This window comes from Sphaerotilus uruguayifluvii (assembly GCF_013294065.1).
Lineage (GTDB): Bacteria > Pseudomonadota > Gammaproteobacteria > Burkholderiales > Burkholderiaceae_C > Sphaerotilus > Sphaerotilus uruguayifluvii.
The window spans coordinates 1-57671 of record NZ_JABSNM010000023.1 but is presented as its reverse complement, the minus strand read 5'-3'; the positions used below and the strand labels follow the sequence as shown (position 1 = coordinate 57671).

General features: G+C 72.0%; 42 protein-coding genes (1 of these 42 running past the window's edge). 29 read left to right on the top strand and 13 right to left on the bottom strand.

All coding sequences use genetic code 11. The annotated features are described in order from the left end of the window. Positions 1-1152: the 3' portion of a beta-ketoacyl-ACP synthase I gene (gene fabB / locus HNQ01_RS19325; RefSeq protein ID WP_173807134.1), read on the top strand. It extends 63 nt beyond the left edge of the window; the window shows 1152 of its 1215 coding nt (coding positions 64-1215); the start codon falls outside the window, past its left edge; the stop codon is at positions 1150-1152. Between the two features lie 27 nt (positions 1153-1179). Here fabB and ahpF read toward each other — a convergent pair whose 3' ends face one another. Beyond that, complete coding sequence (gene ahpF / locus HNQ01_RS19320) at positions 1180-2760, bottom strand: alkyl hydroperoxide reductase subunit F (protein ID WP_173807133.1); 1581 nt, start codon at positions 2758-2760, stop codon at positions 1180-1182. Positions 2761-2996: 236 nt separating this feature from the next. Continuing rightward, positions 2997-3572, bottom strand: coding sequence for an alkyl hydroperoxide reductase subunit C (gene ahpC / locus HNQ01_RS19315; RefSeq protein WP_173807132.1), 576 nt, complete (start codon positions 3570-3572; stop codon positions 2997-2999). 260 nt (positions 3573-3832) lie between these two features. Between ahpC and hemP the strand changes: the two genes are divergently transcribed. From hemP to HNQ01_RS19270, 9 genes are all read left to right on the top strand, one after another. Next, positions 3833-4009 carry a hemin uptake protein HemP gene (gene hemP, locus HNQ01_RS19310; protein ID WP_353621744.1) on the top strand — a complete coding sequence of 59 codons (177 nt, stop codon included), beginning with the start codon at positions 3833-3835 and terminating at the stop codon, positions 4007-4009. A 162-nt stretch (positions 4010-4171) separates the two neighbouring features. Continuing rightward, positions 4172-6448 carry a TonB-dependent receptor gene (locus HNQ01_RS19305; protein ID WP_173807130.1) on the top strand — a complete coding sequence of 759 codons (2277 nt, stop codon included), beginning with the start codon at positions 4172-4174 and terminating at the stop codon, positions 6446-6448. Positions 6449-6461: 13 nt separating this feature from the next. Beyond that, on the top strand, positions 6462-7148 hold the full coding sequence (locus HNQ01_RS19300; RefSeq protein WP_173807129.1) for a Fe2+-dependent dioxygenase: 687 nt from the start codon (positions 6462-6464) through the stop codon (positions 7146-7148). 3 nt (positions 7149-7151) lie between these two features. Further along, positions 7152-7889: an energy transducer TonB gene (locus HNQ01_RS19295; protein WP_173807128.1), complete on the top strand. Its 738-nt coding sequence runs from the start codon at positions 7152-7154 to the stop codon at positions 7887-7889. After that, a complete protein-coding gene (locus HNQ01_RS19290) occupies positions 7886-8671 on the top strand; it encodes a MotA/TolQ/ExbB proton channel family protein (RefSeq protein WP_286180989.1) in 786 nt (261 codons plus the stop codon). The genes HNQ01_RS19295 and HNQ01_RS19290 overlap by 4 nt, the downstream gene beginning before the upstream one ends. A gap of 37 nt (positions 8672-8708) precedes the next feature. Further along, positions 8709-9128, top strand: a complete 420-nt coding sequence (locus tag HNQ01_RS19285; RefSeq protein WP_173807127.1) for an ExbD/TolR family protein — start codon at positions 8709-8711, stop codon at positions 9126-9128. Positions 9129-9138: 10 nt separating this feature from the next. Further along, a complete protein-coding gene (locus HNQ01_RS19280; RefSeq protein WP_173807126.1) occupies positions 9139-10230 on the top strand; it encodes an alpha-hydroxy acid oxidase in 1092 nt (363 codons plus the stop codon). 79 nt (positions 10231-10309) lie between these two features. After that, positions 10310-10984 carry a LuxR C-terminal-related transcriptional regulator gene (locus HNQ01_RS19275; protein ID WP_173807125.1) on the top strand — a complete coding sequence of 225 codons (675 nt, stop codon included), beginning with the start codon at positions 10310-10312 and terminating at the stop codon, positions 10982-10984. Positions 10985-11087: 103 nt separating this feature from the next. Next, on the top strand, positions 11088-11936 hold the full coding sequence (locus tag HNQ01_RS19270; RefSeq protein ID WP_173807124.1) for a phosphate/phosphite/phosphonate ABC transporter substrate-binding protein: 849 nt from the start codon (positions 11088-11090) through the stop codon (positions 11934-11936). Positions 11937-11957: 21 nt separating this feature from the next. Here the strand turns inward: HNQ01_RS19270 and HNQ01_RS19265 are convergent, their stop codons facing one another. The 5 genes from HNQ01_RS19265 to HNQ01_RS19245 are packed head-to-tail and all read right to left on the bottom strand — an operon-like array spanning position 11958 to position 29929. After that, positions 11958-14072: a site-2 protease family protein gene (locus tag HNQ01_RS19265; protein ID WP_173807123.1), complete on the bottom strand. Its 2115-nt coding sequence runs from the start codon at positions 14070-14072 to the stop codon at positions 11958-11960. 5 nt (positions 14073-14077) lie between these two features. Beyond that, complete coding sequence (locus HNQ01_RS19260) at positions 14078-15409, bottom strand: efflux RND transporter periplasmic adaptor subunit (RefSeq protein ID WP_173807122.1); 1332 nt, start codon at positions 15407-15409, stop codon at positions 14078-14080. After that, entirely contained in the window at positions 15406-16182 is a 777-nt protein-coding gene (locus HNQ01_RS19255) for an efflux RND transporter periplasmic adaptor subunit (RefSeq protein WP_173807121.1), read from the bottom strand. Before HNQ01_RS19255 ends, HNQ01_RS19260 begins: the two co-directional genes overlap by 4 nt. Positions 16183-16215: 33 nt before the next feature. After that, on the bottom strand, positions 16216-17712 hold the full coding sequence (locus HNQ01_RS19250) for a TolC family protein (RefSeq protein ID WP_173807120.1): 1497 nt from the start codon (positions 17710-17712) through the stop codon (positions 16216-16218). A gap of 16 nt (positions 17713-17728) precedes the next feature. Continuing rightward, positions 17729-29929 (bottom strand): Ig-like domain-containing protein, encoded by a 12201-nt coding sequence (locus tag HNQ01_RS19245; protein ID WP_173807119.1) that lies wholly within the window; start codon positions 29927-29929, stop codon positions 17729-17731. A 176-nt stretch (positions 29930-30105) separates the two neighbouring features. Between HNQ01_RS19245 and dcd the strand changes: the two genes are divergently transcribed. Both dcd and HNQ01_RS19235 read left to right on the top strand, forming a co-directional pair. Beyond that, positions 30106-30675 (top strand): dCTP deaminase, encoded by a 570-nt coding sequence (gene dcd, locus HNQ01_RS19240; RefSeq protein WP_173807118.1) that lies wholly within the window; start codon positions 30106-30108, stop codon positions 30673-30675. 181 nt (positions 30676-30856) lie between these two features. Next, on the top strand, positions 30857-31249 hold the full coding sequence (locus HNQ01_RS19235) for a DUF1801 domain-containing protein (RefSeq protein ID WP_173807117.1): 393 nt from the start codon (positions 30857-30859) through the stop codon (positions 31247-31249). On the opposite strand, the gene HNQ01_RS19230 is transcribed toward HNQ01_RS19235, so the two are convergent. From HNQ01_RS19230 to flgA, 4 genes are read right to left on the bottom strand one after another with little or no spacing between them, the layout of a single operon-like run. After that, positions 31237-31611 carry a hypothetical protein gene (locus HNQ01_RS19230; protein ID WP_173807116.1) on the bottom strand — a complete coding sequence of 125 codons (375 nt, stop codon included), beginning with the start codon at positions 31609-31611 and terminating at the stop codon, positions 31237-31239. The genes HNQ01_RS19235 and HNQ01_RS19230 overlap by 13 nt on opposite strands. A 60-nt stretch (positions 31612-31671) precedes the next feature. After that, a complete protein-coding gene (gene flgM, locus HNQ01_RS19225; RefSeq protein WP_353621743.1) occupies positions 31672-31959 on the bottom strand; it encodes a flagellar biosynthesis anti-sigma factor FlgM in 288 nt (95 codons plus the stop codon). Continuing rightward, a complete protein-coding gene (locus tag HNQ01_RS22230; RefSeq protein WP_217427623.1) occupies positions 31922-32269 on the bottom strand; it encodes a hypothetical protein in 348 nt (115 codons plus the stop codon). Before HNQ01_RS22230 ends, flgM begins: the two co-directional genes overlap by 38 nt. After that, positions 32266-33003, bottom strand: coding sequence for a flagellar basal body P-ring formation chaperone FlgA (gene flgA, locus HNQ01_RS19220; RefSeq protein WP_286180986.1), 738 nt, complete (start codon positions 33001-33003; stop codon positions 32266-32268). The genes HNQ01_RS22230 and flgA overlap by 4 nt, the downstream gene beginning before the upstream one ends. A gap of 144 nt (positions 33004-33147) precedes the next feature. Here flgA and flgB point away from each other — a divergent pair, with 144 nt between their 5' ends. The 14 genes from flgB to HNQ01_RS19150 all read left to right on the top strand — a co-directional run bounded on the left by flgB (position 33148) and on the right by HNQ01_RS19150 (position 48220). Continuing rightward, a complete protein-coding gene (gene flgB, locus HNQ01_RS19215) occupies positions 33148-33564 on the top strand; it encodes a flagellar basal body rod protein FlgB (RefSeq protein ID WP_173807114.1) in 417 nt (138 codons plus the stop codon). Then, positions 33564-33971, top strand: coding sequence for a flagellar basal body rod protein FlgC (gene flgC, locus HNQ01_RS19210; RefSeq protein ID WP_173807113.1), 408 nt, complete (start codon positions 33564-33566; stop codon positions 33969-33971). Before flgB ends, flgC begins: the two co-directional genes overlap by 1 nt. Before the next feature lie 27 nt (positions 33972-33998). Then, entirely contained in the window at positions 33999-34685 is a 687-nt protein-coding gene (locus HNQ01_RS19205) for a flagellar hook assembly protein FlgD (protein WP_173807112.1), read from the top strand. 44 nt (positions 34686-34729) lie between these two features. Continuing rightward, complete coding sequence (flgE, locus tag HNQ01_RS19200) at positions 34730-35953, top strand: flagellar hook protein FlgE (protein ID WP_173807111.1); 1224 nt, start codon at positions 34730-34732, stop codon at positions 35951-35953. A 37-nt stretch (positions 35954-35990) separates the two neighbouring features. Then, positions 35991-36719, top strand: a complete 729-nt coding sequence (gene flgF, locus HNQ01_RS19195; RefSeq protein ID WP_173807110.1) for a flagellar basal-body rod protein FlgF — start codon at positions 35991-35993, stop codon at positions 36717-36719. Positions 36720-36744: 25 nt separating this feature from the next. After that, positions 36745-37527, top strand: a complete 783-nt coding sequence (flgG, locus tag HNQ01_RS19190) for a flagellar basal-body rod protein FlgG (protein WP_173807109.1) — start codon at positions 36745-36747, stop codon at positions 37525-37527. Then, on the top strand, positions 37524-38216 hold the full coding sequence (locus HNQ01_RS19185) for a flagellar basal body L-ring protein FlgH (protein ID WP_353621742.1): 693 nt from the start codon (positions 37524-37526) through the stop codon (positions 38214-38216). Before flgG ends, HNQ01_RS19185 begins: the two co-directional genes overlap by 4 nt. Before the next feature lie 84 nt (positions 38217-38300). Further along, entirely contained in the window at positions 38301-39437 is a 1137-nt protein-coding gene (locus HNQ01_RS19180) for a flagellar basal body P-ring protein FlgI (RefSeq protein ID WP_173807156.1), read from the top strand. Between the two features lies 1 nt (position 39438). Beyond that, positions 39439-40416, top strand: coding sequence for a flagellar assembly peptidoglycan hydrolase FlgJ (flgJ, locus tag HNQ01_RS19175; RefSeq protein ID WP_173807108.1), 978 nt, complete (start codon positions 39439-39441; stop codon positions 40414-40416). An 81-nt stretch (positions 40417-40497) separates the two neighbouring features. Further along, entirely contained in the window at positions 40498-42177 is a 1680-nt protein-coding gene (flgK, locus tag HNQ01_RS19170; protein WP_173807107.1) for a flagellar hook-associated protein FlgK, read from the top strand. A 16-nt stretch (positions 42178-42193) separates the two neighbouring features. Continuing rightward, positions 42194-43426: a flagellar hook-associated protein FlgL gene (gene flgL / locus HNQ01_RS19165; RefSeq protein ID WP_173807106.1), complete on the top strand. Its 1233-nt coding sequence runs from the start codon at positions 42194-42196 to the stop codon at positions 43424-43426. Between the two features lie 63 nt (positions 43427-43489). Beyond that, positions 43490-44698, top strand: a complete 1209-nt coding sequence (locus HNQ01_RS19160) for an EAL and HDOD domain-containing protein (protein WP_173807105.1) — start codon at positions 43490-43492, stop codon at positions 44696-44698. Between the two features lie 101 nt (positions 44699-44799). After that, the gene (locus HNQ01_RS19155) at positions 44800-47544 is read left to right on the top strand and encodes a PAS domain-containing protein (RefSeq protein WP_173807104.1); all 2745 of its coding nucleotides are present in this window, start codon (positions 44800-44802) and stop codon (positions 47542-47544) included. Further along, entirely contained in the window at positions 47537-48220 is a 684-nt protein-coding gene (locus tag HNQ01_RS19150; protein ID WP_173807103.1) for an ANTAR domain-containing response regulator, read from the top strand. Before HNQ01_RS19155 ends, HNQ01_RS19150 begins: the two co-directional genes overlap by 8 nt. Before the next feature lie 9 nt (positions 48221-48229). On the opposite strand, the gene HNQ01_RS19145 is transcribed toward HNQ01_RS19150, so the two are convergent. After that, positions 48230-49585 (bottom strand): sensor histidine kinase, encoded by a 1356-nt coding sequence (locus HNQ01_RS19145; protein ID WP_173807102.1) that lies wholly within the window; start codon positions 49583-49585, stop codon positions 48230-48232. A 247-nt stretch (positions 49586-49832) separates the two neighbouring features. On the opposite strand from HNQ01_RS19145, the gene HNQ01_RS19140 reads away from it, so the two are divergent. The 3 genes from HNQ01_RS19140 (at position 49833) to HNQ01_RS19130 (ending at position 57245) form a co-directional block, all read left to right on the top strand. Beyond that, positions 49833-53708: a PAS domain-containing hybrid sensor histidine kinase/response regulator gene (locus HNQ01_RS19140; protein ID WP_173807101.1), complete on the top strand. Its 3876-nt coding sequence runs from the start codon at positions 49833-49835 to the stop codon at positions 53706-53708. After that, positions 53705-55882, top strand: coding sequence for a putative bifunctional diguanylate cyclase/phosphodiesterase (locus HNQ01_RS19135; RefSeq protein ID WP_353621741.1), 2178 nt, complete (start codon positions 53705-53707; stop codon positions 55880-55882). The genes HNQ01_RS19140 and HNQ01_RS19135 overlap by 4 nt, the downstream gene beginning before the upstream one ends. Positions 55883-56036: 154 nt before the next feature. After that, positions 56037-57245 (top strand): hypothetical protein, encoded by a 1209-nt coding sequence (locus tag HNQ01_RS19130; protein ID WP_173807100.1) that lies wholly within the window; start codon positions 56037-56039, stop codon positions 57243-57245. Positions 57246-57341: 96 nt separating this feature from the next. Here the strand turns inward: HNQ01_RS19130 and HNQ01_RS19125 are convergent. Continuing rightward, the coding region (locus tag HNQ01_RS19125) for a UDP binding domain-containing protein (protein ID WP_286180985.1) at positions 57342-57671 on the bottom strand (330 nt) is incomplete at its 5' end.

The following is a 57671-nucleotide window of genomic DNA, read 5'->3' as shown; positions in this document are numbered from 1 at the left end:
GTCACCGCCAGCCTGCGCGAGGCGCGCAGCGGCCTGAAGTTCAACCCGGTCTATGCGGAAAAGGGCATGCGCTCGCAGGTCAGCGGCCGCCCGGATCTCGACCTCGCGGCGGCGATCGACCGCCGCGACCTGCGCTTCCAGGGCGACGCCGCGTCCTACGCCTTCCTGTCGATGCAGCAGGCCATCGCTCAGTCGGGCCTGACCCCGGAGCAGGTCTCCAACCCGCGCACCGGCCTGGTCGCCGGCTCAGGCGGGGCGTCCAGCCTGAACCAGGTCTGGGCCGCCGACACGCTGCGCGCCAAGGGCATCAAGCGCGTCGGCCCCTTCATGGTCACCCGCACGATGGGCAGCACGGTCTCGGCGTGTCTCGCTACCCCGTTCGGCATCAAGGGCGTCAACTACTCGATCACCTCGGCCTGCGCCACCAGCGCGCACTGCATCGGCCACGCCGCGCAGCTGATCGCCTGGGGCAACCAGGACGTGGTCTTCGCCGGCGGCGGCGAGGAGGAGAGCTGGGAGCTGTCGCTGCTGTTCGACGCGATGGGCGCGATGTCCTCGAAGTACAACGAGCCGGGCACCACCGCCTCGCGCGCCTTCGATGCCAGCCGTGACGGCTTCGTCATCGCCGGCGGCGGCGGCATGCTGGTGCTCGAATCGCTGGAGCACGCGCAGGCGCGCGGCGCCACCATCCTGGCCGAGCTGGTGGGCTTCGGCGCCACCTCCGACGGCCACGACATGGTGGCTCCGTCGGGCGAGGGTGCGATGCGCTGCATGCAGCAGGCGATGTCGACGGTGAAGACGCCGATCGACTACATCAACGCGCACGGCACCTCCACCCCGGTGGGCGATCTGGCCGAGCTGGGCGCGGTGCGCCAGGTCTTCGGCGACGAGGTGCCCTTCATCAGCTCGACCAAGTCGATCACCGGCCACTCGCTGGGCGCGGCGGGCGTGCAGGAGGCGATCTACTCGCTGCTGATGCTGCAGAACGACTTCCTGGCCGCCTCGGCCCACATCGAGACGCTGGACCCGGCCGCCGAAGGCCTGCCGATCCTGCGCGAGCGCCGCGACGGCCGCGTCGACACCGTGATGTCGAACAGCTTCGGCTTCGGCGGCACCAACGCGACGCTGGTGTTCTCGCGCTTCGCCGGCTGATTCCGGCGAAGCGTCCCGTGGCCGGCCTCAGCCGGCCACGCTCGTGCGGATCAGGTGGTCGAAGGCGCCCAGCGAGGCCTTCGCGCCTTCGCCCATCGCGATGATGATCTGCTTGTAGGGCACCGTGGTCACGTCGCCGGCGGCGAACACGCCCGGCACCGAGGTCTGGCCGCGGTCGTCGACGATGACCTCGCCGCGCGGGCTCAGCTCGACCGTGCCCTTGAGCCAGTCGCTGTTGGGCAGCAGGCCGATCTGCACGAAGATGCCCTCCAGGTCGACCCTGTGCAGCTCGCCGCTGATGCGGTCCTTGTAGGACAGGCCGTTGACCTTCTGGCCGTCGCCGTGCACCTCGGTGGTCTGCGCCGACATCAGGATGGTGACGTTGGGCAGGCTGCGCAGCTTGGTCTGCAGCACCGCGTCGGCGCGCAGCTTCGAGTCGAACTCGATCAGCGTCACATGCGCCACGATGCCGGCCAGGTCGATGGCCGCCTCGACGCCCGAGTTGCCGCCGCCGATCACCGCGACGCGCTTGCCCTTGAAGAGCGGGCCGTCGCAGTGCGGGCAGTAGGCCACGCCCTTGGTGCGGTATTCCATCTCGCCGGGCACGTTCATCGAGCGCCAGCGTGCGCCGGTCGAGATGATCACCGTCTTGCTGCGCAGGCTCGCACCGTTCTCGAGCTTGACCTCGATCAGGCCGCCCGGCGCGGCCGCCGGCACCAGGGCGGTGGCGCGCTGCAGGTTCATGATGTCGACGTCGTATTCCTTGACGTGCTGCTCGAGCGCCGCGGCCAGCTTCGGCCCCTCGGTCTCCTTGACCGAGATGAAGTTCTCGATGCCGAGCGTGTCGAGCACCTGGCCGCCGAAGCGCTCGGCCGCCACGCCGGTGCGGATGCCCTTGCGCGCCGCATAGATGGCCGCGGCCGCGCCGGCCGGGCCGCCGCCGACCACCAGCACGTCGAACGCGTCCTTGCTTGAGAGCTTGCGGGCCTCGCGGTCGGCCGCGCCGGTGTCGATCCTGGCGAGGATCTCGCCGAGCTCCATGCGGCCGCTGGCGAACATCTCGCCGTTCAGGAACACGCACGGCACGCCCATGATCTGGCGCGACTCGACCTCGGCCTGGAACATCGAGCCTTCGACGGTCGTGTGGCGGATCTTCGGGTTCAGCGCCGCCATCAGGTTGATCGCCTGCACCACGTCCGGGCAGTTGTGGCAGGTCAGGGACATGTAGGTCTCGAAGACCAGCTCCTTGGCCGGCTCGAGCGCCTTGATCTGCTCGATCAGGTCGGCCTCGACCTTGGCGGGATAGCCGCTGGTCTGCAGCAGCGCCAGCACCAGCGAGGTGAACTCGTGGCCCATCGGCAGGCCGGCGAAGCGCACGCCGGTGTCGGCGCCGGTCCGCGTGATCTGGAAGGAGGGCAGGCGCTCGCCGGCGGTCGAGCCGCTGCGCACGCTCAGGCGGCCGGCCGGCGCGACCGAGGCGATGTCGGCGACCAGCTCGAGCATCTGGCGCGAGTTCTCGCCGTCGTCGGCGAAGGTGACGATCTCGATCGGCTGCACCAGGCGCTCGAGGTAGCCCTTCAGTGCGGTCTTGAGGTTGCTGTCCAGCATGGTGGGTGCTCCTTGAGAGGTGGGTCGGGGACGGGCGTGTCAGGCCGGAAGGGCTGGGCTCATTCGAGCGCAGTCCTTCGGGTCCGGGGCTGAGGAAGATCAGGGGTCGGCGTCCCGGGCAGACGAGGATGAACGGGTCGGCAGGAATCCGCCGGGTCTGCCCGGTCCGCGCCGCCGCGGGGGAGGGCGGCGGCGGGGTCCGACCGGCGGCGGGGCCGGTCGGCAGGGGCAGATCGTCAGATCTTGCCGACCAGGTCCAGCGACGGGGCCAGGGTGGCGGCGCCTTCCTTCCACTTGGCCGGGCAGACCTGGCCGGGGTTGGCGGCGGTGAACTGGGCGGCCTTCAGCTTGCGCAGGGTCTCCGACACGTCGCGGGCGATCTCGTTCGAGTGGATCTCGGCGGTCTTGATCACGCCTTCCGGATTGATCACGAAGGTGCCGCGCAGCGCCAGGCCTTCTTCCGGGATGTGCACGCCGAAGGCGTTGGTCAGCGTGTGGGTCGGATCGCCCACCAGCGGGAACGTGGCCTTGCCGACCGCCGGCGAGGTCTCGTGCCACACCTTGTGCGAGAAGTGGGTGTCGGTCGTGACGATGTAGACCTCGGCGCCGGCGGCCTGGAAGGCGGCGTAGTTGTCGGCGGCGTCCTCGATCTCGGTCGGGCAGTTGAAGGTGAAGGCCGCCGGCATGAAGATCAGGACCGACCACTTGCCCTTCAGGCTCTCTTCGGTGACCTCGATGAACTCGCCCTTGCCGGCGCGGTTGACGAAGGCGGTGGTCTTGAACGGCTGGACCGGGGTGTTGATCAGGGACATGGATCGCGCTCCTCGAGCTGGGTTGATGGATCGTCTTGGCGTCTGGACGCAGAAGGCTGCGTCGACGGGATGAATCTTAGGCGGCCTGAGTTCATAGTGCCAATTGACTGTTTTTTTGTTTCAGATAGTCTTTGACTATTCATTGGCCGGGATGATGCAGGAAAGCGAATGTGCGGGGAGCCTGTTTCTTGCTTGCATACAAGAATTGTTCTTATTAGCATCCATGCATGAACCACTCTGTCCTTCCCCCGTCCTTGCCCGTGGATCCTGCCGAAGCCCGGCCCGCCGGCGCTTCCGGCGACGATCGCGGTGTCGACCTGCCGCGTCTGTCGAGCCGCGACCTGCTCGGTCAGGGCCGCGAGGTGGAGATCGAGCACGAGGGCATGCTCTACCGCCTGCGCGTGACCGCGCTCGGCAAGCTGATCCTGACGAAGTAGCCGCGGTCGGTTGGCGCTTGTTGCGGGCAGCCCACACGCAGCATGCACATCGGGCTATTCGATCTTAATAAGAATCGTTATCATTGAGTCAATGACGACACCCAGCCCGGAGCCAGGCAGATCGTCGCGATCTCTCCCGCGATCTCTCCCAAGGATTCCGACATGGCTCGTCGTCGCTCCCGCGCTGCCCTGGCTGCAGCCCACGCCCCTGTGGCGCCCGTTTTCCGTTCGCTGAACCCGGTCCTGCCGCTGGGTGCGCTGGCCGCCGGCTTCGGTCTGGCCTGCATCGCCCCCCAGGCCGTCGCCCAGGCGGCTGCCGCGGAGGTCGGATCCGCGCCGGTCGAGGTCTCGACGCTGCGCAAGATCACCGTCAAGGGCAGGAAGGAGGCGGAGCAGGGCAAGGACAGCCTGAAGGCGACGACCACCTCGATCGGCAAGGGCCGCCAGGCGCTGCGCGACATTCCGCAGTCGGTCACCGTGCTGACCGAGCGGCTGATGGACGACCGCAACCTCGACGACTTCAAGGACGTGCTGCGCAGCACCGCCGGCGTCACCTTCCTGGCCGGCGAGACGGGCGAGGAGGACGTGCGCCTGCGCGGCTTCTCGTTGCAGCAGGCGGGTGACATCTACGTCGACGGCCTGCGCGACTCGGCGCTGTACGAGCGCGACACCTTCGACAAGGACCGCATCGAGGTGCTCAAGGGCTCGGCGTCGATGCTGTTCGGCCGCGGCTCGACCGGCGGCGTGGTCAACCAGGTCACCAAGCAGCCCTTCGGCATGACGCAGCACGAGGCGAGCGTCACGCTGGGCACCGGCAACGAGCGCCGCTTCACCGGCGACTTCAACTTCAAGACCGGCGAGGACGAGGCGCTGCGCGTCAACGCGATGGTGCACAAGGCCGACAACAACGGCGCCACGGTCGACAAGAAGGGCCTGTCGGCGGCCTACCGCTGGGGCATCGGCACCGCCGACGAGCTCACGCTGAGCGGCTACCACCTCGAGTACGACAACCGCCCCAACTACAACCACCCCTGGTTCCTGAGCAACGGCACGACCGGCACCATCATCCCGGTGCTGCCGGCCGACAACTACTACGGCCTGGCCAGCGACTACAGCCGCGGCCGCGTGAGCTCCGCCACGCTGAGCCACCTGCACCGCTTCGCCGACGGCGCCGAGCTGAAGACCACCGCCCGCGTCGGCCGCTACGAGCGCGACATCTGGGTGAGTGCGATCCGCTTCGGCACGACCAACGGCGCCACCACCACGCTGTCGAACCTGAGCGACAGCACGCTCATCACCCGCACGCCCAAGGGCCGCTACGCCAACAGCACGATCGGTGCACTGCAGAGCGACTACAGCGACCGCTTCGAGGCGCTGGGCCTGCGCCACGAGCTGCTGGCCGGCGTCGACATCCTCGACGAGAGCGCCAAGCGCAACAACAACTTCGCCGGCACCGCCAGCGGCCTGACCACCACCGTGGGCACGCCCAACGACGGTGACTGGCGCGCAGACACCCGCGGCACGCCGGCGCTCAACACCTTCCACGCCCGCACGCTGGGCACCTACGCCCAGGACACGGTCAGCCTGAGCCCCACGCTCAAGCTGCTCGGCGGCCTGCGCCTGGACCACTTCTCGGCCGACTACCGCACGGCCGCCGGCGCCAGCTTCTCGCGCACCGACAACCTGTGGAGCCCGCGCCTGGGCAGCATGTACCAGCCCGACGAGAACAGCTCGTACTACGTCTCGTACGGCACCTCGTTCAACACCTCGGGCGACACCTACCAGTACGCCGTCGGCGCGCCGAGCTCGAAGGACGCCAACACCCCCGCCGAGAAGAGCCGCAACCTCGAGATCGGCGCCAAGTGGGACCTGTTCCAGCAGCGTGCCAATCTGGGCGTGGCGCTGTTCCGCTCCGAGAAGTACAACGAGCGCAACACCGATCCGGACAGCGCCTCGACCCAGCAGCTGCTCTCGGGCAAGCGCCATGCGACCGGCATGGAGTTCAACCTGGCCGGGCGCATCAACTCGGACTGGGACATCTTCTACAACCACACCTGGATCCCGTTCGCCCGCATCGACAGCAGCAACGTCGCGCTGGCGGCCACCGGCACCGGTGCGCAGGTCCAGGGCGACCGTCCGGGCCTGACCCCGAAGCACAGCGCCAGCCTGTGGACGACCTGGCGCGTGCTGCCGAAGCTGCGCATCGGCGGTGGCCTGAACTATCGCGGCGAGCAGAACCCGGAAGGCGCACGCCACGTCACCGCCGCGGCCTTCACCACGGTCGACGCGATGGCCGAGTACACCTTCAGCGAGCGCTGGAGCACCCGCCTGAACGTCTCGAACCTGACGAACAAGCTGTACGCCGACGCGCTGTACCGCGGCTTCTACACGCCGGGCGCGGCCCGCAGCGTGCAGCTGACGCTCAAGGCCTCGCTCTGATCCTGGCGCCATCATGCTGATCCGCATCCGTCAGGTCCTGAATCCGGCCGAGCTGAAGGAGGCCCGGGCGCTGCTCGGACCGCAGGCGCCCTGGCGTGACGGACGCGGCAGCGCCGGCGGTCAGGCCGTGCAGCACAAGAACAACGAGCAGCTCGCGCAGGACAGCCCCGAGTCGATGCGGCTGCAGGCCCTGGTGCTGCAGGCGCTGCAGCGCGACGCGCACTTCTTCTCGGCGGTGCTGCCCAAGCGGGTGCTGCCGCCGCTGTTCAACCGCTACGGCGGCGCGTCGAACTTCTACGGCCGGCATGTCGACGGCGCGGTGATGCATGCGCGCAGCGGCGAGCGGGTGCGCTCGGACGTCTCGTGCACGCTGTTCCTGAGCGATCCGGCCGACTACGACGGCGGCGAGCTGGTGATCGACGACACCTACGGCGAGCAGCGCGTCAAGCTGGCCGCCGGCGACATGGTCGTCTATCCCGGCACCAGCGTGCACCGGGTCGAGCCGGTGACGCGCGGCCACCGCGTCGCCAGCTTCTTCTGGGTCGAGAGCCTGGTGCGCAGCGACGAGCAGCGCCGCCTGCTCCACGACATGGACCGCCACCTGATGCACCTGCGCGGCACGGTCGGCGAGACCGACGTCGGCGTGGTCGGCCTGACCGGCACGTACCACAACCTGCTGCGCCTGTGGGCGGATACCTGAACGATGGATACCACCGCATCTCTTCCGTCGGCACCGCGGCCGCCGCTGATCGCGGGCAGCGGCTCGCCGGAGGCGCTCGGGCCGGGCGCGCGCCGCGCGCTGGTCGGCACGATGCTGGGCGCACACCTGCTCGCCGGCTGGACGCTGCTGCAGGTGCCTGCAGTGCGCGAGGCCGCGGCCGACGTGCTGCCGATCCAGGTCGAGCTGATCGCGCCGACGCCCGAGGCGCCCCGACCGCCGCCGCCCCCCGCGCCGCGGCCGAAGACGCCGCAGCCACCCGCACCGGTGCTGGCGGCCAAGCCGCCACCGCTGCCCTCGCCGCAGCCGGCCTTCACCGCGCCGCCGCCTCCGCCCGAGCCGCCCGCGCCGGCCGCCCCGGTCGCGCCCCCGCAGCCGCCGGCCCCGCCCGCGCCCCCGGCGCCGGCCGTCGCGCCGGCCCCGGCGCCTGCCGCGCCGCGCACCGTGGTGCTGACCGACAGCGACTGGGTGCGGGTGCCCGACATCGAGTACCCGCTGGCGGCCCGCCGCCTGCGCGAGGAGGGCACGGTCATCGTGCGTGCGCTGATCGACACCCGCGGCGCGCCGAAGCAGGTGGCGCTGCAGCGCTCCTCGGGCCACGCCCGCCTCGACCAGGCGGCGCTGCGCGCGGCGATGAGCGCGCGCGTCCGGCCGCGCACCGAGAACGGCGTGCCCTTCGAGTTCTGGATCGCGATGCCGCTCGCGTTCGAGCTCGAGGAATGAACACCTTCCTTTCCGCCTTCCACGCTTTCCCCCGAGGAGAAACCATCATGGGCTTCGGCCATTTCCTTTCCCAGTCGGACGCGGTCGGCAAGACGCTGCTGGGCCTGCTGGTGCTGATGTCGGTGGCCTCCTGGGCGCTGATCCTGATCAAGGGCCTGTCGCAGTTCGTCCGCGGCCGCCGCAGCGAGAAGTTCCTCGACTTCTTCTGGAACGCCCGCTCGCTCGACGAGGTCGACGCCGAGATCCGCACCCACGGCGCCCAGGATCCCTTCGGCCACCTGGCCGCGCACGCCATCCAGGCCCAGGCCCACCACGCCCGCTACGGCGCGGCCAAGCTGCAGGAGGCCGGCACCGGCCAGGAATTCGTCACCCGCACCATCAAGAAGGTGCTCGACGAGGAGACCACCCGGCTGGAGAACGGCCTGACGCTGCTGGCCACCGTCGGCGCCACCGCCCCCTTCGTGGGCCTGTTCGGCACCGTCTGGGGCGTCTACCACGCGCTCCTGGCCATCGGCATGAGCGGCGCGGGCACGCTGGACAAGGTCGCCGGCCCGGTGGGCGAGGCGCTGATCATGACCGGCATCGGCCTGGCGGTGGCGATTCCGGCGGTGGTGGCCTACAACGCCTTCAACCGCGGCAACCGGGTGCTCAACGCCCGGCTCGACGCCTTCGCCTTCGAGCTGCTGACCTTCCTGTCGACCGGCTCGACGCTGGCCGACAGCGGCCGCGACCGCGGCGGCGATGGCACGGCCGTGCGTCCGCTGCGTCCGGCCGCCGCCTGACCACCCGACCGCCGCGAACGATCCGGGAGATCAAGCCATGGCCTTCGCCAGTTTCGACCGACAGTCCTCCGGCGCCCCGGTGTCGGAGATCAACATGGTGCCGCTCATCGACGTGATGCTGGTGCTGCTGGTGATCTTCATCGTCACCGCGCCGCTGCTGACGCATTCCGTCAAGCTGCAGCTGCCTCAGGCCACCAGCCAGGAGCATGTCGTGGTGGCCGACAAGATCGAGTTCGCCATCGACGCCCAGGGCCAGCGCTACTGGAACGGCGAGCGCCTCAGCCGCGAGGAGGCCGCCGCGCGCTTCCAGGCCGAGGGGCTCAAGCCGGTGCAGCCGGAAATCCACCTGCGCGCCGACCAGGACGTGCCCTACCGCCATGTCGCGCAGACGCTGGCCGATGCTTCCAAGGCCGGCCTGAGCAAGATCGGCTTCGTCAGCCAGCCCGAGCAGCCGTGAGGGGCGCGGCATGAGCGCGGCGCTGCCGGTCGCCTTGCCCGACTACGCCGCTGCGGCCGCCGAGCGGCTCGATGCGCAGGCGCGGGCCTATTTCGACGGCGGCGCGGCCGACGAGCTGACGCTCTCGGCCAACCTGCGCGCCTGGCAGCAGATCCGGCTGCAGTCGCGGGTGCTGCGCCCGATGACCGGGGCGCACACCCGCGTCGAGCTGCTCGGGCGCACGCTGGCGCATCCTGTGCTGCTCGCGCCGGTGGCCTTCCAGCAGCTGGCGCACCCCGACGGCGAGCTGGCCACCGCCCACGCCGCCGCCGCGCTGCAGGCCGGCATGGTGCTCAGCACCCAGTCGAGCGTGCCGGTCGAGGCGGTGGCGCGCGCCTTTCGCGGCGACCCCGACGCCGGCCCGCTGTGGTTCCAGCTCTACATCCAGCCGGACCGCGACTTCACGCTGGCGCTGGTGCGCCGCGCCGAGGCCGCCGGCTGCGAGGCGCTGGTGCTGACGGTGGACGCCCCCGTCAGCGGCGCGCGCGACCGCGAGCGCCGCGCCGGCTTCCGGCTGCCGCCGGGCGTGCGCGCGGTGCACCTGGAGGGCCTGCGCCGGCCGCCCTCGCCGGCGCTGCAGCCCGGCCAGAGCGCGCTCTTCGACGGCCTGCTGGCGGGCATGCCGACCTGGGTCGACGTGGCCTGGCTGGTCGGCCACACCCGGCTGCCAGTGCTGCTCAAGGGCATCACGCATCCGGACGACGCGCGGCTGGCGCGCGAGGCGGGTGCGGCCGGCCTGATCGTCTCCAACCACGGCGGGCGCACGCTCGACACCGTGCCGGCCACCGCCGAGCTGCTGCCGCGCATCGTCGCGGCCGTCGACGGGCTGCCGGTGCTGGTCGATGGCGGCATCCGCCGTGGCACCGACGTGCTCAAGGCGCTCGGCCTGGGGGCGCGTGCGGTGCTGGTGGGGCGGCCGCAGGTCCACGCGCTGGCGGTGGCCGGCGCGCAGGGCGTGGCGCACATGCTGCGCCTGCTGCGCGACGAGCTGGAGATCGCCATGGCGCTGACCGGCTGCCGCCGGCTGACCGAGGCCGCCGCGGCGCTGTCACCTCCGGCGTGACGGCCGGCACGGCCTCGGCAAGTTCCGTGCAGGCCGGCTTGGCTATAGTGTCGGACGATCCGGTCACTCCCGCTGCTGCATGAAGGCTCTCCTCGTCGACGATCACGCGCTGTTCCGCTCCGGCCTGATGATGCTGCTGGCCGCCCGATTCCCCGAGGTGGAGATGCGCGAGGCCGGGGGCGTGCGCGAGGCGGTCGAGCGGCTGCAGGCCGAGCCCGACATCGAGCTGGTGCTGCTCGACCTGGGCGTGTCCGACAGCCAGGGCCTGTCGACGCTGCGCCAGCTGCGCGTGGTGTCCGACGAGCTGACCATCGTGGTGATGTCGGCCACCGACGATGCCGACACGATGATCGCCGCGCTCAACGAGGGCGCGGCCGGCTTCATCCCGAAGACCACCCGCGGCGGCGGCGTCGAGAGCGCGCTGCGCGTGGTGCTGGGCGGCGGCATCTACCTGCCGCCGGCGGTCTACAACGCGGTGGCGCCGACGCCCGCGCCGGCCGCGCCGGTCGTGCCGCAGCATGAGCGCAACGCCGAGATCATCGACCGGCTCGGCCTGTCGCCGCGCCAGGTCGACGTGCTGCGGCTGCTGACGGCCGGGCAGTCGAACAAGATCATCTGCCGCGAGCTCGACCTGGCCGAGTCCACCATCAAGACGCACCTGCTGGCGCTGTTCCGCAAGCTCGGCGTGGGCTCGCGCACCGAGGCGGTCGTCACCGCCGCGCGGCTCGGGCTGCGCTTCCAGCACCACGGCTGACGCGGCCCCCCTTCATGGGGTGGGGCGGAGCCGTGCGCGGATCTGGGCGCCAGCCCCGAGTCCCGGCAGAATCTGATGAATCTGCACACGGGAATCTGTTCACATGAAGAAGACGACCTCTCCTCTGCGCTGGTCGGTCGCGCTGGTGCTGGCCGGCGCGACGACGCTGGCGGCCGCCCAGGGCGTGCTGCGCGTCAGCGCCTCCAACGACGGCGCGGCGCCCGAGCTGCAGGCCGAGCGCTATGCGCCGCTCAACGAGTACCTCGCCAAGCGCCTGAAGATGAAGGTGCAGTGGGTGCCGTTCCGCACCGATGCGCTGCTGATGAACGGTCTGGGCGCGGGCAAGGTCGACATGGCCTGGATCTCGGCCGGGCTGCTGGTGCAGAGTCCGTCGGTCGTGCCGCTGGTGCAGCGCGACGAGGACGCGCGCACCCGCGCGCTGATCGTCGTGCGCGCCGACTCGCCGCTGCGCAAGCCGCAGGACCTGAAGGGGCGCACGCTCAGCTTCGGCCCGGCGACCAGCCCGACCAGCTACCTGATGCCGCGTGCGGCGCTGGCCGCCGCCAGGATCGATCCGGCGCACGACCTGAAGGCCGCCCCCCATGCGACCTCCGAGGAGGCGGCGCTGCAGCCGCTGCAGTCCGGCCAGGCGGATGCCGGCGCGATCGGCCAGGCGACCTGGGAGCGCCTGATCGCCGAGAAGAAGATCGACGAGCGCCAGTTCCGCGTGCTGCTGACGACCGCACCCTTCGCCGACCGCCACCTGAGCGTGCGCTCGGACTTTCCCGAGAACACGCGCAACTGGATCGCCTCGGCCTTCCTGGCGCTCGAGGCGGTGTCGGGCGGGCGCGACATCCTGAAGGGGCTGCAGACGCGCCGCTTCGTGCTGGCGCCGCCCGAGGCCTACGACCCGGTGCAGGCCGCCGCCCGGCAGGCGGGCATCATCCGCTGACGCCGGTGCCGGGCATGCCGCTCAGCGCGCCAGCTCGTCGAGCAGCAGCCGCTGCAGCCGCCGGGCGATCTCGCCGGCCAGGCTGACCGGCTCGGCCTCGATCCAGGCCACGCCGCGCAGCGGCAGCGCCGGCGCCGCGCCGTCCTGAGGCTCCAGCACCACGCGCTGCCAGGCGCGCACCGGCACCGGCCGGCCGAGCCGGTCGTCGCGGGTCGCGATCCGGCCGCCATGGCGGGCGTCGAGCGCGCGCAGGTCGATCTGCTCGCTGGCGCTGTCGGCCAGCGCGACCAGCCGCAGCGTGCGCGCCAGCCGGTCCGGATCGTCGGCGACGAAGCGGGCCGCCGCGCCGGGGCGCAGCCGCCAGGCCTGGTCCTGCGGCACATGGCCCTGGGCGTCGGCGCGGGCGGTGTCGACGATGCGGCCGAGCTCGCGCTCCGGCGCGATCCAGTCGCCGGGCTGCAGGCTGTCGGGCAGGTCGACGATCACGCCGTCCTGCGGCGCGCGCAGCTCCAGCGCCTGGCGGCGCGCGTCCAGTGCCTGCAGCAGCGCACGGTTCTCGGCGATCTGCTGCTCGAGCACCTGGCGCTGGCCCAGGTCGAGCGTGTCGGCCACGCCACGCGCGAGCCGGTCCTCGTCGCGCTGCAGCGCGATGCGCGCGCGGGTCGCGTCGATCGCCATCGACGGAACCGACAGCCGCATCAGCAGCTCGCCGGCGACGACCCGGCGGCCGGCGCGGATCGCGATCTGCTCGAGCCGGGCGGGCTCGGGCGCATGCAGCGGGGCCTGCCGGGCCGGTGCAAGCAGCACCGGCGCCTCGACATGGCGGTCCAGCGGCAGCGCCAGCAGCGCCAGCAGCAGCGCGCCGCCACCGAGCAGGCGCATGCGCGTGCGCCGGGTGCGCCACAGGCCGCGTTCGCGTCCGGCACGCGCCCAGCGCACGATCGGGCGCAGCATCAGCAGCCATGCCTCGGCCAGGCCCAGCAGCACGCCCAGAGCCTGGAACACCAGGTGATAGACCAGCAGCGCCGCCGCCAGCCCCAGCGCCATCCGGTACAGCCAGGTCAGCGCCGCGAAGGCCAGCAGCAGCGCCAGACGGCGGCCCGAGACGGCCTCCGGCGCCGCGCTCGCGTGGCCGAGCATGCGTGTCTCGATCCACCACTGCGCCAGCGCGAAGGCACGCGGCTGCAGGTTGGGCAGGCCGAGCGCGTCCGACAGGAAGTAGTAGCCGTCGAAGCGGCCGAGCGGATTGAGGTTGACCGCCAGCGTCAGCAGCCAGGTCGTCGTCGCCAGCACGAAGGCCGCATCGCGCAGCGCGCCGTCGGGCAGCACCGTCCAGGCCAGCGTCGCCAGGCCGGCCAGCGCGGTCTCGACCAGCACGCCGGCGGCATCGATCCACAGCCGCTGCCGGCGCGAGGGCAGGCGCCAGGCCTCCGAGGTGTCGGTGTGCAGCATCGGCACGCCGAGCATGACCGTCACGCCCATCGACGTGACGCGGCAGCCCTGGGCGGTGGCGACCCAGGCATGGCCGAGCTCGTGCAGCACCTTGGTGACGACGATCACGCCGGCCGACAGCAGCAGCCCGCCGGGCGTGAACAGCTCCGGCACGGTGCCGATGAAGCGGTCCCACTGGCGGCTCAGCAGCGCCAGCCCCAGCAGCGTCAGCAGCATCCAGGCCAGTCGCGCGGCCGGGGAGCCCAGCCAGGCCACCGCCGGCAGCGTGCGCTCCAGCCAGGCCGAAGGGCGCAGCAGCGGAATCTGGAGCGACAGGTGCCGGCTGGCCAGCCACTGCAGCGGCGTGGGCCGGCGCGCGAGCGCCTGTCCGGCCAGCGCGGCGGCCTCGGCGGCCGTGCCGGCCCGTACCAGATGGTGCTCGCGCAGGAAGCCGATCAGCGCCATCAGGTGCGACTGCAGCGCCGGGCCGTGCGGAAGATCCGGCGCACTGGCCTCGAGCCGGCGCAGCAGCGAGGCCGGCGTGTCCTGCGACCAGGCCGCCAGCAGCCGCATGTCGAGCGCATCGATCTCGAAATGCGCGTGCTGCACCGGATCATGGATCGTCCAGCCCGGCGTGCCGTCCGGCCTGGGCGCGCCGGGTTCCAGCCGCAGCTCCTGGCGCAGCGCGGGCAGCGGCGTCTCCATCGCGCTCACCAGCCGACGGCCTGACGCAGCGCCGCGATCGGCCGGCGCAGCAGCTGCCAGGCCAGCGGAACGCGCGGGCCGTGCAGCTGCGCGCTGCCGCGCGCACCGATGCGCGGCAGCGCGCCGCCCTCGTCGAGCCGTGCCTGCAGCACCTGCACCAGCTCGCCGCCCGGCCGCACCACCGGCTGGAAGCCGATCGTCTCGAGCCGGGCGCGGCGTCCGCCGGCCGGCGCATCCTCGGACAGCCAGCGCACCTCCGCGTCGCGCTCGAGCGCCATCGTGCTGCCGACCGGCAGGTCGATGCGCAGCCGCACCCGCGCCGGATCGGCCAGCTGCAGGATGTCCTGTCCGACCGCGACCGGCCGGCCCTCGAGCTCGCGCCGGTCGGCGTACAGCACCAGCCCGGCCCGCGGCGCGGTGATGCGGGTGCGCTCCAGCGTCTCGGCGGCATGGCGGGCGCCGGCCTCGGCCAGATCCAGCTCGGCCCGCGCGATCGCCAGCTCGTGCGCGGCCTGCGGATCACGGAAGGCGGCCGCGCCGAGCCGGCTGACGCGCGCCTGGGCGACCGCCAGCTTCTGGCGCTCGATCAGCATCTCGTGGCGCAGCGGCAGGTCCTCGAACTGCACCAGCAGCGCGCCGGTCTCGACCCGGCTGTCCGGGTCGGGGCCGATGCGGCGGATCACGCCGGCCAGCGGCGCGGTCACCACCAGCGGGGCCTCGGCGACGATCTCCGCCGGTGCGATCACCGTCAGCCGCACCGGCCAGGCCAGCAGCGCGCCGGCCGCCGCCAGCGCCGCCACGCCCTGCAGCCGGCCGCGGCGCCAGCCCAGCGCAAGGCTGCGATCGGTCGGCAATGCACGCCAGGCATGGGCATAGGTCTCGCCGAGCCGGCCCAGCAGCGTCAGCGCGGCAGGCTCGAAGGCGGTCTCGCGCAGGAAGAGCGCACCGGCACGCACTTGGCCGTCGCGGTCGGGCAGCGGCATCCAGGCCGCCTGGCGCAGCGCCAGGCCCTCGAGGCCGCCGGCCAGCGCCGCCGGTTCGGGATCAAGCGCCAGCGCGACCGGGCCGCTCCAGCCCTCGACCACCAGCCCGTGGCGCACCCGCGCCTCGATGCCGCGCACCAGCGGCGCGGCGCGCTCGACGACAGGCAGGCCGGAGACGGTCACCACCTGCATGCGCCGGCCTCGTCCGCTCTCGCGCAGCACCCAGGCCTGCCCGTGCGGCACCAGCGGTGCCAGGGTGTTGGCCAGGTGGTGCAGCAGCGCGGTCTCGCTCTCGAGCCGACGGACCTCCGCCTCGAGCTGCAGCAGCCGCAGCGCGGCCGGTGCGGTGCTCATGGCCGGGCTGGAGCGGCCGATGCCGCCGGTGGGGCCAGCGCGGCGGTGCCGCTCATGCCGGGCAGCACCCGCTGCGCGTCGCCGCGAAAGCGCGCGACGATGCGCACCGTGCGGCTGACCGGGTCGACCGCGGCGCCGAGCCGGTGCACCGCCGCGTCGATCGTCTGCTGCGTCTCGTCGACGCGGAAGGCGAATCGGGTGCCGGGTTGCAGCCAGACCAGCCAGTTCGACGGCACGATCAGGTCGAGCTCGAGCGCGCTGGTGTCCTGGATGCGCAGCAGCGGCTGGCTGACCGCCACGCCCTCGTGCGAGCGCGCCAGCCGCTCGACCACCCGGCCGGCGAAGGGCGCGCTGATGGCGCAGTCGCGCAGCTGCGCCTGCAGCGCATCGACGTCGGCGCGCGCCTTGTCGGCCTGGGCGCGCGCCACATCGACCTCGGTCTTGCCGGTGGCGCCGAACTTCTCCAGCTCGGTCTGGGCATCGAGCTGGCGGCGCTGCACCTGCAGCAGGGCCTGGGCCGAACGCAGCTCGGCCTGCGGGCGATCGCACTCGAACTGCACCAGCATCTCGCCCTTGCGGAAGGATTCGCCCTCCTGGCGCGGCATCGCGGCGATGCGCGCGGCCAGCCGGGAGGTCAGCGTGGCCTCGGCGCCGGCGCGCACGACGCCGCGGATCGGCGCGCTGCTGCCGGCCGTGGCCGCACCGGGCGTCTGGGCGGTCGCGGTGCCCAGGCAGGCGGTCAGCAGCAGCGTGGCCACGGAGAGTCGGGACATCGGGATCATGTCGGGCAATCCGGTCAGGTCGGTTCAGTCCAGCACGTCCGAGGCCCGCGAGCGCCACAGCTTCTCGAGCGCGGCCGCCAGCGTGCCGACATCCTCCCGGCCGGTGATCTCCGGCGTGATGGTGTCGGCGCCGATCGAGGCGTACAGGTTGGCATAGGCGTTCTGCATGTCGGCATAGGCCAGGTCGAAGCGGATCTCCGCCAGCACCGCGGCCATTTCCTCGCGCACCAGCTGCTGGCGGCTGATGGTGCGCGCCTCGGCGCCGGCGCGGGTCATCGCCAGGATGCGCTCCTGGACCAGCTGCTGGCGCCGGGCCAGGGCCAGCTCCCGGCCGACCTGGGTGAAGCGCACCCGGGCCACGCCGACCTGGGTCAGCACCGCCATCGTCAGCGCGAGCTGGCGCTGGCGCAGCACATCGCCCTGGGCCTGCACGGTGCGCTTGACCGCGGGATAGCGGAAGACGTTGAGCAGGTTCCAGCTCGCGCGGGCGCTGGTGCTGATCCAGCTGCCGTTCTCCAGATAGCGGTTGCCGTCGGCGTTCAGGCCGAGCGCGCCGCGCACGCTGGGCAGGTTCTGCACCAGGATCGCGTCGAGCTCATGCTCGCTGATGCGGATGCGGTAGGCGCCCTCGCGCAGCTCCGGGCGCAGCTGCAGCGCGGTGCGGATCATCTCGGTCGTGCTGCCCGGCAGCTCCGGCACCGATTCGGTCCGGTCCGGCAGCACCAGCGTGTAGTCCTTCTCCGGCAGCAGGTTCATCAGCGCGGCGAGCTGGCGCTTGGCCAGCACCAGCTCGCGCTGCAGCTTGGCCACGTCGGCCTGGATCTGCAGCAGGTCGCGCTGGAAGCCCAGCGCCTGCAGCGGCGCGACGACGCGGCGCTCCTCCAGCGACTGCGACTCGCGCACCGCCTGGATGGCCAGCGCGTTGACGTTGCCCAGGCGCGAGAGCGTGCGGTCGGCGCTGACCGCACGCCAGTAGGCGGTGCGCACGTCCTCGATGATGCGGTTGATGACCTTGCGGCGGCGCTCCAGCGAGATCAGCGTCTCGTCGGCCCCCTGGCGGGCGCGCACGTAGGACAGGCCGAAGTCGAGCACGTCCCAGCTCAGGGTCAGGTCGCTGGCCAGCGTGCGCTTCTCGGTCGAGGTCGAGCCGTCGGCGGATTCCAGGCCGGTCAGCAGCGAGCGGCTGCGTCCGCCCGCGTCGTTGCTGCGCATCGCGGCGGTGGTGGTGGCCACCAGCTGCGGCAGCTGGTCGTAGCCCTTCAGGTCGAGTTCGCGCGCGCGCAGGATCTCGTCGAGGATCTCGATGCGATGGTCCAGGTTGTACTTGATCGAGCGCGCCATCGCCTCGTACAGCCCGATCGGTCCCCGGACCGGTTCCTCGCCGGCAATGACTTCGTCCAGGGCCTTCTTCAGGGCTTCGCCGTGAGACTGCGGATCGAGCGGCTGCGGCATGACGCGGCAGCCGCCCAGACCCAGGCCGAGGGCTCCGGCGCAGACGCTTCGTCGGGTGAACGGCAACATGGGCTCCTTGTCGATGTCATCCCAGGCCCAAGGCCAGCGCCAGTGCTTCGATTTCCTGGTCCCGGGCCGAGGCGGCCCGGGCAAGCTGAACGGCGAAGCTCTCGGGCGCGGGCAGCGCGGCCGTCGGTGCCGGCCGGGCCTCGCTGGCGCCCGTCACCGGCTCCGCAGGATCGGGCAGCGCGGGATCGACTGTAGGAGCGGGTGTCGTCGGCTGAATCGGCGAGTTGATCCCGAAAGGTCCGGCTGTTGCCTCCCGGATCTGATCGGCCTTGCTGATCGGTGCGGCGGTGGCCTGCTGCATCAGCGGGGCCGAGCCGTCGAGCTGTCCGGCCGATCCGATGCGGTCGGCCTGACCGATGACCGACTGCATCGGCGCCTCGGCCGAGATCTCGCCGGCGCCTTCCAGCGAGCGCAGCCGGTTGACCGCTTCGTTGAGCACCAGCGAGATCGGCTCGAACTCCGGCGTCATGTCGGCCAGCGCCAGCGCGCGCGCGATCTCGTCGCCGCGGCCGAGCGTTGCGTCGGCCTCGACCTGCACGGCCGCGTCCGCCGGGCTCTGCGCCGTCGTCTCGGGCGCGGCGCCTTCCGTGCCGGACGTGACCGGGGTCTGGGGCGAGTCGGTCATGGCCGGCGGCTGCGCGACCGTCGTCGTGTCCGTTCCGGTGCCGTTGCCGGTGTCGCCGGACGGCGGGGGCACGAGCGCGGGCTGCACCAGCAGCACGAAGTCGGCCCGGGTCCGGCCTCCTGCGCCATCGTCGGCCTGCACCGAGACGAGGAAGCGTCCGCTGTCCATGGAGGCTGCGCCGGATGCGACGGTGCCGGAAAGGGTCCCGGTGGCCGGATCGATCGACAGGCCCGGCGGCAGGCCGGTCGCGGTGAAGCCCAGCGCGGCGCCTTCGCGGTCGGAGAAGCCGGCGCCGGCCGCGATCGACAGCGTGTCGCCCTCGCGCGCCTCGCGGTCGGGCAGCGGCTCGGCCAGCGTCGGCGGCTGGTTGGGCACGGACGTGCCGTCGGACGCATCGGGCGTGGCCGGCAGGATGTCCAGCGTGACCGTGCCGGTGGCCGACAGCCCGGCGGCATCGGTGACGCGGTAGACGAAGCGGTCGCTGCCGCTGAAGCCGGCCTCGGGCACGAGGGTGAAGCGACCGTCCGGGTCGATCTGCAGCGTGCCGTGCTGCGGGCCGGACCCGGGCTCGATGCTGAAGACGAGCGCATCACCCTCCGGATCGGTCGCGAGCAGCCGGCCCTGCAGCGGCTGATTCTGCGCCAGCGAGGTCGAGAGGTCCTGCGCCTGCGGCGCATCGTCCTGGCCGACCACCCGCACCGACAGCGTCGCGGTCGCGCTGCCGCCCTGGCCATCGTCGACGCGGTAGGACAGCGAGGTGCTGCGCGTCTCGCCGGCACGCAGGTCAGCGAAGTCGCCGGCCGGATCGAAGCGGTAGCTGCCGTCCGCCTCGAGGGTGAATCGGCCGCCGTGCGAGCCGGCGATCGCCTGGGCGACGCCGGCGGCGCGGCCGTCGACCTCGACCACCTGCAGCGAGTCGCCGTCCGGATCGGCATCGTTGGCCAGCACGCCCTGCGCAGCCTCGCGCTGCAGCACCGAGCGATCGTCCGTGCTGGCGCTGTCGTTGGTCGCGACGGGCGCCGGATTGGCGACCGTCCAGGAGAAGCGGGCCTGATCGGAGCGACCACTGGGGTCGGTGGCGGTGATGACGACGGCGTAGGGGCTGGAGGCCGAGGCGCTGGACGAGAGGGTGCCGGTGATCAGGCCGGAGGCGGAGTCGATGCTCAGGCCCGGGGGCAGGCCGGAGGCGGTGTAGGTGAGCGCATCGCCGTCCGGGTCGGAGAAGAAGGCGGAGGCGTCAAGCGAGATGCCGGCCTGGCCGTCGCTGCCGCTCATCGTCGGGATGGGCGGGGAGGCGATCGGGGCGTCGTCGACCGGGCTGACGGTGATGGTGACGACGGCCTGGCCGGTGCGGCCGTCCGGGGTGGAGACGGTGTAGGCGATGGAGGCCTGGCCGCTGAAGTCGGCGGCCGGGGTGAAGCGGAGGGAGCCGTCAGGCAGCAGCGTGGCGCTGCCGTGGGTGGCGACGAGCGAGGCGGGGTCGATGGTGGCGCCGGCCGCATCGTTGGCGAGGGGCGCGAGGGTGACGGGCGTGTCCTCGGCAGTGGAGGCCGTGTCGTCGGCGGCGGCGGGCGGGGCCTGGGTGATCAGCCAGGAGAAGGAGCGCGAGACGGCGGCGCCACTGGGGTCGGTGGCGGTGAGGGTGACGGTGTAGGGCGAGGCGGCGTCGGCGGAGAAGGAGAGGGTGCCGGAGAGGCGGCCGGTGGCAGGGTCGATGCTCAGGCCCGGAGGCAGGCCGGAGGCGGTGTAAGTCAGCGTGTCGCCGTCGCGGTCGGAGAAGAAGGACGAGAGGTCGATGTTCTGGGCGGAGCCGGCCTGGGCGGAGCGGTCGGGCAGCGGCGAGGCGTCGGGCGCGTCGTTGGCCGGGGCGACGGTGATGGAGACGACGGCGGTGCTCTCGGCGCCGTCGGCATCGCGCAGGCGGTAGACGAGCGTGTCGGTGCCGGAGAAGTCGGCGTCGGGCGTGTAGCGCAGCGAGCCGTCGGGGTTGATGACGACCGAGCCGTGTGCGGCGGAGGCGGAGACGACGCTGAGCGCATCGCCATCCAGGTCGCTGTCGTTGGCCAGGACGGCGATGGTGACGGCCGAGTCCTCGGCGGTGGTGGCGGTGTCGTTGGCCGCGTTCGGCGTGGTGTTGGCGACCGACCAGGAGAAGCTCTGCGAGACGCGGGCGCCGCTGGGGTCGGTGGCGGTGAGGGTGACCGCGTAGGGGCCGGAGGCGGAGGCGCTGGAGTCGAGCCGGCCGGAAATCAGGCCGGTGGCCGGGTCGAGGCTCAGGCCCGGGGGCAGGCCGGAGGCGGAGTAGGTGAGCGCATCGCCATCCGGGTCGGAGAAGAAGGCCGAGGCGTCGAGCGAGACCGCATGGCCGTCGCCGCCGGAGAGGTTGCCGGCCGGCGTGGCGCTGATTGGCGCGTCGTTGGCGGCGGTGACGGTGATGACGACGGTGGTGCTGGCGGTGGCGCCATCGGCATCGCGCAGCTGGTAGACGATCGTGTCGGTGCCGGAGAAGTCGGCGTTCGGCGTGTAACGCAGCGAGCCGTCGGGATTGATGACGACCGAGCCGTGCGAAGCGGAAGCCGAGACGACGCTGAGCGCATCGCCGTCCGGATCGCTGTCGTTGGCCAGGACGGCGATGGTGACGGCCGTGTCCTCGGCAGTGGTCGCGCTGTCGTTGGAGGCCGTCGGTGCGGTGTTGGCGATCGTCCAGGTGAAGTTCTGCGAGACGCTGGCGCCGCTGGGGTCGGTGGCGGTGAGGGTGACCGCGTAGGGGCCGGAGGCGGAGGCGCTGGAGTCGATGGTGCCGGTGATGCGGCCGGTCGCCGGGTCGAGGCTCAGGCCCGGGGGCAGGCCGGTGGCGGAATAGCTCAGCGCATCGCCGTCGGGATCGGAGAAGAAGGCGGCGGCGTCGAGCGAGACCGCATGGCCGTCGCCGCTGGAGAGGTCGCCGGCCGGCGCGGCGCTGACTGGCGCGTCGTTGGCGGCGGTGACGGTGAGGACGACGGTGGCGCTGGCGGTGGCGCCATCGGCATCGCGCAGCTGGTAGACGAGCGTGTCGGTGCCGGAGAAGTCGGCGTTCGGCGCGTAGCGCAGCGAGCCGTCGGGATTGATGACGACCGAGCCGTGCGAAGCGGAAGCCGAGACGATGCTGAGCGCATCGCCGTCTGGATCGCTGTCGTTGGCCAGCACGGCGATGGTGACGGCCGAGTCCTCGGCAGTGGTCGCGCTGTCGTTGGAGGCCGTCGGCGCCGGATTGGCGACCGACCAGGAGAAGCTGGCCTGATCGGAGCGGCCGCCGGGGTCGGTGGCGGTGATGACGACGGCGTAGGGGCTGGAGGCCGAGGCGCTGGACGAGAGGGTGCCGGTGATCAGGCCGGAGGCGGGGTCGATGCTCAGGCCCGGGGGCAGGCCGGAGGCGGTGTAGGTGAGCGCATCGCCGTCCGGGTCGGAGAAGAAGGCGGAGGCGTCGAGCGAGATGCCGGCCTGGCCGTCGCTGCCGCTCATCGTCGGGATGGGCGGGGAGGCGATCGGGGCGTCGTTGACGGCCGTGACCGTGATCGTGACGACCGCTTCGGACGCTGCGCCACCGCCGTCGATGATGCCGTAGCGCACCAGTGCGGTACCGTTGAAGTCCGGGTCGGGCGTGAAGGTCAGCGAGCCGTCGGGGTTGAGGATGACCTGGCCGTTCATGGCCGAAAGACGTCCTGGATCGATCGTGGCGCCGGGCTCGTCGTTGGCCAGCACATCGAGCCGGACGGCGGTGTCTTCGGCGGTGATGGCGCTGTCGTCCGCCGCCGGCGGCGGGGTCAGCCGGATGCGCGAGTCGAAGCTGGTGCTGGCACTGGCGCCGGACGGGTCGGTGGCCGTGACCGTGATCGTGTACACCCCGTCGCCGAGGGGACCGCCTCCCGACGTGCCGGCCTGCGGAGTGCCGGAAATTCGGCCGGTCGCCGGGTCGATGCTCAGGCCCGGGGGCAGGCCGGCGGCGGAGTAGCTCAGCGCATCACCTTCGCGGTCCGTGAAGGCCAATGCGGTCTCGATGCTGACCGACGTGCCTTCCTGCGCGGTGCGGTCAGGCAGCGGTACAGCGACAGGCGCGTCGTTGACCGGGGCGACGGAGATGGAGACGACGGCGGTGCTCTCGGCGCCGTCGGCATCGCGCAGGCGGTAGACGAGGGTGTCGGTGCCGGAGAAGTCGGCGTGGGGCGTGTAGCGCAGCGAGCCGTCGGGGTTGATGACGACCGAGCCGTGTGCGGCGGAGGCGGAGACGACGCTGAGCGCGTCGCCGTCCGGATCGCTGTCGTTGGCCAGCACGGCGATGGTGACGGCCGAGTCCTCGGCGGTGGTCGCGCTGTCGTTGGCCGCGACTGGCGCGGTGTTGGCGATCGTCCAGGTGAAGTTCTGCGAGACGCTGGTGCCGCTGGGGTCGGTGGCGGTGAGGGTGACGGTGTAGGGGCCGGAGGCGGAGGCGCTGGAGGCGATGGTGCCGGTGATGCGGCCGGTCGCCGGGTCGAAGCTCAGGCCCGGAGGCAGGCCGGAGGCGGAGTAGGTGAGCGCATCGCCGTCGGGGTCGGAGAAGAAGGCCGAGGCGTCGAGCGAGACCGCATGGCCGTCGCCGCCGGAGAGGTTACCGGCCGGCGCGGCGCTGACTGGCGCGTCGTTGGCGGCGGTGACGGTGAGGACGACGGTGGCGCTGGAGGTGGCGCCATCGGCATCGCGCAGCTGGTAGACGAGCGTGTCGGTGCCGAAGAAGTCGGCGTCGGGCGTGTAGCGCAGCGAGCCGTCGGGGTTGATGACGACCGAGCCGTGGGCGGCGGAGGCGGCGATGACGCTGAGCGCATCGCCGTCCGGATCGCTGTCGTTGGCCAGGACGGCGATGGTGACGGCCGTGTCCTCGGTGGTGGTCGCGCTGTCGTTGGAGGCCGTCGGTGCGGTGTTGGCGATCGTCCAGGTGAAGTTCTGCGAGACGCTGGCGCCGCTGGGGTCGGTTGCGGTGAGGGTGACCGCGTAGGGGCCGGAGGCGGAGGCGCTGGAGGCAATGGTGCCCGTGATGCGGCCGGTTGCCGGGTCGAGGCTCAGGCCCGAAGGCAGGCCGGAGGCGGAATAGCTCAGCGCATCGCCGTCGGGATCGGAGAAGAAGGCCGAGGCGTCGAGCGAGACCGCATGGCCGTCGCCGCCGGAGAGGTTGCCGGCCGGCGCGGCGCTGACTGGCGCGTCGTTGGCGGCGGTGACGGTGAGGACGACGGTGGCGCTGGCGGTGGCGCCATCGGCATCGCGCAGCTGGTAGACGATCGTGTCGGTGCCGGAGAAGTCGACGTTTGGCGTGTAGCGCAGCGAGCCGTCGGGGTTGATGACGACCGAGCCGTGAGCGGCGGAGGCGGAGATGACGGTGAGCGCATCGCCGTCTGGATCGCTGTCGTTGGCCAGGACGGCGATGGTGACGGCCGAGTCCTCGGCGGTGGTCGCGCTGTCGTTGGAGGCCGTCGGCGCCGGATTGGCGACCGACCAGGAGAAGCTGGCCTGATCGGAGCGGCCGCTGGGGTCGGTGGCGGTGATGACGACCGCGTAGGGGCCGGAAGCGGAAGCTCCGGCGGCGATGGTGCCGGTGATCAGACCGGTGGTGGGGTCGATGCTCAGGCCCGGGGGCAGGCCGGAGGCGGTGTAGGTGAGCGCATCGCCGTCCGGGTCGGAGAAGAAGGCGGAGGCGTCGAGCGAGATGCCGGCCTGGCCGTCGCTGCCGCTCATCGTCGGGATGGGCGGGGAGGCGATCGGGGCGTCGTCGACCGGGCTGACGGTGATGGTGACGACGGCCTGGCCGGTGCGGCCGTCCGGGGTGGAGACGGTGTAGGCGACGGAGGCCTGGCCGCTGAAGTCGGCGGCCGGGGTGAAGCGCAGGGAGCCGTCGGGCAGCAGCGTGGCGCTGCCGTGGGTGGCGACGAGCGAGGCGGGGTCGATGGAGGCGCCGGCCGCGTCGTTGGCGAGGGGCGCGAGGGTGACGGGCGTGTCCTCGGCGGTTGAGGCCGTGTCGTCGACGGCGGCGGGCGGGGCCTGGGTGATCAGCCAGGAGAAGGAGCGCGAGACGGCGGCGCCGCCGGGGTCGGTGGCGGTGAGGGTGACGGTGTAGGGCGAGGCGGCGTCGGCGGAGAAGGGGAGGGTGCCGGAGAGGCGGCCGGAGGCGGGATCGAGCACGAGGCCCGGGGGCAGGCCGGAGGCGGAGTAGGTGAGCGCATCGCCGTCGCGGTCGGAGAAGAAGGACGAGAGGTCGATGTCCTGGGTGGAGCCGGCCTGGGCGGAGCGGTCGGGCAGCGGCGAGGCGTCGGGCGCGTCGTTGACCGGGGCGACGGAGATGGAGACGACGGCGGTGCTCTCGGCGCCGTCGGCATCGCGCAGGCGGTAAACGAGCGTGTCGGTGCCGGAGAAGTCGGTGTGGGGCGTGTAGCGCAGCGAGCCGTCGGGGTTGATGACGACCGAGCCGTGTGCGGCGGAGGCGGAGACGACGCTGAGCGCATCGCCATCCAGGTCGCTGTCGTTGGCCAGCACGGCGAGGGTGACGGCCGAGTCCTCGGCGGTGGTGGCGGTGTCGTTGGCCGCGTTCGGCGTGGTGTTGGCGACCGACCAGGAGAAGCTCTGCGAGACGCGGGCGCCGCTGGGGTCGGTGGCGGTGAGGGTGACCGCGTAGGGCCCGGAGGCCGAGGCGCTGGAGTCGAGCCGGCCGGAAATCAGGCCGGTGGCGGGGTCGAGGCTCAGGCCTGGGGGCAGGCCGGAGGCGGAGTAGATCAGTGCATCGCCATCCGGGTCGGAGAAGAAGGCCGAGGCGTCGAGCGAGACCGCTTCGGCATCGTCGCTGGCCTGCGTGCCCGGCGTGGCACCGACCACCGGGCTGTCGTTGACCGGCGTGACGCTCACGGTCACGGTGGCGCTGCGCGTGGCGCCGTCCGGATCGGCCACGGTGTAGCTGATCGTCGCGGTGCCGCTGAAGTCCGCCGGCGGGGTGTAGAGCAGGCGGCCGTCGGGCTGGATCGCGACCTGGCCACGGTCGACGCTGGCGGCGGTCACGCTGAGCGGGTCGCCGTCCGGGTCGCTGTCGTTGGCCAGCACATCGATCGTGACCGGCGTGTCCTCGGGCGTGCTGGCGGTGTCGTCCACTGCCTGGGGCGGCTGGTCGGGCGCGGCCGAGACGACGACCGTGACGGTGGCGGTCTCGGTGGTGCCGCTGGAGGTGACGGTGTACTGGAAGCTGTCGGTGCCGATGAATCCGGCCGTCGGGGTGTAGAGGGCCTGGCCGCTGGCGGAGATCGTGACCGTGCCGTGCGCCGGCGTGCTGTGGCCGCTCACCACGCGCGCCGCATTCTCGAAGCTGTCGTTGCTCAGCAGGTTGAAGGCGACCGCGGTGCCGGCGGTGGTGGCGGCCTGGTCGTCGACGATGTCGGCCACCGGCGCGATGTTCAGCAGCGCGGTGCTGATCACCGGCGTGCCGATCAGGCCGTCGGTCAGGCGCAGGCCCAGCGTGAGCGAGCCGTTGTAGTCGGGCCCCGGCGTGTAGATCAGGCCGTCGAGGGCCGCGTCGATGTCGCCCACGCTGCCGCGCAGCCGCAGCGAACCGCTGCCGTCGGCCGTGCCGTCGAGGAACGTGATGCCGGCGGTCGAGCCCAGCGTCAGCGTGCCTTCGGGCACGTCGAGGTGCAGCTCGACGATGCCGCCATCGACATCGCCGATCTCGATGCGGGTGCCGTTGACGCTGGCGAAGACCAGCGGCGTGTCCTCGGCGAACGGCGTCAGCGCGGGCAGCCGGATCGTCGGCAGGTCGTTCAGCGCATTCACCGTCACGCTGGCGGTCGCGGTGGCGCTGCCGCCCTGGCCGTCGACGACCACGTAGGTGATGACGTCGGCCCCGGCGAAGTCGGCGTCCGGCGTGTAGCGCAGCGTGCCGTCGGGCAGCAGATCGACCTGGCCGTGCAGCGCCGAGGCGCTGGACACGCTCAGCGTGCCGCCGTTGGGGTCCTGGTCGTTGGCCAGCACGTCGATGACGACCTGGCTGTCCTCGTCCACGCTGGCCAGGTCGGCCACCGCGACCGGCAGCGCATTGCTGATCAGCAGCCGCAGGGCCGTGCTGGTGCTGGCGCCCGACAGATCGGTTGCGGTGACCAGGATCGGCACCACGCCGGTGCCGCCGAGCAGGAAGCTGTCGTCGGCCAGCGTGCCGGAGATCAGCCCGGTCGTGGCGTCGATCGCCAGGCCGGCGGGCAGGCCGGTGGCGGAGAAGCTCAGCCGGTCGCCGTGCGTCAGCAGATTGCCGTCGTCGAAGGCGCTGGCGGTGGCGATCGACACGGTGGCGCCGGCCAGCGCCTGCACATCGGCCAGCAGGCCGGCGGTCGGCGCGAGGTTGGTGGCCACGTCCACCGTGACCGTCACCACCTCGTCGGCGCCGCCGGAGCGCACGGTGTAGCTGAAGCTGTCGCTGCCGGTGTGGAGCGGCAGCGCGGTGTAGGTGATGCGACCGTCGACGCCCAGCACCACCGTGCCGTGGCTGGCGCCGGAGACCGAGACGACGGTGGCGCCCGCGTTCTCGAAGGCATCGTCGGCCAGCGGGTCGAAGACCACCGGCAGGCTGCCCAGCGCCTGCAGGGCCTCGCCGCTGCCGTCGGTGACCGGGGTGACGGTCAGCGCGACGCTGCCGGCATGCGACAGCGCGCCGTCGTCCAGGCCCAGCGTCAGCGTGTCGGCGCCGTGATAGTCGGCATCGGGCCGGTATTCGAGCGTGGCCAGCGCGGCATTGATCGCCGCGGCGCTGCCGGAGAACACCAGCCGCGCGCTGCCGCTGCCGTCGCCCTCGATGAAGCCCAGACCGGCGCTGCTGCCCAGCACCAGCCGGCCGTGCGCCACCTCGAGCGCCAGCGTCAGCGCATCGCCATCGCTGTCGGCCACCGACAGGCCGGCCAGCGCCAGCGTGCTGTCCTCCGCCAGGACCTGCGAGGCCGGCAGCGTCAGCACCGGCGCCTGGTTGACCGCGGTGACGCTGAGGGTCACGGTGGCGGTCTCGGTCGTACCGTTGGAGGTGACGGTGTACTGGAAGCTGTCGGTGCCGGTGTGGCCGATGTCCGGCGTGTAGAGCGCGCTGCCGTCCGCGGCGATCGTGACCGAACCATGCGCCGGCACGGTGTAGCCGCTCACCACGCGGCCGCCGTTCTCGAAGCTGTCGTTGGCCAGCACGTTGAAGCTGACCGCCTGGCCGGGCAGGGTGTGCACATGGTCGTCGACGATGTCGGCGACCGCGGCGATGCCGATCGGCAGCGTCGCGGTGACCGCCAGCGGCAGGCTGACCGGACCGAGGTCGATCGTGAGCGTGACCGAGCCGTTGTGGTCGCGTCCCGGCTGCCAGACCAGCCCGTCCAGCGCGGCATTGATGTCGGCCACCAGGCCCTGGATCGTGATGTCCGAGCTGACGTTGTTCGAGCCGTTCTCGAGCGTCACGTTCGTGGTGCTGCCCAGGGTCAGCAGCCCGTCGGGCACGCGCAGGCGCACCTGCAGCAGGTCGCCGTCGATGTCGCCGACGCTGATCGCGGTGCCGCCGGCCTGCGCGAACAGCAGCGGCGTGTCCTCGGCCAGCAGCGTCAGCGTGGGCAGCGTGAGCGTCGGCAGGTCGATCTGCGGCCGCACGGTGACCGCCACCACCGACGAGGCGCTGCCGCCGGCGCCGTCGGAAAGGGTGTAGCCGATGCTGTCGATGCCGTGGTAGTTCGCCGCCGGCACATAGGTCAGCGTGCCGTCGGGGTTGAGGGTCACGCTGCCGTGGCTGGCGGTGGCGCTGGCGACGCTCAGCGTCTGGCCGTCGGGATCGATGTCGTTCAGGCGCACGTCGAGCGTGGCCGAGCCGTCCTCGTTGACCGTCAGCACGTCGGCCACCGCGATCGGCGGGGTGTTGAGCGCGACCGTCACGTTCACGGTCGCTGTCTCCGTCGTGCCTCCGGCCGAGACGGTGTAGGTGAAGCTGTCGCTGCCGGTGTAGCCGAGGAAGGGCGTGTAGCTCACCAGCCCGCCCGGCGCCAGCAGCACCGTGCCGTGCGAGGCCGCACCGACCGAGACGATCGAGGCCGAGGGGTCCTCGAAGCCGTCGTTCAGCAGCGGGTTCACCAGCGTGGGCGTGTTGACCAGCACCCGCAGCGTGTCGTTCGCGCCGTCGGGCTGGGCGCCGATGCTCAGGGCGACGCTGCCGCTGCGGGGGGTGTCGCCGTCGCTGGCGCTGACGCTCAGTGCGTCGCTGCCGTTGTAGTCCGGGTCCGGCTGGTAGGTCAGGCCCTGCAGCGCGGCGTTGATCGCGCTGCTGCTGCCGCTGAGCGTCATCGTGCGGTCGGCGCTGCCGTCGCCGCTGGAAAAGCTCAGGCCCGTGGTGCCCGAGAGGCTCAGCGTGCCGTGCGCGACGCCGAGCGTGACCGTCAGCGAGCTGTCGTCCGGGTCGGAGACGCTGATGGCGTTGCCCGCGGCGCTGCTGAAGCCCAGGCTGCCATCCTCGGCCAGCGTCTGGGTCGCCGACGGGGCGCTGACCGCCGGCGCGGCATCGGCCACGTCGATGACGAAGGCAGCCTGCTGGGTCAGCGTCACCAGAGGCAGACCCAGCAGCCGATAGCTCTTGGTGACCACGACATCGAAGGTCGGATCATTGCCGTGGTTCTCCAGCGCCAGCGCCGAGACGGTGCCGCTGATCGTGCCAGTGCTGCTGTTGATGGACAGGCCGGTCGGCAGGCCGGTGGCACTGTAGGACTCGCTGCTGACGATGCCCACGATCGTGCCGAGCAGGCCCTGGTATTGCGACAGGGTGATGGTCACGCTGTCGCGCTCGTTGACCTCGAAGGTCGTCAGCAGGCCGTTCCAGCCGGCTGCGTCCAGTGCTGTTGCCTCGATCGCGCCGGTGCGGGCCTCCAGCGTCCAGTCGCCGCCCAGTGCGCTGGCGCCGGTGGCGTCGACCGAAGCGGCCACATCCGCGCCGCCGAGCGCCTGCGACAGCGCCTGCATCGCCGCCTGGCCGCTCTCGCCCTGGCCGAAGTCGCAGCCGTAGACCAGCACGTCGGCGCCGGCGGCCAGATGGGTGCCGATCTCGGTCAGCATTGGGCGCTGCGCGTCGAAGCTGGCGGACAGCGGCGCGAGAACGCTGCCGCCGAGGTCGATGCTGCCGCTGCTGCCATGCGTGAAGAGGTGCAGCGCGGCCACATCCTGGCGCCCGGCGAGCGCGTCGCGGATCTGCGTCAGGCCGTCGCGTGCCGGGTCGAGCATCACCACCTCGACCTGCGGTCCCAGGCTGGCGGCCAGCCCCTGCGCATCCTGCAGCGTCGAGGACACGAAGGCGACCTGCGCCGGGCTGGCCGCGGTGGCGTCCGGCGCTGCCGCCAGCGCGGCCATCAGCGCGGCGCCGTCGTCCACCGGGGCGGGAGCAGGCGGCTCGGCCGCTGCCTCGATCGCGTGTTCCAGCGTCAGCGCCGCGGCCGCATCGAACATCAGCCGCGGCTCGAGCCGGCGCCGGCCCGAGGTGGGCAGCGGCTGCAAGGGCAGAGCCGCCTGCGGCGGGGTGGACGGTCGGGGCTTGCGGGGGATCCAGGCCATGGGGCACCTCTGCACGATCGGCGCGGCACGCAACAGGCCGCATCGGTCCGAGACATCGGCAGAGCGCGGCGTTACCGGATCGGTGTTCGCCCGCCCCCGGATCGGGGTTTGCCCTGGGGGCCTTGGGCTTAGAATCCGGCCTCCCTGAAAGAAGGACCACCCGTCCCCCCGCAGTCATGAGCATCAAGAGCGACAAGTGGATCCGCCGCATGGCGGAGCAGCACGGCATGATCGAGCCGTTCGAGCCGTCCCAGGTGCGCTTCGCTCCGGGCGGGCAGAAGATCGTCAGCTACGGCACGTCGAGCTACGGCTACGACATCCGCTGCGCCGACGAGTTCAAGATCTTCACCAACGTGCATTCCACGGTGGTCGACCCGAAGAACTTCGACGAGAAGAGCTTCGTCGACTTCAAGGGCGACGTCTGCATCATCCCGCCCAACAGCTTCGCGCTGGCGCGCACGGTCGAGTACTTCCGCATCCCGCGCAGCGTGCTGACCGTCTGCCTGGGCAAGAGCACCTACGCGCGCTGCGGCATCATCGTCAACGTCACGCCCTTCGAGCCCGAGTGGGAAGGCTACGTGACGCTGGAGTTCTCGAACACCACGCCGCTGCCGGCCAAGATCTACGCCGGCGAAGGCTGCGCGCAGGTGCTGTTCTTCGAGTCCGACGAGGTCTGCGAGACCAGCTACCGCGATCGCGGCGGCAAGTACCAGGGCCAGACCGGCGTCACGCTGCCGCGTACCTGATCTCCCCGCCTCGGGTTTGCCCGGTCGAGGGGTTCGGCCGCTTTGCTACCATTGACGTGCTGCATTGACCATCCCGGCTTCATGGGATGATCAGGTAAAAAAATGTTGCTCCGCGCGGTGCCGTGATCTCGTCGACACCTCGAGATCACGCTGCAGTCGACCCGAGACGGAACGGTTTTCAATGCGACATCTTGTCCGGCCCGCCGCGCTGGTGGCCAACTTCTTCGACATGCTCCAGCCCTCGCAGGTGGCGACCGCACAGGCCATCCAGCAGGCCGTGCTGGCCGCCGAGCCGGAGATCAGCCAGACGGTGCGCTGGGGCAACCTGATGTTCCTGCACCGCGGCATCGGCGTGCTGAGCCTGGTGCTGCACAAGGGGCAGGCGCATCTGCAGGTGCTCAACGGCGCGGGGCTGGGCACGCGCTTTCCGCAGCTCGACGGGGTCGGCCGCGGCATGCGCATCCTGAAGTTCCGCTACAACCACCCGGTCGATGCCGGGCTGATCCGCGAGGTCGTGCTGGCCTCGCTGACGCTGGCCCATGCGCAGGACCTGCGCCGGGGTCAGGTCGCGTAGCCGCGGCGGATGCGTGCGGCCGGGTCGGCCGCGCCGTGTCGTGCGCCGTCGCCGAGCATCGTCGCCAGCGCCTGGTCCAGCGGTGCGGTCGTGCGCGCCAGCCGGCCGAGCTGCTGACGCACCTGCAGCGCGAGCTGCTTCAGCCGCGACTTCTGGTCCGGGCTGATCCGTTCCAGGCGCGCCGCCGCGCCGAAGCTGTCCATCGTCTGGGCGAGCAGCGGCTGCAGCCGGCGCGACTGCGGCTCGATGCGCTCATGATCCTGCAGCCGCAGGATGTGCTCGAGCTGGCCGAGCTCGCGCTCGAGCTGGTCGAGCAGCGCATCCAGGGCCGGATCGCGGGAAGGGGTGGGGCGGACGGACATCATCATCGTGGGGACGGCGCGACAGGAAAGGGAGGCGGGCCGTCACGATGACCACCGGCCTCAGCGGCCGGTGCCGATCTGGCCCAGGAGATCCTGGGCGTTCGCCAGCATCTTGTCGGCGATCGCCTCGGCATTGACGCGGTAGGTGCCGTCGAGCACGGCCTGGCGCATGCGCTCGACCTTCTCGGTATCGAACTCGGCCGGCGAGGCCGCACCCTCGCGCATCGTCGAGCTGAGCTCGGACATCTGCACCGAGCTGCCCTCCGGGCTGTCCTTCGGGGTGCCGGCCTGCGGCGCCGGCGGGGTGGCGTCACGCGGCGTCTCCGTCCTGGACGGAGTCGCGTTCACCGGGGCCGGAGCGCTGGTGTTCAGGGAATTGCTGTTGCCGATCTTCATCACGTACTCCTGCGAACCTTGGGCGGTCCTTGTTCCGGGTGTCGAGTCCTCGACCGCCAGAACACAACCCCTGTGCCGTGGCGTGTGACCGAATTCTCGCAACCTCTGTGTCAAGGTGGGTATCGGTCGCCATGCCGGTCACTTTAGCCGGAGCGTGTGGAAGTTGTATCTGCTTGTGTTTCAATTGTGCGGGATCATGCACTTCAGGGAAGGGCATGGCGAAGCCCAGGCGTTCGGCGTCGCGGCGGATCTTGCGGCTCATGAGCGGACCTCCACTTCGCGTTCGCCGACCGGCTGGCCGCTGACGACACGTCCCGACGGGGTGCGCACCCGCACCGGCTGTCCGTCGAGGCCCGCGCCCAGCGCCTGGCCTTCCGACGAGACGCTGAAGCCCTCGCCGCGGTAGGTGATCGTGACCGTCTCGCCGGCGGCGAACCACTGGCGCACGCGCAGGTGCATCGCGCGCAGCGGCGTGCCCGGGGCCAGCGAGCTGCCCAGGCGCCGCCCGACCAGCGCCTGCGGATCCTGGAAGACCGGGCTGCCGCCCCCCTCGGCGATGTCGATCTCGTCGACGCGCAGGTCCTCGGCGCGCAGGTCGGCGCCGGCCTGCAGCGGCACGGCGCTGACGACGGCGCGGCTCCACACCCGCACCGTCACCGGCAGGAAGACGTTCCAGGCCACCTCGCCGTCGGTGCAGCGCAGGCCGACGCGGGTGCGGCCCCAGGCGGTCGAGCCGGTCGGAAGATAGGGCTCGATGCGCCGGCACGGCGCCAGCTTCAGCCGCGGGTCGAGCCGGCCGGGCTCGATCTCGATGCGCATGCCCGGCAGCGTCGGCGAGACCGCGCGCGCCAGCTCGACCAGCCGCGCCACGGGAATCGGCGCGGCGGCCGGGCCGCCGTCCTCGCCCGCGGCATGCGACACGGCCGGCGACAGCGCCATCAGGGCGCAGACCAGTGCGGGCGACAGCCGGCGGACGGAAGACAGTGACGGGATCATGACCGGGCACTGTAGGCCGCCCGGGGCGGTGCGCAGTGTTCAAGATGGGGCGCGGCCGTCGGCCTTTTCGAGGGAGCGGGGCCGGCGGGGGACATCAAGAATGCCGCCAGATCCCCGAACCCCGACCCCGATGCCGAGGATGTCATGCTGAACCGTCTCGACAGCTCGCTGGGCTTCCAGTCCCAGGCGCTGCTGCTGCGCGCCGAGCGCCAGCGGCTGATCGCGAGCAACATCGCCAACGCCGACACGCCCGGCTTCCAGGCGCGCGACTTCGACTTCGCCTCGGCGCTGCGCGAGGCCACCGGCGGCGCGCGCGTGCAGCCCGTCGCGCTGGCCGCCACCGGCGAGCGCCATCTCGGCGCGCCGACCGGTGCCACCCCGCCGGTGCGCGAGGCCTCGCTGCTGTACGCGCTGCCCAGCCAGACCAACCTCGACGGCAACTCGGTCGACATGGACCGCGAGCGCGCCAGCTTCGTCGACAACGCGGTCAAGTACGAGGCCACGCTGCGCTTCCTCAACAACAGCCTGCGCGAGATGCAGGACGCGATCAAGGGGCAGTGATGTCGCTTCTCAGGATCTTCCATGTCTCCGGCAGCGCCGTCAGCGCGCAGAGCCAGCGGCTCAACACCGTCTCGACCAACCTGGCCAACGCCGACACTGTCGCCGGCCCGGACGGCAAGAGCTTCAAGGCGCGCCAGGTGATGTTCCAGACCGTGCCGATGGGCGACGCGGCGGCGGTGGGCGTGCAGGTGGCGGGCGTGCGCGAGGACGACACGCCGGGCCGGCGCGTGCACGACCCTTCGCATCCGAACGCCGACGCCGACGGCTACGTCACCTTCAGCAACGTCAACGCGGTCGAGGAGATGGTCAACATGATCTCGGCCTCGCGCTCCTACCAGAACAACGTCGAGGTGATGAACACCGCCAAGACGCTGCTCACCAAGACCCTGCAGATGGGTCAGAACTGATCCCCGATCCCTCGCGGAACGCACGTCATGGCCACCACCACCTCCTCCACCTCGTCGGCGAACAGCGCGCTGATCGCCCAGCTCAACGGAACGACCTCGTCGGGCAGCGCCACCAGCGCGACCAAGGCGATGTCGGACCAGTTCATGAAGCTGCTGATCACGCAGGTCCAGAACCAGGATCCGCTGAACCCGACCGACAACGCGCAGTTCACCAGCCAGCTCGCGCAGATCAACACCGTCTCCGGCCTGGAGAAGGTCAACGAGAGCATCGCGTCGATGTCGAGCCAGTTCCTGCAGATGCAGGCGCTGCAGAGCGCGTCGCTGGTGGGCCGTTCGGTCATCGTGCCGGGCAGCTCGCTGCCGGTCAGCAACGGCAGGGCCAGCGGCTACTTCGAGCTCGGCAGCGCGGCCGACTCGGTCAAGGTCGACGTGCTGTCGAGCGCCGGCCGGGTCATCGACACCATCGACGTCGGCGCCGAGTCCTCGGGTCGCCACCAGTTCACCTGGACGCCGGGCGAGGGCGTCGGCGACACCAGTGGTCTGCGCTTCCGCGTCACCGCGACCCGCGGCACCGCCTCGGTCAGCTCGACCGCGCTGCAGAGCCAGGCCATCACCTCGGTGGCAGCCGGCACCAGCGGCAACTCGTCGCTGCGCCTGACGCTCAAGGACGGCTCGACCGTCTCCTACAGCGACGTGCGCGCCTTCGGCGGCTGATCCCTCCCTTTTCCCCAAGCACCGCCTTCTCCCAGGAGTCATCCATGAGCTTCCAGCAAGGCCTGTCGGGCCTGAATGCCACCAGCAAGAGCCTCGAGGTCATCGGCAACAACATCGCCAATGCCGGGACCTACGGCGCCAAGGCGGCGCGTGCCGAGTTCGCCGACCTCTATGCCCGCTCGCTCGGGGGGTCCAACAGCGCAGGCATCGGCGTGCAGGTCGCCAACATCGCGCAGCAGTTCTCGCAGGGCGGCATCGTCTCGACGAACAACCTGATGGACGTCGCGATCAACGGCGAGGGCTTCTTCCAGATGCAGGACGCCAGCGGCCAGATGCTGTACTCGCGCAACGGCCAGTTCAAGCTCGACAGCGACGGCTTCATCGTCAACGGCGCCGGCCACCGCCTGCTCGGCTACCCGATCGACGATGTCGGCAACCTGGTCACGCAGGTGCGCTCGCAGCTGCAGCTGCCGACGGTGGGCATCGCGCCGAAGGCGACCAGCGACGTCAAGTTCGAGATGAATCTCGACTCGCGCAAGACCGCCGTCAGCGGCGGGATCGACTACAACGATCCGGCCACCTACAACAACGCCACCTCGGTGCGCATCTACGACGCCAAGGGCCAGCCGGTCGACGTGACGCTGTACTTCCAGAAGACCGCCACCGACACCTGGAACGTCTACTCGACCTCGCCGGACATCAACGGCGACGGCAAGCCCGAGGAGCTCAACGTCTCGCAGATCACCTTCGACTCCAACGGCCTGAACCCGAGCCTGACCGAGCTGTCGCTGGACATCCCGGCCGGCGGCAGCGCGTACGACGCGATCAGCGGCGTCAAGGTCGACCTGTCGAAGCTGACCCAGTTCGGCGGCAACTTCGGCGTGACCAACGTCAGCCAGGACGGCTACGCGCCGGGCCAGCTGACCCAGCTCACCATCGAGGAGGACGGCATCATCACCGCCCGCTACTCGAACAGCATGACCCAGACCGCCGGCCAGATCGAGCTGGCGAACTTCCGCAACCCGCAGGGCCTGAAGTCGATGGGCGGCAACGTCTGGGCCGCCAGCTACGCCTCGGGCGACCCGGTCGCCGGCGTGCCGGGCTCGGCGACGCTGGGCCTGCTGAAGTCGGGCGCGCTGGAGGAGTCCAACGTCGACATGACCGCCGAGCTGGTCAACATGATCACCGTGCAGCGCCTCTACCAGGCCAACGCGCAGACGATCAAGACGCAGGACTCGGTGCTGCAGACGCTGGTCAGCCTGCGCTGATCCGCCCCGGCACGAACCGAACTGAACGGAGTCGGCGATGGACCGCAGGATCTACCTCTCGATGTCGGGCGCGAAGGCGACGATGCAGCGCCAGGACGTGCTGTCGCACAACCTGGCCAACGTCACGACGACGGGCTTCCGCGAGGAGCTGCAGTCCTTCCGCGCGGTGCCGGTGCGCGGCGACGGCGCCTCGACGCGCGCCTACGCGCTGGAGACGACGACCGGCTACAACCCGGCGCCGGGCCCGGTCAACGCCACCGGGCGTGCGCTCGATGTCGCGGCCCAGGGCAACGCCTGGTTCGCGGTCCAGGGCCTGGACGGCACCGAGGCCTACACCCGTGCCGGCGCCTTCGAGACCACCGCCGAAGGCACGCTGGTGACCCGCTCGGGCGGGCTGCCGGTGATCGGCGAGGGCGGCCCGATCACGATTCCGCCGAACGCCGAGGTCACGATCGGCGACGACGGCACCGTCGCGGCCAAGGTGCCGGGCGGACCGTCGACGGCGGTCGGCCGGCTCAAGCTGGTCGTGCCGGAGACCGCGCTGAACCGCGGCGCCGATGGCCTGTTCCGCTCGCCGGGCGGCGATCTGGCCGGCGAGCCGACCGCGCGCGTCACGCAGGGCGCGCTGGAGGGCTCGAACGTCAGCGCCGTCGGCACGATGGTGGCGATGATCGCGGCCGCGCGCCAGTTCGAGGCCCAGACCAAGGCGATGCAGACCGCCGAGAAGGACGAGCAGCAGGCCCAGCAGCTGCTGTCGATGAACTGATTCCGAACACGAAGGAGCCGATGCCATGATGCGCGCGCTGTGGATCTCGAAGACCGGCATGGAAGCCCAGCAGACCCAGCTGGATGTGACCTCGCACAACCTGGCCAACGTGGCCACCAACGGGTTCAAGAAGTCGCACGCCGTCTTCGAGGACCTGATGTACCAGTCGCTGCGCCAGACCGGCGCCTCCAACGGCGAGCAGGCGCAGCTGCCCACCGGGCTGCAGGTCGGCCTGGGCGTGCGCACGGTGGCGACCTCGCGCCAGTTCAGCCAGGGCACGCTGCAGCAGACCTCCAACCCGCTCGATGTCGCGATCAAGGGCAACGGCTTCTTCCAGGTGCAGATGCCCGACGGCTCGACCGGCTACACCCGCGACGGCGCCTTCCAGGTCAGCGCGACCGGCCAGCTGGTGACCAACAACGGCCAGCAGGTGCTGCCGGGCGTGACGATTCCGGCCAACGCGCAGTCGATCACCATCGGCGCCGACGGCACCGTCTCGGTGGCGGTGCCGGGCCAGGCCGCGCCGCAGTCGGTGGGCCAGCTGACGCTGGCGAACTTCGTCAATCCGGCCGGTCTGGAGCCGCGCGGCCAGAACCTGTTCACCGAGACCGCCTCGTCGGGCACGCCGAGCACCTCGGCGCCGGGCGCCGACGGCACCGGCAACCTCGCGCAGGGCTTCGTCGAGTCCTCGAACGTCAACGTCGTCGAGGAGCTGATCGGCATGATCCAGACGCAGCGCGCCTACGAGCTGAACTCGAAGGCGATCACCACCTCGGACCAGATGCTGCAGCGTCTGGCGCAGCTGTGAGCGCGGGCCGCCGCTCGGCCGGGGCCGCGGCGGTGCTGCTGCTGGCGCAGGCGCTGGCCGGCTGCCAGTCGGTCATGCCGACGGTGGCCCGGGTCGACATGCCCGAACCGGTCGTCGTGCGGCCCTATGCGCAGCCGGTGCCGATGCGCACCAATGGCTCGATCTACCAGGCCAGCCAGTACCGGCCGCTGTTCGAGGACCACCGCGCGCGGCTGGTGGGCGACACCATCACGGTGCAGATCATCGAGCGGGTCAGCGCCAGTTCCAACTCGACCAGCACCGTCGAGAAGAAGGGCGAGCTCTCGGGCTCGATCACCGCGCTGCCGATGCTGTCGGCCAACTCCTTCGCGCGCGCGGGCGTCGGCGGAAGCAGCGCCAACACCTTCAGCGGCAAGGGCGGCACGCAGAACAGCAACAACTTCAGCGGCACGATCACCGCCACCGTCGTCGAGGTGCTGCCCAACGGCCACCTGGTCATCGCCGGCGAGAAGCAGATCGGCGTCAACGACAGCGTCGACGTGCTGCGCTTTTCCGGCCAGATCGACCCGCGCGCGATCCAGCCCGGCAACCAGGTCGCGTCGGCGCAGATCGCCAACGTGCGCGTCGAGCAGAAGGGCCGCGGCGGCCAGGCCGACGCGCAGCAGATCGGCTGGCTGTCGCGCTTCTTCCTCAACCTGATGCCGATCTGAGGCCGCGAGGCGCCAGCGGCGGAGTTCCCGATGTCCAGTTTTCCGATGCCCCGGCGCTCGCCGGTCCTGCTGGTCTGCGCGGTGATGCTGCTGGCGCTGCTCGCCGCCTGGCTGACCCCGGTCCAGGCCGCGCCTGCAGCACCGGCGCCGGCCGCACCGGCGATGGCGCCGGTGACGACGGCACGCATCAAGGAAGTGGCCTCGGTGCAGGGCGTGCGCCCGAACCAGCTCGTCGGCTACGGCCTGGTCGTCGGCCTCGACGGCACCGGCGACCAGACGACGCAGACCCCCTTCACCACCCAGAGCCTGAGCGCGATGCTGCAGCAGCTCGGCGTGACCGTGCCGGCCGGCACCGCGATGCAGCTCAAGAACGTGGCCGCGGTGCTGGTGACGGCGACGCTGCCGCCCTTCGCGCAGCCGGGCCAGCTGCTGGACGTGACCGTCTCGTCGCTGGGCAACGCCAAGAGCCTGCGCGGTGGCACGCTGGTGGCCACGCCGCTGCGCGGCGCCGACAACCAGATCTACGCGCTGGCCCAGGGCAACCTGATGGTCGGCGGCGCCGGCGCCTCGGCCGGCGGCTCGAAGGTGCAGGTCAACCACCTGCTGGCCGGGCGCATTCCCGGCGGCGCCACCGTCGAGCGCGGCGTGCTCAGCCCGCTGGGGCAGGGCGACTCGCTGCAGCTCGATCTCGCCAGCAGCGACTACGCCACCGCACGCGAGGTGGCCCGCGCGATCAACGCCCGCTTCGGCGCCGGCACTGCGCAGGCGCTCGACGGCCGCGTCGTCAAGGTGCGCCTGCCGGCCACGCCCGACGAGCGGGTGAGCTTCATGGCCGAGGTCGAGAACCTGCCGCTGGAGATGGCCACGCCGGCGGCCAAGGTGGTGGTCAACGCCCGCACCGGCTCGGTGGTGATGAACCAGGCGGTCACGCTCGGCCCCTGCGCGGTCGCGCACGGCAACCTGTCGGTGACGATCAGCTCGACGCCGCAGGTCAGCCAGCCCTCGCCGCTGTCGACCGGCGGGCAGACCGTCGTGACCGAGAAGACCGACATCAAGATGCAGCAGGACGGCGGCGCGCTGATCCAGCTGCCCGCCGGCACGAAGCTGACCGACGTGGTCAAGGCGCTCAATTCGCTCGGCGCGACGCCCGCCGACCTGCTGACGATCCTGCAGGCGATCAAGGCCGCCGGCGCGCTGCACGCCGAACTGGAGGTGATCTGACATGGTCTCGCGTTCTCCGTCTTCCGTCGCGCCCTCGCAGCAGCTCGCCGCCAGCGGCGCCTCGCTGGGCGCGCTGCGCCGCGCCGCCACCGAGGATCCGAAGGCCGCGATCCGCGAGGTCTCGAAGCAGTTCGAGGCGCTGTTCATGCAGGAGCTGATGAAGAGCATGCGCGCCACGACGATGTCGGAGGGCCTGTTCGAGAACCAGGCCACCGGCATGGGCCGCGACATGCTCGACCAGCAGTACGCGGTGCAGATGTCGGGCCAGCCCGGCGGGCTGGCCTCGGCGATCGCGCGCCAGCTCGAGCGCCAGGCCGGCCTGGCCGTCGGCGCCAGCGACACGCCGGCCGCATCGGGCGCGATGACGATGCTGCCGCTGTCGACCTGGGCGATGAACGCGGCCTCGGCGGCCCGCCGACCGGCTGCCGCCGCGGTCGCGCCGGTCGATGCCGACGACGGCGCCGGTGCAGTCGCCACCGATCCGGGCGCGAACGCGCGCCAGTTCATCTCCCGCCATGCCGAGGCCGCGCGCGCCGTCTCAGCCGGCAGCGGCATCCCGGCCGACTTCATGATCGCCCAGGCCGCGCACGAGACCGGCTGGGGCCGGCGCGAGATCCGCGGCAGCGACGGCAGCAACTCCTTCAACCTGTTCGGCATCAAGGCCGGCGCCGGCTGGACCGGACCGACCGTCACCACCACCACCACCGAGGTCATCGACGGCACGCCGCGCAAGGTGCAGGCGCGCTTCCGCGCCTACGGCTCCTACGAGGAGAGCTTCCGCGACTACGCCCGCCTGATCTCGAGCAGCCCGCGCTACGCCGACGCGATGCGCGCGGCCGGCGACGCCGGCGCCTTCGCCAGCGGCCTGCAGCGCGCCGGCTATGCGACCGATCCGGACTACGCCAGCAAGCTCAAGCGTGTGATCCAGACGACCCAGAGGCTTCAGCGCCGGGGCGGTCCTGCCGACATCACGTCCTGAGATCTCGCACTTCAAGACCTTCTTTGCGCGCTCGGGGCCTGAAGCCCGGCGCCTCCGCAACGACCCGGATTCGACCTGACCATGAGCACTTCGACCCTGATGAACATGAGCGTGCAGGCGATGTTCGCCGCGCAGGCCCAGATGGCCACCGCCGGCCACAACATCGTCAACGCCAGCGTCCAGGGCTACTCGCGCCAGACCGTCAAGCTCGGCACCATGGCGGGCGAGAACACGCCGGTGGGCTACATCGGCCGCGGCGTCGAGGTCACCTCGATCGAGCGGGCGGTCAACGGCTTCCTGGGCGGGCAGGTGATCCAGACCCAGTCGCAGGCCGCGGCCGACACCACCCGCGCCGGGCTGCTGCAGCAGCTCGAGGGCGCCTACGGCCTGGGCAAGGAAGGCCTGGGCCAGGCCACCGCCGACCTGTACGCCTCGTTCAGCGACCTGGCCGCCTCGCCGAAGGACGAGTCGGTGCGAGAGGTCGTGATCGGCAAGGCGCAGGAGCTGACCTCGCGCTTCCGTGCCACCGGCAGCCAGATCGAGCAGATGCAGGAGGCCACGCTGTCGCAGGTCGAGGACGAGGTCTCGCTGGTCAACGGCCTGACCGCCAAGATCGCCACGCTCAACGGCAAGCTCGCCGGCACCGGCTCCGAGGTCAACCAGCCCAACGACCTGCTCGACCAGCGCGACCAGCTCATCAAGGAGCTCAGCCAGCATGTCGAGATCAGCCGCGTCGACAACCGCGGCGCCGACGGCAAGAACGACGGCACCGTCAGCCTCTTCGTCGCCGGCGGCCAGTCGCTGGTGCTGGGCAACGACAGCCGCAAGCTGGGCACCACCACCAGCAGCGGCTCGCCGCGCACCATCAGCCTGACGATCGCCTCCAGCGACACCGAGCGGCCGCTCGACGCGGCCAGCATCGGCGGCGGCAACCTCGGCGGCCTGCTGCGCTTCCAGAACGAGGACCTGCCGGAGGCGCGCAGCCAGCTCGGCATGCTCGCCACGGTGCTGGCCGACACGATCAACACCCAGCACGTCCAGGGCACCGACCTGAACGGCGCGGCCGGCGGCGATCTGCTGAAGGTGGGTGCGGCCTCGGTCAAGCCGGACGACGACAACGCGCGCAACGCCGCCGGCCAGCCGGCCACGACGGTGCAGATCACCCGCATCGCCGGACAGGGCGGCGCGCTGAAGGCCAGCGACTACACGCTGCGCGTCGATCCGACCGACTCCTCGCTCTACCAGGTCACGCGCCTGTCGGACAGTACCGTCTTCTCCGGCCTGGCCAGCGGCTCGGTCGTCGACGGCTTCCGCTTCGACGTCGGCGGCGAGTCGATGGCCGCGGGCGACCGCTTCACGCTGCAGCCGGTCAGCCAGGCCGCGCAGGATGCCAACGTCGCGATCACCGACGCGCGCAAGCTGGCCGCGGCCGGCGGCAGCGCCGCGGGCTCGGGCAACGCCAACGCGCTGAAGCTGCAGGCGCTGGCCACCGCGAAGACCTTCGAGGGACGCTCCTTCACCGACGCGCATTCGCGCATGGTCGCCGACCTGGGCGTGAAGGTGCAGCGCGCCGAGTCCGATGCCGACGCCTCGACCAAGGTCGCCGACCGGCTGACCGAGCAGGTCGTCTCCGAGACCGGCGTCAACCTCGAGGAGGAGGCCGCGCGCCTGATGCAGTTCCAGCAGAACTACCAGGTCGCGACCAAGGTGCTGACGACGGCACAGAAGATCTTCGACACCATCCTGTCGATCATGAACTGACCTTGCGGAGTCCGTCATGTCCTATCGCATCGCCTCGGCCCAGAGCCGTGATTTCAGCCTGATCGCGCTGCAGCGCCACGAGAAGTCCCTCAGCGAGGCCCAGCAGCGCCTGATCAGCGGCAAGCGCGTCGACAAGGCCAGCGACGATCCGGCCGCGGCCGCCCGCGCCGAGCGCGCGCTGGTCGACCAGACCCGCCACGAAGGCCTGCTGCGCTCGATGGAGGCCAGCCGCACCTCGATGTCGCTGGCCGAGTCGACGCTCGGCGACGCGATGGAGGTGCTGCAGTCGGCGCGCGAGACGGTGGTCTCGGCCGGCAACGGCGCCTACAACGCCAGCGACCGCGCCTCGCTGGCCGACAGCCTCAAGCATGCGCGCGGCCAGCTGCTGAAGCTGGCCAACACCACCGACACCGGCGACCACTACATCTTCGGCGGCCAGGGGGCCGAGCGCGTGCCCTTCGCCGATGCGGCCGGCGGCGTGACCTTCCAGGGCGTCGCCGAGGAGGCACAGGCCTCGCTCGACGAGGTGCTGCCGCTGTCGGTCGACGGCGAGAGCACCTGGCTGGGCGCGCGCTCGGGCAACGGCGTGTTCGAGACCTCGGCCAGCACGGTGGCGGGCAGCACCGCGTGGATCAGCGCCGGCAGCGTCGGCGACCCGTCGGCGCTGGCGCTGGGCACCGGCGAGAGCTACCAGATGCAGTTCACCTCGGCCGACACCTACACGATCTCGCTGGTCAAGGCCGACGGCTCGAGCCAGCCCTTTCCGGACGCCTCGAGCGCGACGCGGGCCTACACCTCGGGCCAGGCGATCACCGTGCTGCCGGGCATGAACTTCTCGATCACCGGCACGCCGAAGGCGGGCGACACCTTCAGCGTCGAGCCCTCGACCGCGGACCTGAGCGTGTTCGACGCGCTGGACAGGATGATCTCGGTGCTGTCGGACGCGTCGGCCAATTCCGGCGCGCTGCAGCAGACGGTCAACTCCGGCCTGCGCGACCTCGACCAGGTGATGTCGAACCTCCAGTCGGTGCGCTCGCGTGCCGGCAACACGCTCAACCGGCTCGACGGCTTCGAGGCCCGCACCGACAGCCGCGTGCTGGCCGACAAGGAGATCCGCTCCAATGCCGAGGATCTCGACCTGGCCCAGGCCATCTCCGACGTCTCGACCAAGGACACCGTCTACCAGGCGGCGCTGAAGTCCTACGCGATGATCGGCAAGATGTCGCTGTTCGACTACATCGGCGTCTGAACTGCCTGTGTGGATGTCCCGCCCGGATCCGGGCCGACCGGCTCACCCCACGACCCCAACACCATGCTGTTTCCGGACGCCCCCATCCTCGGACAGGTCGCGCTGAGCTATTGCCCGATCATCGACCGCCATCGCAACGTGATGGCCACCCGGCTGACGGTCTTCCCGCTCGGCCAGGCGCGCTGGCTGCCGGTGGGCGAGCTGCTGCGCACCGTCAGCGAGGTCTGGCCGCAGGACGGCCCGCAGGTCGTGCTGTCGGTGCGCTGCGAGAGCCTGCTGGCCGACCTGCTGATGGTCCAGCCGGCGCCCAACGTGATGATCGAGGTGCCCAAGTTCATGGCCGGCGACCCGGCCCACCGCGACGACATCCTGCAGCTGGCGGCCAACGGCAACACGCTGCTGCTGTCGGGCCGGCCCAACCACCCGCTGCCGCGCGAGCTGCTCGGCACCTTCCGCTACTCGATCATCGACCTGGCCGACGAGCGCCGCCTCGACGCGGCGCCGCCGCCACCCGGCGTGACCCGCTCGATCGGCTTCTTCCAGGAGGGCGTGACGACGATCGACCAGATGGAGGGCGCGTTCCGCCGCGGTGCGGTCGCCGTGCTGGGCTGGCCGGTCGACGAGGCGGTGCGGCCGCGCAAGCGCAGCAGCAGCAGCGGCATCCGCCCGGACCTGCAGGTCACGCTCGACCTGATCAACCAGGTCAACAACGAGGAGCCGCTGTCGGTGCTCGAGGCCACGCTCAAGCGCGATCCCTCGCTGGCCTTCAAGCTGATGCGCTACATCAACTCGCCCGTCTTCGGGCTGACGGTCGAGGTGACCTCGTTCTCGCATGCGGTGATGCTGCTGGGCTACCAGCGCCTGAAGCGCTGGCTGTCGCTGCTGCTGGTGACGGCCGGCAACGACCAGAACCAGCGCCCGGTCATGTTCGCCGCGGTGCGCCGTGGCCTGCTGATGGAGGCGCTGGCCGGCGAGAACGCCGGCAGCGACGAGCGCAGCGAGATGTTCATCTGCGGCGTGTTCTCGCTGCTGGACCGGATGTTCCAGAAGCCCTTCGACGAGCTGCTGGCGACGCTGCCGGTGCCGGCGGGCGTGCATGCGGCGCTGGTCGAGGAGAGCGGGCCCTACCACTGCGTGCTCGAGCTGGTGCGCACGCTGGAGGGCGGCAGCGGCTTCGACGTGCGCGATCGGGTCCAGGCCTGCAACCTGCCGATGCGCCATGTGAACCGGGCGCTGCTGCGCTCGCTGGGCAGCGCGCTGCAGGTCAGCTGAGCCCGAGGCGCCCGTGACATCCGCGACGGCTGCCGCCCGGCTGCCGTCGCCCGGCCTGCCGCGGCACGAAAAACCGCGCGGCATCTGCCTACACTGCGGCCATGCCGAATGCAGCCGCTTCCGTCGCCGTTCCCGTTCCTGCCGCCGCCGTGCTGTCGCCGGCGCTGCTGGAGGCACTGTCCGATCCGGTGCTGGTGCTGGCGCCGGACGGCCGGCTCGAGCGGCTCAACCGCGCCGCGCTGCGCCGGCTGGCGCTGGAGCCCGGCACCGCGCTGGCCGACCTGCGCCCGGCGCTGGGCGAGCGGCTGCATGCGCGGCTGTGCGCCGCGCTGCTGGGCGAGGCGGACGTGCTGCCCGGGGCGCTGTCCGGGGAGGCAGCCGACGCGGCCACCCTGGCGCCGCTCGAGGCCGGCCGCTGGGCGCTGGTGATGCCGCTGTCGGCCCTGCAGGAGACGGCCGGGGGGGCACAGGCCGCGCTGCCGCCGGTGGCGCGCACCGAGCTGGCGCTGCGCGAGCAGGTCGAGCGTCTGACGCAGGAGCGCCGGCAGTGGTTCGATTCGGTGCCGATCGGGCTGGTGATCTTCGATGCCGCCGGGCTGGTGCTGCAGTCCAATCCGCGCTTCGCGCAGCTTGCCGGCGAGGTGCCGGTCGACCTGGGCGAGGCCGGCGCGGCGCTGCGCGACCTGCTCGGCTGGCCGGGCGAGTCGCTGGCGCGGCTGCAGCCGGGGGACGGCAACTGGTGGGTGCGCGAGCGCGAGTTCGACGCGCAGCAGCCCGGCCTGCAGCGCTGGCTGCGCGCGCGGGTGCGCTGCAGCGGCGTGCGCCAGGGCCTGCGCCGCTATCTCGGCCTGATCGAGGACTGCAGCGCCGAATACCGCCGCGACCAGGCCGAGCAGACGCTCGAGGACCTGCACGGCATTCTCGAGAGCTCGCCGGTGGGCATCGCCTCGCTGCGCGGCTTCCGGGTCGCGCACTGCAACCGCCGCTTCGAGCGCATGCTGCGGGTGCCCGCCGGCGAGGCGCTGGGTGCCGACATCCGCCGCCTGCTGGCCGCCGGCACCGGCGAGGCCGCCGACACCGCCTATGACGAGGACGGCCCGATCGGTGCGGCGCTGGCCGACGGCGGCCTGCACGAGACCGAGATCGAGGTGCGCGGCGACGACGGCCAGACGCACTGGCATGCGCTGTCGATCCGCCGCATCGGTCCGTCCGGCGAGGCGCCGCAGGCCATCGCCGTGCTCAGCGAGATCACCCGGCGCAAGGCCCAGCAGGCCGAGCTCGAGCACCTGGCGCTCGAGCGCGAGCGCATGGCGCTGGCGCTGGGCCAGCAGGCCGACCGCACCCGCGCGGTGCTCGACTCGGTGCTGGTGGGCATCGTCACGGCCGACGAGCGCGGCCGCATCCTGTGGCTGAACCGCTCGGCGCGGCGCATGTTCGGCGGCGACCTGGGCGACTTTCTCGGCCGGCCGCTCGACATCGTCGCCACGCCGCAGGCCGCGCATCCGTTCCGCCGCACGGTGGCGCTGTTCGAGGCGCTGCGCGACGGCGAGGCGGTGCAGTTCGAGTGCCAGGTCCAGGCCTGCGACGGACGCACCTTCTGGATCGTCGGCAACGCGGTGGCCACCCAGGGTCTGGACGGCCGGCGCGAGATGACCTTCGCGATGATGGACATCGACCAGCGCCGCCAGGCCGAGGCGCGCATCGCCGAGGCCCAGGCCTCGCTGCAGCGCATCATCGAGGCCGCGCCGATGGCGATCGCGGTCTGCGATGCCGCGACGATGGCGGTGCAGCAGCTCAACCATGTCGCCGCCGGCCTGTGCGGCGTGACCGCGCCCGAGCAGGCCATCGGCCGCACGCCCGAGGACCTCTATCCGCCGGAGTTGGCGCAGCGGCTGCGCGCCGACTTCGACGCCGCGCTGGCGCAGCCGCAGGGCGTGACGCAGCGCGAGTACATGCTGCGCCGCAAGGGGCGCGACGAGGTCTGGGATGCGCGCTTCCTGCCGCTGGCGCGCGGTGCGGGCCGCGTCGACCAGCTGCTGATGGTGGCCACCGACGTCAGCGCGCAGCGTGCGGCGCAGAAGGCCGAGCTGGAGGCGGCGATCGCGCAGCGCGAGATGCTGGTGCAGGAGGTGCACCACCGCATCAAGAACAACCTGCAGGGCGTCGCCGGCCTGATGCAGCAGGCGGCCAACCGCCGCCCGGAGGTGCGCCCGCTCATCGCCGAGGTGGTCGGCCAGGTCCAGGCGATCGCGCAGGTCTACGGCCTGCAGGTCGGCAACACCGGGCTGCTGGCGGTGCGCAGCGTGGTCGAGGCGATCGCGCAGTCGGTGCAGCGCACCTTCGGCCATGCGATCGCGCTGGAGGTCGAGCAGGCGGGCGATGCGCCGGCCGCGCCCGGCTGGGTGCTGCCGGAGGCCGAGTCCATCCCGATCGCGCTGACGCTCAACGAGCTGTTCACCAACGCGGTCAAGCACAGCGCCTCGGCCGAGCCGGTGGGCTGCCGCCTGGCGCTGCAGGCCACCGGCGTCGAGATCGTCATCCGCAACGCCGGGCGGCTGCACGAGGGCTTCCGCATCGACCACCGGCCGGCGACCGTCTCCGGCCTGGGCCTGGTGCGCGCGCTGCTGCCGCGCCGCCATGCCAGCCTGACGATGGACGAGCAGGGCGGGGCGGTGCGTGCGATCGTGCGCCTGGCGCCGCCGGTGGTGCGTTCATCTTCTCCGGAGTCCTCCCCGGACGCGAGGGGGGCGGCCGCGTCCGGGGCGCGTGCGGCTGCGCGACAATCCCAGCCGTCGCCGGCACCGGGCCGGCCGACCTCAGCAACAAGGCAGGAACACGGTGTCTGACAGCCCCGCAGCAGCTCCCGCATCGGCAAGCCCGGCCGCACCCGCGCGCGGCCGCATCCTCGTCGTCGACGACGACCGCCTGGTGCTGGCCACCGTGGTGCACGGGCTGGCCGACGCCGGCTTCGACATCATCGACGCCGACAACGGCGACGACGCCATCCTGCTGGCGCGCGAGCACCGCCCGGACCTGGCGCTGCTCGACATCCGCATGGACGGCATGAGCGGCTTCGACGTGGCGCGCTACCTGCGCGACGCGCTGCAGGTGCCCTTCGTCTTCCTGTCGGCCTTCTCCGACGAGGCGACGCTGGCGCAGATCCGCGCGCTGGGCGCGCTGGCCTCGCTGGTCAAGCCGCTCGACATCGCGCAGATCATCCCGGCGGTCGAGCAGGCGCTGGCGCAGGTGCGCAGCCAGCGCGACGCTGCGCTGCAGCCGCCCGAGTCCGTGCCGGTGGCGGCGGTCACCCGCGTGCCGGCCGAGGCGCCGGCGCAGCCGCAGCCGCTCGACGACATGGTCGCGATCGCGATCGGCATCGTGATGCACCGCTTCTCGCTGGACCGCGCCGCCGCGCTGCAGCGCCTGGAGCGGCTCGCGCGCCAGGAGGGCCGGCCGCTGGCGCAGAGCTGCCGCGGCATGGTGGACGCGCTGGAGCGGCTGGCGCTGGCCGGAGGACTCTGAGCGCGGGCGTCAGCCCAGCGTGAACCAGAAGGTCGCGCCCTGGTTGACCGCGGCCTCGGCGCGGATGTCGCCGCCGTGGCGGCGCAGGATGCGCCGCACCGAGGCCAGGCCGACGCCGGTGCCGGCGAACTCGGTGGCGCCGTGCAGGCGCTGGAAGGCGCCGAACAGCTTGCCGGCGAAGCGCATGTCGAAGCCGGCGCCGTTGTCGCGCACGAAGAAGGCCTCGCGGCCGCGCTCCGGATCGCGCGCGCGGCCGAACTCGATCAGCGCGGCCTCGCGGCGCGACGAGTACTTCCAGGCGTTGCCGATCAGGTTGTCGAGCACGATGCGCAGCAGCGCCGGGTCGCCCGTCGCGCTCAGGCCGTCGGCGATGCGCACCTCGACCTGGCGCTCGGGCGCCTGCTGGCGCAGCTCCTCGACGATCTGCCGCGCCATCTCGCCCAGGTCGACCTCGACCGACTGCAGCGGCTGGGTCGACAGCCGCGACAGCGCCAGCAGCGCGTCGATCATGCCGTTCATGCGCGTGGCCGCGCCCATGATGCGCTCGAGGTGGTCGTTGCCGACGCGGTCGAGCAGGTGGCCGTAGTCCTCGCGCACGATGCGGGTGAAGCCCTCGATGACGCGGATCGGCGCGCGCAGGTCGTGCGAGACGGTGTAGACGATCGCGGCGCGGTCGTCCTCGGCGGCCCGGGCCTCGGCCGAGGCCGGGCCCGGCGCGGCCGTGGTCGGCGCGGCGGCGGGTGTCGCCCCGCCGGCGGGCGCGGCGGCCGTCGGCGGCAGCCACAGGATCAGGCTGCCGTCGGGCAGGTCGATGCGCCGCGCGCGGGCGCCCGGCGTGCCGGCCTGGGCGACCAGCTCGGCGAGCATGCGGTCGAGCGCGACGCTGCCCTGCGCCGGAAGCGTCGCGCGGGCCATCTCGTTGGCGCTGAGCAGCTGCCAGGCCGTGCCGTCGGCGCGGGCGGCGCGCATCAGCATGGCCGGTCCCGGCAGGCCGCCCAGCAGCTGGCGCTGCAGCTCGAGCAGCTGCGCCACCGGCAGGCGCAGCGCGGGTGGCTGCGCGGGGGCGCGGGTGGCCGGGCCGCCGGCCAGCATCGACTCGCCGCCGGCGCCGGCGGGCGTGGGCGGCTGCGGGCGGGCCGGGCGCAGCAGCTGCACCAGCAGCGCCACCAGCGCCGCGGCGGCGGCGCCCACCAGCGCGATCACGCCGGCCAGCGGCAGCGGGGCCTCGGCCGGTGCCGCCAGCCAGTGCGTGCCCAGGTGCAGCAGCAGCGCGGCCGCGACCGTGCCCGCCAGCCGGGCCGGCAGAGGCCAGGGCACCGGCTCGCGCTGGAGCGATTCCGGACGGGATGGCGGAGGCGACGACATGGGCGGCGATTGTAGGGATCGCACCTGACACCGGCCCGGCGCGGGGCGCCGGCGGTGACAGTTCCGGCGGGAACTCCGGGGAAATTGCGCGCCTGGGTGTGCGTTCCCCGCTTCATCGGCGCATTCGCCGGCCCGGCCTGCACCTATGCTCGGCGCACCCCGCACGGGCGGCGGCCGCGGCCGCGGCGCCCGGTTCCCGGGGGAGTCTGCCGTCCAGAAACCCCGACCGTCTCGCGCGAGCGCGCCCATGCCGACTTCTCCTGCCTCCCTGTCCGATCCGGCGCAGGGTCCTGACGATGCTGTGTCCGACGCCGTGCTGGCGCTGTCGCGCCGCCTGCAGCAGGCCGCGTCGCTGCAGGACGGGCTCTGCCTGGCCGCACCGGAGCTGCGGCGCTGGACCGGTGCGACCGGCGCTGTGCTGCTGCGGGTCGACGAGGCGGCCGACGGTTCGGCGCTGGTGCGGCCGTGGCCGGTCAGCGGCCGCGCCGGCGAGGAGATGATCGATCTCGACAGCCTGCGCTCGGTGCGCAGCGATGCGACCGCGCTCGGGCAGGTCCTGGCGCGCCGTGCGCCGGTGCAGGCGCCGGCCGAGCGGCCCGGGCCGCCCTGGCGGGCCGGCGCGGTGCGCGGCGTGCTGGTGCTGCCGGTCGTCGAGGCCGGGCGCCTCGTGGCGGCGCTGGAGCTGCACGATCCGGCCCCGCTGCCGTCGCCGCCGTGGCGCCGGCTCGACGCCATCGGCCTGCAGCTGGCGCATCTGGCCGAGCGCGACCGCCTGCGCGACGAGGTCGCGCTCGGCGTCGAGCGGCTGGCGCGGCTCGAGCTGCTGGCCGCGCGCATCGGCCGCGGCGCGGTCATCACCGACGCGCGCGGCCGCGTCGAGTGGGCGCATCCGGGCTTCGCCCAGGTCACCGGCCATGCGGCGTCGCGGCTGCGCGGGCGGCTGCTGTGGGAGCTGCTGCCGGGGCTGGCGGCCGGCGACGACGTGCGGCCGGCGCTGATGCTGCGCGAATGCCTGCTGCGCGGCGAGGATTTCGTGCGCGAGTTCGTCGCGCGGCGCGGCGTCGACGACGTGCTGCCGGGCGATCCGTACTGGCTCGAGATCGACGCGCGGGTGGTCATCGACACCGTCGAGCGCCTGCCGCGGGTGGTCTGCGTCTGCCGCGACGTGACCGACCGCAAGGAGCGCGAGTTCGGCATCGACGAGGGGCGCGCGCTGCTGGCGGTGCTGACCGAGCACATCCCGATCAGCCTGGTGGTGCTCGATGCGCAGCAGTTCCGGGTCGTGTCGCTGAACCGCCAGGCCGAGCTGGAGTTCGCCGCCTCGAGCGGGCAGGCCGGCGGCTGGGGGGTCGACGAGCTGCTGGGCGGCGGCGTGCAGGCGCAGCTCCAGCCGCATCTGGTGCAGGCGCTGGGCTGCGCCGGCGCGGTCGAGCACGAGTTCTGCCGCGCCAGCGCCGACGGCGACCGGCTCTTCAGCGCCCGCCATGTCGCGGTGCGCAACCGGCTCGGCCGCCCGACGGTGCTGATCTGCCAGCTGCGCGACATCACCCAGCAGCGGCGCGACGCCCAGCAGCTGCGCGAGTCCGAGGAGCGCTACCGCGAGCTGGTCGAGGCGATCGACGAGGGCGTCTTCTTCACCAGCAGCCGTCCGGACGCGCCCGGCCATGTCGGCGCGCGGGTGCTCGACCTGCTCGGCCTGCCGGGCCTGCCGAGCTGGCCGGCCGACGGGCTGCTGTCGCTGCGGGTGCTGCCGCAGGATCGCCCGCTGCTCGAGCGCCAGCGCGAGCAGGAGCGCCAGGACGGCGCCAGCGACCTGACGCTGCGCATCCGCCATCCGGTGCACGGCCTGCGCTGGCTGCGCCAGCGCACCCGGGTGCGCCATCTGCCCGGCGGCGAGACGCGGGTCTACGGCCTGCTCGACGACGTGACCGAGGAGCGCGAGCGCGAGCTGCAGCTTCAGGCCGCGCGCGACGCCGCCGAGGCCGCCAGCCGCGCCAAGAGCCAGTTCATGGCGACGATGAGCCACGAGATCCGCACGCCGATGAACGGCATTCTCGGCATGACCGAGCTGCTGCTGGGCACGCGGCTCGACGAGCGCCAGCGCCGCTTCGCGCAGTCGGTCTACCGCTCCGGCGAGACGCTGCTGGAGATCATCAACGACGTGCTCGACTTCGCGAAGATCGAGGCCGGCCGGCTCGAGCTGGTGCCGGCCGAGTTCGGCCTGCGCGCGCTGGTGGAGGACACGCTGGAGCTGATGTCGCCGCGTGCGCACGAGAAGGGCCTGGAGCTGGGGCTGCACGACTCGCCCGACCTGCCGGCCGTGATCCGCGCCGACGCGCTGCGGCTGCGCCAGGTGCTGACCAACCTGATCTCGAACGCGATCAAGTTCACCGAGCACGGGGACGTGACCGTCGCGCTGAGCTGCCTGCCGGCCCCGGCCGGCGCCGATCCCGGCACGCTGACCCTTCTTTTCGAGGTGCGCGACACCGGCATCGGCATCGCGCCGGAGGCGGTGCCGCGCCTGTTCACCGCCTTCACCCAGGTGCACGAGGGCATGGCACGGCGCTACGGCGGCACCGGCCTGGGCCTGGCGATCTCGCGCCAGCTCGTCGAGCTGATGGGCGGCACCATCGAGGTCGAGAGCCGGCCGGGCGTCGGCTCGGTGTTCCGCTTCGCGATCCCGGCCGGGCCGGTGCCGGCCACCGGGACGCCGGCGGCCGATCCGTCCGGGCCGGCCGCGTCGGTCGGGGCGGGCGGGGTGGACGACGGGGCGCCGATGCCGGGGCTGAAGGTGCTGGTCGTCGACGATCACGAGACCAACCGCACCGTGCTGGAGAACCTGCTCGGCGCCTGGGGGCTGCGGGTGACGCTGGCCGACGGCGCGCAGCCGGCGCTGGCGCTGCTGCGCCAGCAGGCGCTGCACGCCGGCGACGCGCCCTTCGACCTGCTGCTGATCGACTGGCACATGCCCGACATGGACGGCATCGCGCTGGCGCGGCAGATCCGCGCCGAGGGCCTGGCGGCGCAGGCGCGGCGCGTGCTGCTGTCCTCGGTGGCGGCCCCCGACGACGCGCGCATCGCCCGCGAGGCCGGCTTCGACCTCTTCCTGCACAAGCCGGTGCGCAAGACCGAGCTGCGCCAGGTCATTCTCGGCATCGGCGCCGAGGTGCGCCCGGCCGGCGAGCTGGTCGTGCCGCAGTTCGGCGCGTCGGTGCTGGTGGTCGAGGACAACCCGGTCAACCAGGAGGTCATGGGCCAGATGCTGCAGCGCCTGGGCTGCGCGGTGCGGGTGGCCGGCTCGGCGATGGAGGGCCTGCGCCAGCTCTGCGAGCGCCGCTTCGACCTGGTGCTGATGGACATCCAGATGCCGGGCATGGACGGCATCGAGGCGCTGCGCTGCCTGCGCAGCGGCCCGGACGCGCGCTGGCGCTTCGTCACGCCGCGGCGCACGCCGGTCATCGCGGTGACCGCCAACGCGCTCGAGGGCGACGAGGACCGCTTCCTGTCGCTGGGCTTCGACGCCTACCTGGCCAAGCCCTACCGGCAGGGGCAGCTGCTGGCGGTGCTCGGGCGCTTCCTGGGCGACCGCCTCGGGCCGGGCGGCGGGGCGGTCGTCGAGGCGGCCGCGCGCACGCTGCCGGGCGAGCTCGCGCCCGATCGCCTCGACGACGAGCTCGGCCGCATCGAGCGCTCGCTGCGGCTCGACCTGCCCGACGAGGAGCCCGGCGCCGAGCTCGCCCCGCTGCTCGATCCGCAGGCGATGCGCCGGCTGCACGACCTCGATCCGGACGGGCGCAACCAGCTGGTGCGCCGGGTGATGCAGGCCTTCGACGCGTCGATCACCCGCATGCTGCCGATGCTCGATCCCGGCCCGCTCGGCCAGGACCCGGCCGCGGTGCGCCATGTCACGCATACTCTGCGCTCCTCCGCGGCCAGCCTCGGGGCGCTGCGGCTGTCGGCGCTGTGCACCGAATGCGATCAGGCGCTGCGCCAGGGCGGCGACGCGCGCACGCTGGCCGGGCTGCTGCAGGGCCTGCGGGCGGAAATGATCAGGATCCAGGAGGGGGTCAGGCAGCGCCTGGAGGCGATGTCCCCCGCCGCGGCGACAGGACGGCACGAGTGAACGACCGATACATGACCGAGGGCTGCGAGGACGGCCCGCACGAACGCCAGCCCCGGGTGCTGCTGGTCGACGACGACCCGGTCAACCTGCTGCTGACCGCGGCGGCGCTGCGCGAGCGCGGCTTCACCGTCGTCGAGGCCGAGGGCGGGCTCGAGGCGCTGCGCCAGCTCGCCGACTGGCTGCCCGACGTGATCGTGCTCGACGCGATGATGCCGGGCATCGACGGCTTCGAGACCTGCCGCGAGCTGCGCGAGCTGCCCGGCTTCGAGCTGATGCCGGTGCTGATGCTGACCGGCCTGGAGGACGAGGACTCGATCGAGCGCGCCTTCGATGCCGGCGCGACCGACTTCTTCGTCAAGTCGACGCAGTGGGTGCTGCTGGCCGGGCGGCTGCACTACCTGCTGCGCTCGACGCGCATCCACATGGCGCTGCTGCGCAGCCAGGCCCGGCTGACCCGCGCGCAGGACCTGGCGCGCATGGGCAGCTTCGAGTGGCTGGCCACGCAGGGCCTGCGCCTCGAGCCGGAGGCGCGCCGGGTGATCGGGCGCAACGGTCCGCGGCCGATGTCGCTGCAGGAGGTGATGCACCTGATCGCGCCGGCGCAGCGCCGCGCGATGCTGGCGCGCATGCGCGAGGCGCTGCGCCACGCCTGCGTGATCGACTGCGACGTGGCGATCCGCGGCGAGCGGGTGCTGCATGTCGAGGCCGAGCCGCAGTTCGACGAGCAGGGCCGGCTGGCCGGCTACGGCGGCATCCTGCAGGACGTGACCGAGCGGCGCATGGCCGAGGACAAGATCCGCCAGCTGGCCAACTTCGACTCGCTGACCGGCCTGCCGAACCGGCGCCAGCTGATCTGGCGCGCCGAGCGGGCGCTGGAGAGCGCGCAGCGCCAGGGCCACCGCTTCGCGCTGCTGCTGATCGACCTGGACCGCTTCAAGAACATCAACGACACGCTCGGCCACGCCCGCGGCGACGACCTGCTGGTCGAGATCGGCCGGCGGCTGCGCGGCTGCGTGCATCACTGCGACCAGATCGTCGCGCCCGGCATCGACGAGGCGCTGCTGCGCTCGCACCGCGCGCTCGAGGCGGTCGGGCGGCTGGGCGGCGACGAGTTCGTCGCGCTGCTGCCCGAGGTCGCCGGCCAGGAGCAGGCGCTGGCGGTGGCCGACGCGATGCTGCGGGCGCTGCGCGAGCCGGTGGTGCTGGCCGGGCGCGAGTACTTCGTCACCGCCAGCATCGGCATCGGCGTCTATCCGGGCGACGGCGTCTCGGTGGTCGACCTGCTGCGCAATGCCGACATCGCGATGTACGCCGCCAAGGCCGACGGCCGCAACGCGCTGCAGCTCTTCCATCCCGACCTGATCGGCCGCAGCCGCGAGAAGCTCGAGATCGAGACCGCGCTGCACAAGGCGCTCGAGCGCGGCGAGCTGGTGCTGCACTACCAGCCGCAGATCGAGGCCGCCGACGGGCGCGTGCGCGCCGTCGAGGCGCTGATGCGCTGGCGGCGCGACGGCGCGCTGGTGCAGCCGGGCGACTTCATCCCGGTGGCCGAGGAGACCGGCCTGATCGTGCCGATGAGCGAATGGGCGATCGGCGAGGCCGCGCGCCAGATCGCCGCCTGGCGAGATCACCACGGCCTGGACCTCGCGGTCGCGGTCAACCTGCCCAGCCGCGCCTTCGAGCGCTTCGACCTGGTCGAGCAGGTGCGCGAGGCCACGCGTTCGCTCGGGCTGCCGGAGCGAGCGCTGCAGCTCGAGATCACCGAGACCGCGCTGATGCGCAACATCGACCAGGTCATCCCGGTGCTGCACCGGCTGACGCAGACCGGCGTCGAGATCGCGATCGACGACTTCGGCACCGGCTATTCCTCGCTGGCCTACCTGACGCAGCTGCCGATCCGCGAGCTCAAGATCGACCAGTCCTTCGTTCGCTACCTCGGCGAGCGCGAGCAGAGCACCGCGGTGGTGACCGCGGTGATCGCGCTGGCGCGCTCGCTGCGGCTGCGGGTCGTCGCCGAGGGCGTCGAGACGCCGCTGCAGGAGCAGGTGCTGCGCGGCCTGGGCTGCGACACGCTGCAGGGCCGGCGCTTCGCTCCGCCGATGCCGGCCGAGGACCTGGCGCGCTGGCTCGAGCGCGGCGGCCGCGCCACGCCGGCACGCGATCCGGCCGGCTGAGCGGTCATAGTGCCGGGCGCGGTCGCGGCCGAACTGGAAACGCGAGGTTCCGGACCGCAGAATCCGGGACATGGCGCATCGCGCCGGGCGCTGCATTAGCATCCGGCCCGACCCGTTCCGACTCTCTCCGATCCAGACCATCCAGGGATTGCCCATGACCCGACTTGCCGTCCGCCTCGTTCCGCTGACCGCCGCGCTGCTGCTGGCCCTGCCGGCCGCCCAGGCCGAGACCAGCCCCTGGTACATCGGTGCCTCGCAGGCCTTCACCCGCAACAGCAACGTCTTCTACGCCCCCGACGACCGGGCGCTGTCCGACACCATCTCGTCGACCGGCGTGCGCCTGGGCCTGGACCAGCCGATCAGCCGCCAGCGTCTGTCGGCCAGCGTCAGCGCCAACAGCAACCGCTACAGCAGCCTCGACTACCTGAACCACACCGACTATTCGCTCGACACGAAGCTCGACCTCGAGACGGTCGAGCACATCTCCGGACAGATCTCGTTCCAGGCCGCGCAGAGCCTGCCCAAGGACCAGAACCTGTATTCGACCGGCGAGCGCAACCTGCTGACGACCCGCGCGCTCAATGCACGCGGCCAGATCGGTCTGGGGTCGACGATGTGGTCCTTCGATGCGGGCGCTGCCACGAACCAGATCCGCTACAGCGCCTCGAACTACAAGGGCAACAACTACGACCAGTCCTCGGTCAATGCCGGTCTGCGCTACCGTCCTGCCAGCGGTCTGACGCTGGGGGCCAGCCTGCGCCGCGGCAAGGTCGACTACGTCGATTCCGGCGTGAAGCTCGATCGCAATGACCTGGATCTGCTGGCCTGGGCCAGCGACGGCGGAGCGAGCAGCTATGACGCGCGGCTCAGCATGACGAGGTCGGAGTCGCTGCAGAGCAATCGAACGAACCGGACCTGGACCGGCACGGCTGGCTGGACCTGGAAACCGACTGGCAAGCTGTCGACCGCGCTGCGCCTGACCCGGGACAACAGCGATGCCAGCTACGACTACGCGCTGGGCTCCCTGTCGATCAACGGGGGCAACCGCACCGAGATCAGCACCACGCTGTCGCTGAACGCGAACTGGCAGGCGACCTCGAAGATCTCGGTCGGCGGCAATCTGGCCTACGCACGCCGATCGCTCGACCAGACCTTCCTGACGGTCGTCGGCATCGTGCCGGTCAGCGCGAGCGACCGCACCACCAGCCTGGGGCTGAACATCAGCTACGAGCTGATGCGCAACATCGACCTGGGCTGCGGCGTGACCTGGGCCAACCGCAGCGCCTCCGATGCCACCCAGCTGCTGACGCGCCAGTTCAAGGTCACCACCTACAGCTGCTCCGGCCAGATCTACCTGCGCTGAGTGCGCTGAGCGCATGCCGGATGCATGAAGAAGGGGCGCCGAGGCGCCCCTTGTCGTCGCGGGCCGGTGTCGGCCCGCGCTCCGGTGTCCGGCCGCTCAGCGCCGGCCGATCGAGTGGTACTCCAGCCCGAACGAGCGGATCAGTTCCGGCTCGTACAGGTTGCGACCGTCGAAGACGATCCTGTCCTTGAGGCTGTTGCGCAGGTCGTCGAAGTCCGGCGTGCGGAATTCCTTCCACTCGGTGACGATCAGCAGCGCGTCGGCGCCTTCCAGCGCCTGCTTCTGGCTCTCGGCGTAGCTCAGGCCCGCCCAGCCCTCCATCACCCGCTGCGCCTCGGTGGCCGCCACCGGGTCATAGGCCTGCACCTTGGCGCCGCGCGCCAGCAGCTCCTTGATGATCACCCGGCTCGGCGCCTCGCGCATGTC

What these genes read in the sequence shown, in the direction of transcription:
- HNQ01_RS19300 (WP_173807129.1), top strand. Translation starts at nt 6,462, where the DNA reads ATGCTGATCCGCATCCGTCAGGTCCTGAATCCGGCCGAGCTGAAGGAG.
- HNQ01_RS19255 (WP_173807121.1), bottom strand. Translation starts at nt 16,182, where the DNA reads ATGTCCCGACTCTCCGTGGCCACGCTGCTGCTGACCGCCTGCCTGGGC.
- HNQ01_RS19140 (WP_173807101.1), top strand. Translation starts at nt 49,833, where the DNA reads ATGCCGACTTCTCCTGCCTCCCTGTCCGATCCGGCGCAGGGTCCTGAC.
- HNQ01_RS19275 (WP_173807125.1), top strand. Translation starts at nt 10,310, where the DNA reads ATGAAGGCTCTCCTCGTCGACGATCACGCGCTGTTCCGCTCCGGCCTG.
- HNQ01_RS19130 (WP_173807100.1), top strand. Translation starts at nt 56,037, where the DNA reads ATGACCCGACTTGCCGTCCGCCTCGTTCCGCTGACCGCCGCGCTGCTG.
- HNQ01_RS19285 (WP_173807127.1), top strand. Translation starts at nt 8,709, where the DNA reads ATGGCCTTCGCCAGTTTCGACCGACAGTCCTCCGGCGCCCCGGTGTCG.
- flgJ (WP_173807108.1), top strand. Translation starts at nt 39,439, where the DNA reads ATGGTCTCGCGTTCTCCGTCTTCCGTCGCGCCCTCGCAGCAGCTCGCC.
- flgL (WP_173807106.1), top strand. Translation starts at nt 42,194, where the DNA reads ATGTCCTATCGCATCGCCTCGGCCCAGAGCCGTGATTTCAGCCTGATC.
- HNQ01_RS19160 (WP_173807105.1), top strand. Translation starts at nt 43,490, where the DNA reads ATGCTGTTTCCGGACGCCCCCATCCTCGGACAGGTCGCGCTGAGCTAT.
- HNQ01_RS19205 (WP_173807112.1), top strand. Translation starts at nt 33,999, where the DNA reads ATGGCCACCACCACCTCCTCCACCTCGTCGGCGAACAGCGCGCTGATC.
- flgK (WP_173807107.1), top strand. Translation starts at nt 40,498, where the DNA reads ATGAGCACTTCGACCCTGATGAACATGAGCGTGCAGGCGATGTTCGCC.
- HNQ01_RS19305 (WP_173807130.1), top strand. Translation starts at nt 4,172, where the DNA reads ATGGCTCGTCGTCGCTCCCGCGCTGCCCTGGCTGCAGCCCACGCCCCT.
- flgF (WP_173807110.1), top strand. Translation starts at nt 35,991, where the DNA reads ATGGACCGCAGGATCTACCTCTCGATGTCGGGCGCGAAGGCGACGATG.
- HNQ01_RS19290 (WP_286180989.1), top strand. Translation starts at nt 7,886, where the DNA reads ATGAACACCTTCCTTTCCGCCTTCCACGCTTTCCCCCGAGGAGAAACC.
- flgC (WP_173807113.1), top strand. Translation starts at nt 33,564, where the DNA reads ATGTCGCTTCTCAGGATCTTCCATGTCTCCGGCAGCGCCGTCAGCGCG.
- HNQ01_RS19155 (WP_173807104.1), top strand. Translation starts at nt 44,800, where the DNA reads ATGCCGAATGCAGCCGCTTCCGTCGCCGTTCCCGTTCCTGCCGCCGCC.
- ahpC (WP_173807132.1), bottom strand. Translation starts at nt 3,572, where the DNA reads ATGTCCCTGATCAACACCCCGGTCCAGCCGTTCAAGACCACCGCCTTC.
- HNQ01_RS19180 (WP_173807156.1), top strand. Translation starts at nt 38,301, where the DNA reads ATGCTGCTGGCGCTGCTCGCCGCCTGGCTGACCCCGGTCCAGGCCGCG.
- HNQ01_RS19245 (WP_173807119.1), bottom strand. Translation starts at nt 29,929, where the DNA reads ATGGCCTGGATCCCCCGCAAGCCCCGACCGTCCACCCCGCCGCAGGCG.
- HNQ01_RS19260 (WP_173807122.1), bottom strand. Translation starts at nt 15,409, where the DNA reads ATGAGCACCGCACCGGCCGCGCTGCGGCTGCTGCAGCTCGAGGCGGAG.
- flgB (WP_173807114.1), top strand. Translation starts at nt 33,148, where the DNA reads ATGCTGAACCGTCTCGACAGCTCGCTGGGCTTCCAGTCCCAGGCGCTG.
- HNQ01_RS19295 (WP_173807128.1), top strand. Translation starts at nt 7,152, where the DNA reads ATGGATACCACCGCATCTCTTCCGTCGGCACCGCGGCCGCCGCTGATC.
- ahpF (WP_173807133.1), bottom strand. Translation starts at nt 2,760, where the DNA reads ATGCTGGACAGCAACCTCAAGACCGCACTGAAGGGCTACCTCGAGCGC.
- HNQ01_RS19280 (WP_173807126.1), top strand. Translation starts at nt 9,139, where the DNA reads ATGAGCGCGGCGCTGCCGGTCGCCTTGCCCGACTACGCCGCTGCGGCC.
- HNQ01_RS19250 (WP_173807120.1), bottom strand. Translation starts at nt 17,712, where the DNA reads ATGTTGCCGTTCACCCGACGAAGCGTCTGCGCCGGAGCCCTCGGCCTG.
- flgE (WP_173807111.1), top strand. Translation starts at nt 34,730, where the DNA reads ATGAGCTTCCAGCAAGGCCTGTCGGGCCTGAATGCCACCAGCAAGAGC.
- HNQ01_RS19265 (WP_173807123.1), bottom strand. Translation starts at nt 14,072, where the DNA reads ATGGAGACGCCGCTGCCCGCGCTGCGCCAGGAGCTGCGGCTGGAACCC.
- HNQ01_RS19235 (WP_173807117.1), top strand. Translation starts at nt 30,857, where the DNA reads ATGCGACATCTTGTCCGGCCCGCCGCGCTGGTGGCCAACTTCTTCGAC.
- HNQ01_RS22230 (WP_217427623.1), bottom strand. Translation starts at nt 32,269, where the DNA reads ATGAGCCGCAAGATCCGCCGCGACGCCGAACGCCTGGGCTTCGCCATG.
- flgA (WP_286180986.1), bottom strand. Translation starts at nt 33,003, where the DNA reads ATGATCCCGTCACTGTCTTCCGTCCGCCGGCTGTCGCCCGCACTGGTC.
- flgG (WP_173807109.1), top strand. Translation starts at nt 36,745, where the DNA reads ATGATGCGCGCGCTGTGGATCTCGAAGACCGGCATGGAAGCCCAGCAG.
- HNQ01_RS19270 (WP_173807124.1), top strand. Translation starts at nt 11,088, where the DNA reads ATGAAGAAGACGACCTCTCCTCTGCGCTGGTCGGTCGCGCTGGTGCTG.
- HNQ01_RS19230 (WP_173807116.1), bottom strand. Translation starts at nt 31,611, where the DNA reads ATGTCCGTCCGCCCCACCCCTTCCCGCGATCCGGCCCTGGATGCGCTG.
- HNQ01_RS19145 (WP_173807102.1), bottom strand. Translation starts at nt 49,585, where the DNA reads ATGTCGTCGCCTCCGCCATCCCGTCCGGAATCGCTCCAGCGCGAGCCG.
- dcd (WP_173807118.1), top strand. Translation starts at nt 30,106, where the DNA reads ATGAGCATCAAGAGCGACAAGTGGATCCGCCGCATGGCGGAGCAGCAC.